48 protein-coding genes and 1 riboswitch (1 of these 49 running past the window's edge) are annotated in these 57,671 nt (G+C 54.4%); of the genes, 18 read left to right on the top strand and 30 right to left on the bottom strand.

The features are described from left to right. The 14 genes from cpsB to ACI2I2_RS16890 form a co-directional block, all read right to left on the bottom strand. Nucleotides 1-1,256: the 5' portion of a mannose-1-phosphate guanylyltransferase ManC gene (gene cpsB / locus ACI2I2_RS16955; protein ID WP_404658948.1), read on the bottom strand. Its footprint begins 181 nt before the window's first position; 1,256 of the gene's 1,437 nt are visible here — the first part of the coding sequence; the start codon lies at nucleotides 1,254-1,256; its stop codon lies beyond the left edge, outside the window. Next, entirely contained in the window at nucleotides 1,253-2,503 is a 1,251-nt protein-coding gene (gene wcaI / locus ACI2I2_RS16950) for a colanic acid biosynthesis fucosyltransferase WcaI (protein ID WP_404658947.1), read from the bottom strand. Before wcaI ends, cpsB begins: the two co-directional genes overlap by 4 nt. Next, on the bottom strand, nucleotides 2,500-2,979 hold the full coding sequence (locus tag ACI2I2_RS16945; protein WP_404658946.1) for a GDP-mannose mannosyl hydrolase: 480 nt from the start codon (nucleotides 2,977-2,979) through the stop codon (nucleotides 2,500-2,502). Before ACI2I2_RS16945 ends, wcaI begins: the two co-directional genes overlap by 4 nt. Nucleotides 2,980-2,982: 3 nt before the next feature. Further along, nucleotides 2,983-3,948 carry a GDP-L-fucose synthase family protein gene (locus ACI2I2_RS16940; RefSeq protein ID WP_404658945.1) on the bottom strand — a complete coding sequence of 322 codons (966 nt, stop codon included), beginning with the start codon at nucleotides 3,946-3,948 and terminating at the stop codon, nucleotides 2,983-2,985. 4 nt (nucleotides 3,949-3,952) lie between these two features. Continuing rightward, nucleotides 3,953-5,074, bottom strand: a complete 1,122-nt coding sequence (gene gmd, locus ACI2I2_RS16935; protein ID WP_330982387.1) for a GDP-mannose 4,6-dehydratase — start codon at nucleotides 5,072-5,074, stop codon at nucleotides 3,953-3,955. A 16-nt stretch (nucleotides 5,075-5,090) separates the two neighbouring features. After that, nucleotides 5,091-5,648: a colanic acid biosynthesis acetyltransferase WcaF gene (gene wcaF / locus ACI2I2_RS16930; protein WP_404658944.1), complete on the bottom strand. Its 558-nt coding sequence runs from the start codon at nucleotides 5,646-5,648 to the stop codon at nucleotides 5,091-5,093. Nucleotides 5,649-5,663: 15 nt separating this feature from the next. Further along, nucleotides 5,664-6,410 (bottom strand): colanic acid biosynthesis glycosyltransferase WcaE, encoded by a 747-nt coding sequence (gene wcaE / locus ACI2I2_RS16925; RefSeq protein WP_404658943.1) that lies wholly within the window; start codon nucleotides 6,408-6,410, stop codon nucleotides 5,664-5,666. A 14-nt stretch (nucleotides 6,411-6,424) separates the two neighbouring features. After that, nucleotides 6,425-7,645 carry a colanic acid polymerase WcaD gene (gene wcaD / locus ACI2I2_RS16920; protein ID WP_404658942.1) on the bottom strand — a complete coding sequence of 407 codons (1,221 nt, stop codon included), beginning with the start codon at nucleotides 7,643-7,645 and terminating at the stop codon, nucleotides 6,425-6,427. Next, the gene (wcaC, locus tag ACI2I2_RS16915; protein ID WP_404658941.1) at nucleotides 7,620-8,837 is read right to left on the bottom strand and encodes a colanic acid biosynthesis glycosyltransferase WcaC; all 1,218 of its coding nucleotides are present in this window, start codon (nucleotides 8,835-8,837) and stop codon (nucleotides 7,620-7,622) included. Before wcaC ends, wcaD begins: the two co-directional genes overlap by 26 nt. Further along, nucleotides 8,834-9,322 carry a colanic acid biosynthesis acetyltransferase WcaB gene (gene wcaB, locus ACI2I2_RS16910; protein ID WP_330982552.1) on the bottom strand — a complete coding sequence of 163 codons (489 nt, stop codon included), beginning with the start codon at nucleotides 9,320-9,322 and terminating at the stop codon, nucleotides 8,834-8,836. The genes wcaC and wcaB overlap by 4 nt, the downstream gene beginning before the upstream one ends. 2 nt (nucleotides 9,323-9,324) lie before the next feature. Beyond that, entirely contained in the window at nucleotides 9,325-10,167 is an 843-nt protein-coding gene (gene wcaA / locus ACI2I2_RS16905; RefSeq protein ID WP_404658940.1) for a colanic acid biosynthesis glycosyltransferase WcaA, read from the bottom strand. A gap of 107 nt (nucleotides 10,168-10,274) precedes the next feature. Then, nucleotides 10,275-12,437, bottom strand: a complete 2,163-nt coding sequence (gene wzc / locus ACI2I2_RS16900) for a tyrosine-protein kinase Wzc (RefSeq protein ID WP_404658939.1) — start codon at nucleotides 12,435-12,437, stop codon at nucleotides 10,275-10,277. Nucleotides 12,438-12,439: 2 nt separating this feature from the next. Continuing rightward, nucleotides 12,440-12,883, bottom strand: coding sequence for a low molecular weight protein-tyrosine-phosphatase Wzb (wzb, locus tag ACI2I2_RS16895; protein ID WP_404658938.1), 444 nt, complete (start codon nucleotides 12,881-12,883; stop codon nucleotides 12,440-12,442). Between the two features lie 5 nt (nucleotides 12,884-12,888). Then, on the bottom strand, nucleotides 12,889-14,022 hold the full coding sequence (locus ACI2I2_RS16890; RefSeq protein ID WP_404658937.1) for a polysaccharide export protein: 1,134 nt from the start codon (nucleotides 14,020-14,022) through the stop codon (nucleotides 12,889-12,891). Nucleotides 14,023-14,694: 672 nt separating this feature from the next. On the opposite strand from ACI2I2_RS16890, the gene ACI2I2_RS16885 reads away from it, so the two are divergent. Continuing rightward, entirely contained in the window at nucleotides 14,695-16,281 is a 1,587-nt protein-coding gene (locus ACI2I2_RS16885; RefSeq protein ID WP_404658936.1) for a TerC family protein, read from the top strand. 118 nt (nucleotides 16,282-16,399) lie between these two features. On the opposite strand, the gene asmA is transcribed toward ACI2I2_RS16885, so the two are convergent. The 3 genes from asmA to udk all read right to left on the bottom strand — a co-directional run bounded on the left by asmA (nucleotide 16,400) and on the right by udk (nucleotide 19,567). Next, nucleotides 16,400-18,247 carry an outer membrane assembly protein AsmA gene (asmA, locus tag ACI2I2_RS16880; protein WP_404658935.1) on the bottom strand — a complete coding sequence of 616 codons (1,848 nt, stop codon included), beginning with the start codon at nucleotides 18,245-18,247 and terminating at the stop codon, nucleotides 16,400-16,402. A 24-nt stretch (nucleotides 18,248-18,271) separates the two neighbouring features. After that, nucleotides 18,272-18,853: a dCTP deaminase gene (dcd, locus tag ACI2I2_RS16875; RefSeq protein WP_330982397.1), complete on the bottom strand. Its 582-nt coding sequence runs from the start codon at nucleotides 18,851-18,853 to the stop codon at nucleotides 18,272-18,274. 72 nt (nucleotides 18,854-18,925) lie between these two features. Then, nucleotides 18,926-19,567 (bottom strand): uridine kinase, encoded by a 642-nt coding sequence (gene udk / locus ACI2I2_RS16870; RefSeq protein WP_312627665.1) that lies wholly within the window; start codon nucleotides 19,565-19,567, stop codon nucleotides 18,926-18,928. A 341-nt stretch (nucleotides 19,568-19,908) separates the two neighbouring features. Here udk and ACI2I2_RS16865 point away from each other — a divergent pair, with 341 nt between their 5' ends. After that, a complete protein-coding gene (locus tag ACI2I2_RS16865) occupies nucleotides 19,909-23,232 on the top strand; it encodes a diguanylate cyclase (protein WP_404658934.1) in 3,324 nt (1,107 codons plus the stop codon). A gap of 219 nt (nucleotides 23,233-23,451) precedes the next feature. Next, the gene (locus tag ACI2I2_RS16860) at nucleotides 23,452-24,699 is read left to right on the top strand and encodes an MFS transporter (RefSeq protein WP_404658933.1); all 1,248 of its coding nucleotides are present in this window, start codon (nucleotides 23,452-23,454) and stop codon (nucleotides 24,697-24,699) included. Here the strand turns inward: ACI2I2_RS16860 and alkA are convergent. Next, entirely contained in the window at nucleotides 24,696-25,538 is an 843-nt protein-coding gene (gene alkA / locus ACI2I2_RS16855; RefSeq protein ID WP_404658932.1) for a DNA-3-methyladenine glycosylase 2, read from the bottom strand. The two genes, ACI2I2_RS16860 and alkA, sit on opposite strands and share 4 nt — an antisense overlap. A gap of 135 nt (nucleotides 25,539-25,673) precedes the next feature. Here alkA and yegD point away from each other — a divergent pair, with 135 nt between their 5' ends. Then, nucleotides 25,674-27,026, top strand: coding sequence for a molecular chaperone (yegD, locus tag ACI2I2_RS16850; RefSeq protein ID WP_404658931.1), 1,353 nt, complete (start codon nucleotides 25,674-25,676; stop codon nucleotides 27,024-27,026). A 100-nt stretch (nucleotides 27,027-27,126) separates the two neighbouring features. Here the strand turns inward: yegD and ACI2I2_RS16845 are convergent, their stop codons facing one another. After that, the gene (locus ACI2I2_RS16845; protein WP_108418456.1) at nucleotides 27,127-27,186 is read right to left on the bottom strand and encodes a type I toxin-antitoxin system Ibs family toxin; all 60 of its coding nucleotides are present in this window, start codon (nucleotides 27,184-27,186) and stop codon (nucleotides 27,127-27,129) included. 290 nt (nucleotides 27,187-27,476) lie between these two features. Here ACI2I2_RS16845 and ACI2I2_RS16840 point away from each other — a divergent pair, with 290 nt between their 5' ends. The 8 genes from ACI2I2_RS16840 (at nucleotide 27,477) to yegS (ending at nucleotide 41,209) form a co-directional block, all read left to right on the top strand. Further along, the gene (locus ACI2I2_RS16840; protein WP_404658930.1) at nucleotides 27,477-28,718 is read left to right on the top strand and encodes an MdtA/MuxA family multidrug efflux RND transporter periplasmic adaptor subunit; all 1,242 of its coding nucleotides are present in this window, start codon (nucleotides 27,477-27,479) and stop codon (nucleotides 28,716-28,718) included. After that, entirely contained in the window at nucleotides 28,718-31,840 is a 3,123-nt protein-coding gene (locus tag ACI2I2_RS16835) for an MdtB/MuxB family multidrug efflux RND transporter permease subunit (protein WP_404658929.1), read from the top strand. The genes ACI2I2_RS16840 and ACI2I2_RS16835 overlap by 1 nt, the downstream gene beginning before the upstream one ends. Then, entirely contained in the window at nucleotides 31,841-34,918 is a 3,078-nt protein-coding gene (gene mdtC / locus ACI2I2_RS16830) for a multidrug efflux RND transporter permease subunit MdtC (RefSeq protein ID WP_404658928.1), read from the top strand. Nucleotides 34,919-34,920: 2 nt separating this feature from the next. Beyond that, the gene (locus ACI2I2_RS16825; protein WP_404658927.1) at nucleotides 34,921-36,336 is read left to right on the top strand and encodes an MFS transporter; all 1,416 of its coding nucleotides are present in this window, start codon (nucleotides 34,921-34,923) and stop codon (nucleotides 36,334-36,336) included. After that, complete coding sequence (gene baeS / locus ACI2I2_RS16820) at nucleotides 36,333-37,754, top strand: two-component system sensor histidine kinase BaeS (RefSeq protein WP_404658926.1); 1,422 nt, start codon at nucleotides 36,333-36,335, stop codon at nucleotides 37,752-37,754. Before ACI2I2_RS16825 ends, baeS begins: the two co-directional genes overlap by 4 nt. Continuing rightward, nucleotides 37,751-38,473: a two-component system response regulator BaeR gene (gene baeR / locus ACI2I2_RS16815; RefSeq protein WP_404658925.1), complete on the top strand. Its 723-nt coding sequence runs from the start codon at nucleotides 37,751-37,753 to the stop codon at nucleotides 38,471-38,473. The genes baeS and baeR overlap by 4 nt, the downstream gene beginning before the upstream one ends. Before the next feature lie 206 nt (nucleotides 38,474-38,679). Next, a complete protein-coding gene (gene yegQ / locus ACI2I2_RS16810) occupies nucleotides 38,680-40,044 on the top strand; it encodes a tRNA 5-hydroxyuridine modification protein YegQ (protein WP_404658924.1) in 1,365 nt (454 codons plus the stop codon). A 265-nt stretch (nucleotides 40,045-40,309) separates the two neighbouring features. Beyond that, nucleotides 40,310-41,209, top strand: a complete 900-nt coding sequence (yegS, locus tag ACI2I2_RS16805; protein WP_404658923.1) for a lipid kinase YegS — start codon at nucleotides 40,310-40,312, stop codon at nucleotides 41,207-41,209. On the opposite strand, the gene ACI2I2_RS16800 is transcribed toward yegS, so the two are convergent. From ACI2I2_RS16800 to fbaB, 8 genes are all read right to left on the bottom strand, one after another. Then, nucleotides 41,206-41,676, bottom strand: a complete 471-nt coding sequence (locus tag ACI2I2_RS16800) for a hypothetical protein (RefSeq protein WP_404658922.1) — start codon at nucleotides 41,674-41,676, stop codon at nucleotides 41,206-41,208. The genes yegS and ACI2I2_RS16800 overlap by 4 nt on opposite strands. Beyond that, on the bottom strand, nucleotides 41,663-42,424 hold the full coding sequence (locus ACI2I2_RS16795; protein WP_404658921.1) for a transcriptional regulator: 762 nt from the start codon (nucleotides 42,422-42,424) through the stop codon (nucleotides 41,663-41,665). Before ACI2I2_RS16795 ends, ACI2I2_RS16800 begins: the two co-directional genes overlap by 14 nt. A gap of 55 nt (nucleotides 42,425-42,479) precedes the next feature. Then, nucleotides 42,480-43,172, bottom strand: coding sequence for a molecular chaperone (locus ACI2I2_RS16790; protein WP_404658920.1), 693 nt, complete (start codon nucleotides 43,170-43,172; stop codon nucleotides 42,480-42,482). Next, a complete protein-coding gene (locus ACI2I2_RS16785; RefSeq protein WP_404658981.1) occupies nucleotides 43,144-44,487 on the bottom strand; it encodes a fimbrial protein in 1,344 nt (447 codons plus the stop codon). The genes ACI2I2_RS16790 and ACI2I2_RS16785 overlap by 29 nt, the downstream gene beginning before the upstream one ends. Further along, nucleotides 44,487-46,970 carry a fimbria/pilus outer membrane usher protein gene (locus ACI2I2_RS16780; RefSeq protein WP_404658919.1) on the bottom strand — a complete coding sequence of 828 codons (2,484 nt, stop codon included), beginning with the start codon at nucleotides 46,968-46,970 and terminating at the stop codon, nucleotides 44,487-44,489. The genes ACI2I2_RS16785 and ACI2I2_RS16780 overlap by 1 nt, the downstream gene beginning before the upstream one ends. Beyond that, a complete protein-coding gene (locus ACI2I2_RS16775; protein ID WP_404658918.1) occupies nucleotides 46,957-47,661 on the bottom strand; it encodes a molecular chaperone in 705 nt (234 codons plus the stop codon). Before ACI2I2_RS16775 ends, ACI2I2_RS16780 begins: the two co-directional genes overlap by 14 nt. Nucleotides 47,662-47,684: 23 nt before the next feature. Next, nucleotides 47,685-48,239: a fimbrial protein gene (locus ACI2I2_RS16770; RefSeq protein ID WP_404658917.1), complete on the bottom strand. Its 555-nt coding sequence runs from the start codon at nucleotides 48,237-48,239 to the stop codon at nucleotides 47,685-47,687. Nucleotides 48,240-48,691: 452 nt separating this feature from the next. After that, nucleotides 48,692-49,741, bottom strand: coding sequence for a class I fructose-bisphosphate aldolase (gene fbaB, locus ACI2I2_RS16765; protein WP_404658916.1), 1,050 nt, complete (start codon nucleotides 49,739-49,741; stop codon nucleotides 48,692-48,694). A 251-nt stretch (nucleotides 49,742-49,992) separates the two neighbouring features. Here fbaB and ACI2I2_RS16760 point away from each other — a divergent pair, with 251 nt between their 5' ends. Genes ACI2I2_RS16760 through ACI2I2_RS16750 form a run of 3 tightly spaced genes read left to right on the top strand, consistent with a single transcriptional unit; the run spans nucleotide 49,993 to nucleotide 53,212 of the window. After that, nucleotides 49,993-51,276, top strand: coding sequence for a nucleoside permease (locus ACI2I2_RS16760; RefSeq protein WP_404658915.1), 1,284 nt, complete (start codon nucleotides 49,993-49,995; stop codon nucleotides 51,274-51,276). After that, a complete protein-coding gene (locus tag ACI2I2_RS16755) occupies nucleotides 51,273-52,280 on the top strand; it encodes an ADP-ribosylglycohydrolase family protein (protein WP_404658914.1) in 1,008 nt (335 codons plus the stop codon). Before ACI2I2_RS16760 ends, ACI2I2_RS16755 begins: the two co-directional genes overlap by 4 nt. Beyond that, nucleotides 52,274-53,212 carry a PfkB family carbohydrate kinase gene (locus ACI2I2_RS16750; RefSeq protein ID WP_404658913.1) on the top strand — a complete coding sequence of 313 codons (939 nt, stop codon included), beginning with the start codon at nucleotides 52,274-52,276 and terminating at the stop codon, nucleotides 53,210-53,212. Before ACI2I2_RS16755 ends, ACI2I2_RS16750 begins: the two co-directional genes overlap by 7 nt. Here the strand turns inward: ACI2I2_RS16750 and ACI2I2_RS16745 are convergent. From ACI2I2_RS16745 to thiM, 3 genes are read right to left on the bottom strand one after another with little or no spacing between them, the layout of a single operon-like run. Beyond that, a complete protein-coding gene (locus tag ACI2I2_RS16745) occupies nucleotides 53,186-53,932 on the bottom strand; it encodes a GntR family transcriptional regulator (RefSeq protein ID WP_404658912.1) in 747 nt (248 codons plus the stop codon). The genes ACI2I2_RS16750 and ACI2I2_RS16745 overlap by 27 nt on opposite strands. Before the next feature lie 36 nt (nucleotides 53,933-53,968). Then, entirely contained in the window at nucleotides 53,969-54,769 is an 801-nt protein-coding gene (thiD, locus tag ACI2I2_RS16740) for a bifunctional hydroxymethylpyrimidine kinase/phosphomethylpyrimidine kinase (protein WP_404658911.1), read from the bottom strand. Further along, on the bottom strand, nucleotides 54,766-55,545 hold the full coding sequence (thiM, locus tag ACI2I2_RS16735) for a hydroxyethylthiazole kinase (protein ID WP_404658910.1): 780 nt from the start codon (nucleotides 55,543-55,545) through the stop codon (nucleotides 54,766-54,768). Before thiM ends, thiD begins: the two co-directional genes overlap by 4 nt. Before the next feature lie 36 nt (nucleotides 55,546-55,581). Beyond that, a riboswitch (TPP riboswitch) is annotated at nucleotides 55,582-55,678 on the bottom strand. 473 nt (nucleotides 55,679-56,151) lie between these two features. On the opposite strand from thiM, the gene ACI2I2_RS16730 reads away from it, so the two are divergent. From ACI2I2_RS16730 to ACI2I2_RS16720, 3 genes are read left to right on the top strand one after another with little or no spacing between them, the layout of a single operon-like run. Further along, nucleotides 56,152-56,709, top strand: a complete 558-nt coding sequence (locus tag ACI2I2_RS16730) for a type IV secretion protein Rhs (RefSeq protein WP_404658909.1) — start codon at nucleotides 56,152-56,154, stop codon at nucleotides 56,707-56,709. Further along, the gene (locus tag ACI2I2_RS16725; protein WP_404658908.1) at nucleotides 56,706-57,053 is read left to right on the top strand and encodes a putative T6SS immunity periplasmic lipoprotein; all 348 of its coding nucleotides are present in this window, start codon (nucleotides 56,706-56,708) and stop codon (nucleotides 57,051-57,053) included. The genes ACI2I2_RS16730 and ACI2I2_RS16725 overlap by 4 nt, the downstream gene beginning before the upstream one ends. Before the next feature lie 2 nt (nucleotides 57,054-57,055). Continuing rightward, nucleotides 57,056-57,553 carry an Hcp family type VI secretion system effector gene (locus ACI2I2_RS16720; RefSeq protein ID WP_404658907.1) on the top strand — a complete coding sequence of 166 codons (498 nt, stop codon included), beginning with the start codon at nucleotides 57,056-57,058 and terminating at the stop codon, nucleotides 57,551-57,553. Nucleotides 57,554-57,671 lie beyond the last annotated feature (118 nt).

The raw sequence follows: 57,671 nt of genomic DNA, 5'->3' as shown, positions 1-57,671 counted from the left end.
ACCTTCGCGGTGCCCGCCACGATAATCCAGTGTTCCGCGCGGTGGTGATGCATCTGCACCGATAAGCCTTCGCCCGGTTTCACGGTGATGCGTTTCACCTGATAACGGTCGCCGGAATCGATGGAGTCATATTTGCCCCAGGGACGGTACACTTCGCGGTGAATGTGATGCTCATGGCGACCATCGGCCTTAATCTGCTCCACCACTTTTTTCACGTCCTGCACCGCGTTGCGGTCGGCGATGAGCACGGCGTCTTTGGTCTGCACCACCACCAAATCCTTTACCCCAACGGTGGTCACCAGCCCGGATTCGGCGTACACATAGCTGTTTTCGGTTTTATGGCTGATAACATCGCCGTGGTGCACATTCCCTTCGGCGGTGTGGTTGCTGATTTCCCACAGTGAGGACCAGGAACCGACATCGCTCCAGCCTGCATCCATCGGCACCACCACCGCGTCAGCGGTTCTTTCCATCACGGCATAGTCAATGGACTCTTCAGGGCAGGCCAGGAACGCCGCTTCATCGACACGGATAAAGTCGAGATCCGGGTCAACCACGTCCATCGCCTTTTCGCAGGCCTGCAAAATATCCGGGCGGAATTTGCCCAGTTCTTCCAGGTAACGCCCTGCGCAGAACAGGAACATGCCGCTGTTCCAGTAATATTCCCCGCTGGAGACATACGCCTGCGCGGTTTCCAGATTCGGTTTTTCGACAAACTGCGCCACGGAAAATGCCACCGCGTCTTTCTCGCCCGGGCTCACTTCGCCACGACGAATGTAGCCATAGCCGGTTTCCGGCAGGTCCGGCACGATGCCAAAGGTCACCAGTTTGCCGCTTTCGGCATAAGGGATGGCGTCACGCACGGCGTCACGGAACGCATCTTCATTCTGAATGACGTGGTCAGCGGCCAGCACCAGCATCAGCGGATCTTTCTCCGGGCTGCTGCGTTTTGCCGCCAGCGCGGCCAGTGCAATCGCAGGCGCGGTGTTGCGGCCCGCAGGTTCGAGAATAATGTTCTCGGTTAACTTGTTGAGCTTGCGCAGCTGCTCGGCAACGATGAAACGGTGTTGTTCGTTGCAGATAACCACCGGGCTTTCACAGTCCACGCCGTTAAGACGGTTTACCGTCGCCTGCAGCATGGTTAAGTCGCCTTTCAGGCACAGGAACTGTTTCGGGTAAAGCACACGGGACAGCGGCCATAAACGGCTACCGGAGCCACCGGCCATCACTACCGGATAGAGTTGGGTCTGACTCATGATTTCACTCCGACGTCTGCTACGGAAATAGCATTAATGAATGTCTTCAGCACGTTCTCTTTGTCGAGCGTGCGTTCGGCGTAATCGCCAGCAATCGTGTTGTTCTGTGGCATCAGCAGTGCACGTTCGATCCCGTCTACCAGCTCAGGAACCGACTCCGGTTCAACACAAACGGCAATACCAGGATGCGCTTCGCAAAGCTGGCCCAGTTCGGTTTCCACTTCTGCGGTGATCACTGCATTGCCGCCCACGGCCAGAATATTGGTCAGTTTTGACGGCAGCACCGCATCGGCTGCGCCGCGCTTCTGGATAACCAGATGGCAATCCGCCATTTTCAGCAGCGCTGGCAACGCTTCGTAGGACTGCAACGGGAAGAAACGCACGTTGCTCAACCCACGTTCTGCGACCAATTTTTCCAGTCGCGCTTTTCCGCCGCCCTGCCCGACAATGGCGAACAGCCACGGCTTGTCCTGCAACTGTTCAGCGGCCGCAACGACATTTTCCAGCCCCTGCTTTTCGCCGATGTTGCCGGAGTAAAGAATGATTTTGCGATCTTCAGGCAGACCTAGTTGTTCGCGCAATACGGCAACCTGCGTCGGGTTAACGTCACGAAAACGGGCCACTTCTGACCAGTTGGGGAAGAAAATCACTTTCTCCGCCGCCACGCCTTTTTCCTGCGCTTTGTTCATCATCGAGCGCGAAATAGTGGAAACGTTATCGACGTTATGCAGGCCGCTGCGCTCGAAGGCGCTGGCCAGTTTCGCCACTTTTCCGCCCTTGCCCTTGCCTTTGCCTGCCATGCCCAGGCCGAGCATCGCGTCGACTTCGTAATCCTGAATATGCAGCAGCGTGCGTGCGCCGGAGAGTTTCGCCAGCAGGCGCATGCCTGGGGTGCAAAACAGGGTCGGCACCACGCCAATAATGCGATCTGGCTTCCAGCGACGTTGCGCCATCAGCGGGAAAAAGCTACTCAGCGCGAAGCTGCCTAAATGGATCAGGCGCTTCAGCGTTGAAGGTTGTTTCGGCACATACAGCGGACAGCGCCAGACGGTCGCCGCGCCCTCTTCCCGACGGTAGCGCCAGGAAGAGTAACGCTCGCCCACTTTCCATTCCGGGTAATACGGCGGGGCAGTGATCACGCGCACGTCGTGCCCTTGCTGCGCCATCCACTCGACCATCTCTCCGGTGTATTTGCCGATACCGGTCAATTCCGGAGAGTAGTTGATGCCATAAACCAGGATTTTCACAGGACGGGTGCCTCCGTGCTTTGCTCAGTGTGGAAATAGGCGCGGCTGTTGGCGTGGACGTTGTCCGCCGCCAGCAGCGCCTGCTTTGTGAGCCAGCAATAATCGTTATGCTGCGCGGTCGGCAGCGCGAGCGAGGTATGCTCCACCTGAACGCGGAACCCCAGCACCACGTAATGGGTGCTGAAATCCGTGCCGGAGAAGTTGTCGTCGTAAAAGTGCTGCCACACGCCGTTGAACTGCCCGGCAGACAGCGGCAGGCTCACGCCCAGTTCCGCTTCTGTCAGGCGGGCAAAAGCCTCCGCCAGCGTTTCGTCTTTCTGCACTCGCCCGCCCGGCACGAACCAGTAGCCCTGTGCCGGACGGTTGTTACGTTTCCCGAGCAGAAATTCGCCCTGCGCGTTCTCGACAATCAAATCAAGGGAGATGAGCGGCGTGGAACGCACCACGGTGGCAAAATCTTCTGGCTTCAGAAACATGGTTTACCCCCGGAAGCGGTGCTGGTTCTCAAGGAACCACTGGTAAGTACTCGCCAGACCCGCTTCGAGCGTCACTTCGTGATACCAGCCGAGCTGATGCAGACGAGACACATCCAGCAGTTTGCGCGGCGTGCCGTCTGGCTTAGTCGCGTCAAACACTACGCGGCCTTTGTAGCCCACCACTTTGGCGATGGTCTGCGCCAGTTCGCGTATGGTGCAGTCCACGCCGGTGCCGACGTTAATGTGCGACAACATCGGTTCGGTGTTCTCCTGCCACACTTCACGGTCCAGCTCCATCACATGAATGCTGGCTGCCGCCATGTCGTCGACGTGCAGGAATTCACGCATTGGCGTGCCGCTGCCCCACACCACCACGTCCGGCGTATTCGCCTGAGTGGCTTCGTGGAAACGACGCAGCAGCGCCGGGATCACGTGCGAGTTGCTCGGGTGGAAGTTGTCATGCGGCCCGTACAGGTTGGTCGGCATCACCGAGCGATAGTCGCGGTTATGCTGACGGTTGTACGATTCGCACAGCTTGATCCCGGCGATTTTGGCAATCGCGTACGGCTCATTAGTCGCTTCCAGCGTGCCCTGCAACAGCTCGCTTTCCGGAATAGGCTGCTTCGCCATTTTCGGGTAAATGCAGGACGAACCGAGGAACAGCAGCTTGTTCACGTTATGCAAATGCGCCGCGTGAATGATGTTGCTTTCGATCATCATGTTTTCGTAGATGAAATCCGCCGGGAAGCTGTTGTTCGCCACAATCCCGCCGACTTTCGCCGCCGCCAGATACACCTGATCGATACGCTCTTCAGCGAAGAACTCATTCACCGCTTTGCCGTCGAGCAGGTTCAACTGATCGCGGGTACGCAGAACCAGTTCCACATCACCGCGCTGTTCAAGCTGTCGAACAATGGCGGAGCCCACCATGCCCCGATGGCCCGCCACGAAAATACGTTGTCTGGTCATGAAATCAGGACTCCAGCGCGATGGCTACCTCGTAGCCGTGAGCTTTAAGCAGGGAGTGTTTCTTCGCCGCTTCCAGATCTTTGGCAACCATCTCAGAGACCATTTCCTGCAGGGTGGTTTCTGGTTTCCAGCCCAGTTTCTCGTGCGCTTTGGTTGGGTCGCCGAGCAGGGTTTCCACTTCAGCAGGACGGAAGTAACGCGGGTCAACTTCCACAATCACATCACCTGGCTTCACACCTGGCGCGTCGTGGCCGGTCACGGAAACAACAATGCCTTTCTCTTCCACGCCAGTGCCTTCAAAGCGCAGTTTGATACCCAACTGGGCCGCAGCCATTTCAACGAACTGACGCACGGAGTACTGCACACCGGTGGCGATAACAAAATCTTCCGGTTTTTCCTGTTGCAGCATCATCCACTGCATTTTCACGTAGTCTTTGGCATGGCCCCAGTCACGCAGGGAGTCCATGTTGCCGAGGTGCAGTTTCTTCTCCAGACCCTGAGCAATGTTGGCAATTGCGCGCGTGATTTTACGAGTCACGAAGGTTTCGCCACGGCGCGGAGACTCGTGGTTGAACAGGATGCCGTTACAGGCGTACATGCCATAGGATTCACGGTAGTTGACGGTTATCCAGTAGGCGTACATTTTCGCCACAGCATAAGGAGAACGCGGGTAGAACGGCGTGGTCTCTTTCTGCGGAATTTCCTGCACCAGGCCATACAGCTCAGACGTGGACGCCTGATAGAAACGGGTTTTCTTCTCAAGGCCGAGGAAGCGGATGGCTTCCAGCAGACGCAGCGTACCGATGGCATCCACGTCAGCGGTGTATTCCGGGGATTCAAAAGAAACCGCTACGTGGCTCATCGCGCCCAGGTTGTACACCTCATCCGGCTGCACTTCCTGCAGAATACGGGTCAGGTTGGAGGTGTCGGTCAGGTCACCGTAATGCAGGTGGAATTTCGGGTTGCTGGAATGAGGATCCTGGTAAATGTGATCCACACGCTCGGTGTTGAAAGAAGAAGCACGACGCTTAATCCCGTGAACTTCATAGCCTTTTTCCAGCAGCAGTTCTGCCAGGTAGGAACCATCCTGCCCGGTTACGCCGGTGATGAGTGCGACTTTAGTCATGTTTATTTTCCTCTACTTACAGGGATTGAATAGTTTCAACGCGTTCGCGCGTCACCACTGCAGGGTTGCCACGGCAAATCACATTTGCCGGAAGCGGTTTAAACACGCTGCTGCGCGCGCCAACGACGGTGCCATCACCGATCGTCACGCCGGGTGCGACAAACACATCCGTTGCCAGCCAGCATTTCTCGCCAATCACAATCGGCGTCGCATTAATATCAAAATGCGCGCTCCTATAATCGTGACTGCCGGTACACAAATAACATTTCTGCGACACCACCGAATTGGCGCCAATCGTAATATCGCCCAGGGTATATAACACGGCGTCATCGCCGACCCATGCGTAATCACCCACGGTTAATTTCCACGGATAAGTAATTTTGACCGAAGGACGAATTACTACGTTTTTTCCGATTTTTGCGCCAAACAGGCGCAATAAAAAAGCACGCCAGCGATAGAGTATTTGCGGTGACCAGGCAAACAAGGTTGCCTGCACTGCCCACCAGAGTTGAACCTTAATACCGTTCCCGCCCCGAAAGCCTTTCGGCACGGAGAATCCACTTAATTCCTGCATGGGTTATCCTTATATTCAGGCTTTGTTATATAAGGCTTTCGTTTTGCCTGTGGTGCGAAGTCTTAACCAATACGACATCTCTGCCCAAAAACCCGGCACTCGCAAAATCTGGCGCTGCACTTTCTTCGCATCCTGGCATAATTCAAGATTGTTGGAGGTTGACACCCCGCCCATCGAGAATTCAGACACCAGGCCTTTAATGCGCTTAAAGGAATACCCTTCTTTATACATTCTGGCAGCCAGCGCATAATCCGACGAAACGCGATATTGCAAATCATACGGGTAACGCTGCAACCCGCTTAGCGGGAAGAAAATAGCCTGATGACTGGCCGGTAAGCTGTGGTAGATATACCAGCCATGTTTCGCGCTACGACGCACTTTATGGCCTTCGCCAAAATCAAGCATCGCATCACCGATATACATCGCATCGTCATTTTTGCTGCCGAGCTGCACGACGCTTTCTACGATATCCGGGTGGAACACGTCCCCGGAGTTGAGAAAGATAGCGAAGTTCCCGCGGGCCATATTGATGCCTTTGTTCATCGCATCATAGATGCCTTTATCTTTCTCGCTGATATAGCGTAAGTTGTACTCACCATTGAGGTTTTCCAGAAACTCCGCGGTGCCGTCAGCGGAACCGCCATCGACCACAATCCATTCGAATTCGATGTTGGGATCTTGCGCCAGATGGGCCAACGACGCCCAGGTTTTCACCACGCCTTCATAATTTCGAAACGCAACGGTAATCACACTTAGCAGCATCTTTTGACTCCTCATTAGCTGTTTGTCAGCTTCAGCGCTTTACGCAGAATAAAGGGACAAACAATTAAAAACGCATATTCCGGGCTAAAAATTGAACCGGTAAAAAACAGAGAGACCGGGCAAAATAAAAATAACTGAACACGATAATTCTGATTATTGCCAAATGCGTTAATCATCATTTTTCCGATTTTCGCCATGTACCATGCGGTCAATAAAATAGCGAACCAGGAAAAATAAATAATCAGCAGATACAGTCCATTGTCTATGGTTTTACCGACGTCCGCACCGTTAAAGATTCCGAATGATGCAACATATTCATAAAGAGAACCAAAACGCACCACCCCATCAATATGGGTCAGGGAATAACCGACCATCACCAATGGGCCGATAATACGGTAATAGGATGATGAGCCTTCCGTCCCGAGATCGCCAACGCGCTCCGAGATATACGGAAAGGCAAAAACAATACCCACTACAAAGACCGCCAGTGAAATAATCGCCAGTGGCAACTTCTTACTGATCGCTTCTTTGTTTAAATACTGAAATGCCCATTCCAGTAAATAAAACAGGATAAAGGTCATCACCCCGGAAAACGATCCTGAGAGAACGATTCCTGCCAGAATCATAGCATCGGTCTTCGGTGTTTTGATACCAAACTGTTTGATGCTGAGCCAAATTGAGATTAGTGCCAGAGCGAAGAAGGCCGGTTCGAAATACAGCGCAGTGGTTCGTTTGCCGCCGAACTTGATAAAGTTCAGAACATAGCTGTTGCTGTAAATAAGATATTTCGAAATCGTCTCCATTAAACTACTGCCGCCGCTGAGGATAATCTGCGCCATTTCGGCCGCGGCGAGCATCACCACCAGCCCGACAACGACATAAAAGAAGCGCAGGATTTTGCCGTAGTTATGCGGTGAGATAGTTTTGAAACGAATGCTCCATACCATGCCGACAATGATGACGATGTAGATAAACAGCATGGTCGACGTGACGTACTTGCTGGCGTCCAGTGACTGACCAAAAATGTAGTTAAACAGCGTCAGCCCTGCCCCAATCCCGAGTGCTATCATCAGCTTTTTCAGGCTAATGCGCTCGACATACAGCAGCAGCAATACCGGCAGAAACGTCACGATAGTTATCGGGAAACTTTCACCCAACTGGGCGATTTTGACGTTAACCAGCAGGTAGATGACGGGCAGCAGCAGGTAACTACAGAGTCTGATAGAACGAGACATATTCCTCCAGCATCTGTTGTCCGCTATAGGCCTGGCGACTTCGGGTGCGAAACGCGTCCAAAGACGTGCCAAAAATGGCTTCGGCAATCTCGGCTTTTGATTTCTGCACCAGGCTCAGCACTTCATCGATTTCTACCGTGCGCCCACCCGATTTCGCCAACACTTCTTGCGCGGCTTCACTTGGCGTAGCAATAACGGGCACACCAATGGAAAGCGCTTCACAGAGGATCAGCGGGTAGTTATCCACGCGTGAGCTAAACAGCAACGCATCGAGCTGATTCAGCTCGCTCATCAACTGGCGCTTGTCGGTCAGGAAGCCATGGTTGATGACGTTGCTGCCTTCGAATGGCGAGAATTTACCGAAGATGTGTACTTCCACCGCATCGCCCAGCGCGATGATGTCTCGCACCAGTTGCTGATTGGTTTTGCCGTCATAGCGCAGGTCATGAGCCACCACGGCGATTTTCGGTTTGCCGTTTGTCGCACTAATCGGGGCCAGCTCAGCGAGAATCTCTTCAGTGGCAACATCAATGCCGTTGTTGATAATTTGGCAATGTCCTTCACCGTAAAGGCGATTAAACGCATCGGCCACGTGCTGACTTGGTGAGATGAACTGGCAGCCCAGGGAGATCATTTCACGGAACAGCTGGCGTTTGCCACCCACCAACAAGTGCGCACGGTCGATTTTCACCGGCGGATAGTTGGTCAGCGTCGGGCATTTACCGCAGCCACTTTTCCACTCTTCACAACCATCAAGAAACGCACAACGCCCGGTCACGCTCCAGTGATCGTGCAGCGTCCAGATAAAACGCACGTCGCGTTTGTGTTCTTTCAGTTTGTGGCAAAAATCCACCACTTCATCCAGATTCAGCCAGTAGCTGTGCAGCACGTGAAAATGCAGCACCACCGGGCCGGAGGTGCGGGTCACGGTGCGATACAGATTGTTCAGGTTGCCGAACAAATCGCGGTTGAACAGACGAAACAGCGCGATGTTGGCGATGGATGTCACTCGCGATGTTTGCTTAATCACATTGGGATAGTTGTCATGGCTGACGCTTTTCTTGCCGCCTTTGCCATAGCCATACACAAAACGCGAAGCCAGGCCTTGTTGCAGTGCGCGCTGGTGTAAATCCAGTGCCACGCCTGCAGCGCCGCCTTCAGCCAGGCGTACGTTAAATTGAAGAATATTCATTTAATGACCTTTACTCGCGCTTTTTCGCCGACCACCAGCGCATTGTCCGGCACGCTGTCCAGCACCACGCTGCCCGCGCCGACGGTGACGTTATTGCCGATGGTTATCTCGCCAATCATGACAACGTTGGCACCCAGCTCGACGCCGTTGCCAATCAACGGACACGCCAGGCTGTCTGCCCCGCGGTTGCCTAGGGTGACGCCATGGCGAATCGTAAAATCATCGCCTGCAACCACGTTCTTATTGATAACCACGGCATAGCCATGATGGATGGTGAAACGGCGGCCAATGGTGGCGGCAGCCTGAATTTCGTAGCCAAACAGGCACTCGGTGATGAAGCGATACATCAGCAACACGGGCGCGGCCCACAGATTGTTGATGACGCTCTTCTTACGCCAGACAGAGCAAAAGTGCGCAATACGGTAGCTCACGACCATGCAGCACGGACGCAGACTCCAGCTGTTAGCGCGGAGATCTTCAAGCAGCATCATTTCCCCCGCAGTCCATCAGCCAGACGTTTGCCGTTACGCACAGAAAGCAGCGTCAACAGCGTGCGCCAGTTCATGCGCTTATTGCGAATTTGATACAGCGTGAACAGCTGATACTTCTTGCTCGCGCGGTCAAATTTGTCTTTGTGTTTGCGGTAAAAATGGAAGTAACCGGAGAATTTCTTCGGCGAAGACGTTATCTGCATTTCACCGTGGTTGATGTGCAGGATTTGCGTCGCCTCTTCCACCTTCCACGGCTCGCCGTATTCGGTCACCATGCGCAGGAAGATGTCATAGTCCTGAGCCGCTTTCAGCTCAGTGTCGAACAGGTTTTCTTTGAAACGCCACGCCCAGCTAAACACCTGATTACCAATGATGTTTCGCTTGAAAAACAGCTTGCGAGAAAACGGTGATTTCGGGTACAGCGGCAAGCTCGCAGGCTGGGAATACACCTCGCCTTCGCACACATAGTCGTTGGCATACAGGAACGCGTGCGTGACCAGTTGATGCTTGTGTTCAAGGAACACCGACAGACGGTTTGGCGTCCATTCATCATCGTCATCAATGCCGGTGATGAACTGCCCGTTAGCCTGCAAAATGGCCTGGTTGCGCACCACACAAGCCCCTGAGTTAAAGTCATTCCGGGTATAGCTGATGCGCGGGTCGTTCAGGTCTTCGATGAAGTGTTGCAGCTGTTCAAACGAGGAGGAGCAGTCGTCAACAATCATCATTTCCCAGTGGGGGTAATCCTGGCGCAGCACCGATTTGATGGCGCGAATAGCCAACTGCTGACGGTTCCATGTCGGCATATAAATAGAAATCAAAGGGTGTTGGGTGGTCATTGTGTTCCCCGGATGGCTGAGTCTCCCCTCTCCCCGGCCCTCTCCCAGAAGGAGAGGGGGAATGCGTTCCCTCGCCCTTTGGGAGAGGGTTAGGGAGAGGGGGAAGATTATTTACTGTCAGACTTGTATTCGTACTCGTAGTAACCGTAATCCTGATACCCGGTCGCACGGCGGAAGATGGAGTTGAGGATCACGCCCTTCACATGGATACCGTTCTGCTCGAAGCGGCTGAGGCTGGTTTCCACTTCTTTCAGGGTGTTCACCGCATAACGCGCCACCATCAACGTGGTGCCCGCATGACGACCTACGATACCCGCGTCGGTCACCGCCAGAATTGGCGGGGTGTCGATCAGCACCAGGTCATACTGGCTGCTCGCCCACTTCACCAGCTCGCTAAAGCGGTCACTCATCAGCAGTTCAGAAGGATTCGGTGGTACCTGCCCGCGCGTCACCAGGTCGAAGTTAGTGATCGAGGTGCGTTTGGCGCAGGTGGCGATGTCCGCTTTGCCGACCAGCACTTCCGACAGGCCGTTTTCGTTGGTCGTGCCCAGCAGTTCGTGGGTGTAGCCTTTACGCATATCGCAGTCGATCAGCAGCACGCGTTTACCCGTCTGACTAATCACCGCCGCCAGGTTGGCGCAGACAAACGTTTTACCGATAGACGGGCTGACCCCGGTCATCATCAGCACGTTATTGCTGGCCTGCATCATGGCGAAGTGAAGGCTGGTACGCAGACTACGCACGGCTTCAATAGCCAGGTCCGTCGGGTTACCCACCGCCAGCAGCTGGCTTTGTTTGTAACGCTTGATGCCTTTGACGGTTTTGACCTGATCGCGTTTCTTCTGCCACTCAGACAGCGGGATGCTGGCGTACACATTGATGCCGTTATCTTCCAGCACCTGTGGCGACTCAATGCCACGGTTGAACAGCGAGCGCAGCAGTGCCCCAAGAACAGAAAGCATCAGGCCCAGAATGATGCCGCCAAGAATAATCAGGGCTTTCTTTGGTTTCAGCACACCCGGCTGAGTGATAGCGGAGTCAACGATACGCACATCGCCGACGGTGCTCGCTTCCTGAATTTTCAGCTCCTGCTGTTTGTTCAGCAACTGCATGTACACCTGCTGGCCGGATTCCACATCACGGGTCAGACGCACAATTTCCTGCTGTGTTTCCGGCATTGCGGTAATGCGTTTGTTGAGGTTCGCCTTCTCCTCTTCCAGGGTGCGGCGCTTCTCCAGCAAGGTGCGATAAGCCGGGTGACGCTTGGTGTAAAGCTTGGAGATCTCCGCCTCGCTGAAGGTCAACTGGTTCAACTGCGCGTCGATGTTGACCATCGAGTCCAGCACTGACTTGGCTTCCAGCGACATGTCCACCGAGTCTTTCTGCTGACGATAGGCGTTGAGTTTGTTCTCTGCGTCATCCAGGTGAGTACGCACTTCCGGCAGCTGCTTCGCCAGGAATTTCAGGCTGCGCGAGGCTTCTTCGGATTTACGCTCAACGTTCTGCGCCAGATAGTTTTGCGCGATGCTGTTGAGGATCTGGCGAATCTGGTCTTTGTCTTCCCCGGTATAAGTCAGGCTTAACACGCCGGTATCTTTCCCGTTTTCCGTCACGGCCAGGTTGTTTTGCAGGGTATTAATCATGCCAAGCGTGGAATATTTGGTGACGGTGAATTCACCGCCTTCCTGCGCATGAATGGCACTCACCAGCATGCTCACGCCGGATTTCGTCAGCATTTTCCCGACGGTGCCGCGTGCGGAAAAACCGCCATCGCTGGTCAACTGGTAACTTTGCGGCCCCAGTACTTCAAGAGTGAACGTTTGATCGTGCATGCCTGCTGGCAACGTGAAGGTATCGACCGCCACGCTCTCATTTGCGCGCCCCATCAAGCGTTCCCAGCCGGTGCCAAAAATCGGGAAGGTATTTTTGGTTACCGCGATATCAAGGTTGAGATCGTCGACGGTTTTTCCCAGCACCATGCGGGACTGAATCAGCTGCATTTCTGCTTCAGAAGCAGGCGGCTTGCTGTTCAGCGCCGAGTTGATGTCTTGCACCAGTGAGCTGCTGGTATCTTGCTCGATTTGTACCAGCGCATCAGCACTGTAAATCGGCGTGGCAAACAGCGTATAAATGACGGCGGCGGCGGCGAACAGCGCGGTGATGCCGAGCACCCACCATTTCGCCTCAACCACCGTGCCGACCAGGCGGCCAATGTCGATTTCATCACTGCCGACAGCGTGCGGATTCGCTGATTTTACGTTATCTGTCATTGTTATCCCTGCTGTACTTTCAGTGCCTGCGCCCACTGTTGGGCAGACTGATCGAGTAAGTGGTAAACCGCTTCGAAGGCGTCGCGACTTTTGCGATACGGATCGGGGATTTCGCGTTCATCATCCCAGTGACCAAACAGCATCACTTTGCCGCGCATTTCCGGCGCGAGTTCGCACAGACGGGCAATGTGCCGTTTTTCCATGGTCAGAATAAGATCGTATTCACGACACATCTTGCCGGTGATTTGACGGGCGCTGTGCCCGTCCAGGGAAATGTTATGAACTGCGGCAACGCTTGCCGCCGCGTCGTCTGCCCCTTTACCCACCAGCGCGCCGAGCCCGGCTGACGCCACATTGACCGACGGAAGATAGTTTTTCAGCAGCCGCTCCGCCGTGGGGGAGCGGCAGATATTGCCGACGCATACCACCAGAATTTTGTTGAACATAATGGTTACCAGGTATGGATATCTTTCGCCGCGTCCGTCATGTAGCGAACGCCACTGATGGTCGGCAACAGTTGGTTGATCAGACGGTTCCAGCGTGCAACCGGTGCGGTAGTGACATACACCACGTCATACGGCTGCAGCGTGAAGTTGGTTGCCATCACCAGCGAAGTCGCATCGGACATATCCAGCTGATAAACGTTGGCAATCTTGCCGCTCTTGTCGTCTTTCAGTGGACGAATCACGAAGATGCCGCTGGCGTTGGAGGCGGTCATATCGATGCCTTCGGCCTGGCCCAGCGCCTCGGTCAGCGTCATGCCGCTGAAGTCCATTTTGAGGGTGCTTTGTTTCTTCACTTCGCCCATCACGAACACTTTCAGGTCGTCATTGCGCGGCACGAACAGGATGTCGCCCGGATACAACAGGCGGTTCTGGCTCAGGTCGCCGTTTTGCATCAGCGCCTGCAGCGAAATACGCTCTTCCTTGCCGTTGTGCGTCAGCACCACGTTGCGCCAGTCAGCCAGATCGGTCATGCCGCCCGCGGAGTTAATCGCATCCAGCACGGTCAGGGGCACGTTGGTAATTGCCTGCTGGCCGGATTTATTCACCTGCCCGGAAACATAGGCTTTCTGAGAACGGAAGGCCGCCACGTTGACGTCGACCTGCGGGTCTGTGATGTAAGCCGCCAGACGCCCGGTGATCACATTGCGGATTTCAGACAGCGTTTTGCCCGCCACCTGCACTCGCCCAATGTAGGGATAGAAAATCGAGCCGTCTGGCTGAACCCAGTTGCCGGTATCGCTTGAACTCCGATATTGCCCCGCTGGCGTGGTCAGTTCCGGGTGATCCCAGACCGTGACGCTCAACACATCGCCTGCGCCGACGCGATACTGATAATTGCTTAACTCCTGATCCAGCGACATGTTGGGTTGTGCCACGTTTGGACGTGGGCGCAATTGTTCAATCAGGCGCGGGGTCAGCGGATAAACATTCACCATCCGGTCGATGTCAAAATCAGCATCTTGCTGCTTAATCACATCTTTACCGTAGGTAGACATATTGCTGCCGGGAAGGACAGTGCAACCACTCATCAGGATTGCAGACACCAATAATGGCATCAATTTCAGTTGGGATTTCATCATTGATTATTTATCACTTTGGCAGAGAAATTATCCTGTGCGAATAAAACAAACCGGAATGCATTCCAGTCATTTACATTGAGCATGCCGTTAACCGAAACGAAATATAACTGGCATCATTCCTAAAAAATTTTTATTCACGTGTCAGCAGTTGACAGAATAATCAAGGCTGATTAATGGCCTTCAGGCACGCTACCGCCCTTGGCTTTCAGTTACCAATCCACTGTTTAATCATGAAGTTATTGTTGATTTGATGGCCGAAGCCATGACAAAGCTTTTCACACGCATACCGCAAAGCTTTTCTCTGAGAGAACCTCATTTATTAATCAAGAAAAACCCGGCAATATTCATTTATGCCATCGAATTGTTGCAGCAATATCTATATCAGACAAGGAACGCTGTCATGCATTAGCTGCTTTTCGGATAAATATTAAGAACAGGCATTCGCTTTTAGGATTTTCTTTATATTGACACCACGGGATATCGCTCAATTATCAAAAAGACTATTCACCAATTAAAAAAACAAAATGATTTATACCAGAAACAATAAGGATATATTTGGGCTGTTAAAAAAATCATTTTAAGAATAACCTCAATCAATATTGCAATTTCGTCTCCCCTTATCCATGATCCCATTGTGACATTAGTCATATTACTGAAGGTGTTAAACGACATATGGAATGGATTGCCGATCCATCAATCTGGGCAGGTCTGGTCACACTGGTCATTATCGAACTGGTGCTCGGGATTGATAATCTGGTGTTTATCGCGATTCTTGCGGAGAAACTCCCCCCTGCCGAGCGCAACCGCGCCCGGGTAACCGGGCTGATTCTGGCGATGGTGATGCGCCTGCTGTTGCTGGCGTCGATTTCCTGGCTGGTTACACTCACTCGCCCACTTTTCACGATAAGAGATCTCAGCTTTAGTGCCCGGGATTTGATTATGCTTGGAGGCGGGCTGTTCTTGCTGTTCAAGGCCACGGTCGAACTCAACGAACGGCTGGAAGGGAAAGACAACGATAACCCGACGCAACGACGCGGAGCCAAATTCTGGGCGGTGGTCGCACAAATCGTGGTGCTGGACGCGGTCTTCTCGCTCGACTCCGTCATCACCGCTGTCGGCATGGTTGACCATCTGCTGGTGATGATGGCGGCGGTGGTAATTGCGATTAGCATGATGCTGCTCGCAAGCAAAGCCCTGACCCGCTTCGTCAATAGCCACCCGACCATTGTGATCCTTTGCCTGAGCTTCCTGCTGATGATTGGTTTTAGCCTGGTGGCGGAAGGGTTCGGCTTCTACATTCCGAAAGGCTATCTGTACGCCGCGATTGGTTTCTCGGTGATGATTGAAGCGCTGAACCAACTGGCTAACTTTAATCGCCGACGTTTCCTGAGCGCCAATCAGAGCCTGAGGAGCCGAACCACCGAGGCGGTGATGCGCTTGCTCAGCGGACAAAAGGAAGACGCCGAACTGGATGCACAAACGGCATCGATGCTTGCCGACCACAAAGATGAGCCCGTATTTGACCCACAGGAACGTCGGATGATTGAGCGAGTCCTCAACCTCAATCAGCGCAGCGTCAGCAGCATCATGACCTCACGCCATGATATTGAGCATATCGATTTGAGTGCGCCGGAAGAGGACGTCCGTGCCCTGCTGGAGAAAAACCAGCACACGCGTCTGGTGGTAACGGGCGGGGAACATGATGAAGAGCTGCTGGGCGTGGTGCATGTCATCGATTTGCTGCAACAGTCTCTGCGTGGCGAAGCGCTGGACTTACGCGTCCTTATTCGTCAGCCACTGGTGTTCCCGGAAACGTTGCCCTTGCTGCCCGCGCTGGAGCAGTTCCGCAACGCCCGTACTCACTTTGCTTTTGTGGTGGATGAATTCGGTTCGGTGGAAGGGATTGTGACCCTCAGTGATGTGATGGAAACCATCGCCGGGAACCTGCCGAATGAAGCGCAAGAGATTGATGCCCGCCATGATATTCAGAAAAACGCTGACGGCAGCTGGACGGCTAACGGCCATATGCCGCTGGAAGATTTGGTGCAGTTTGTGGCCATTCCTCTGGATGAGAAGCGCGAATATCACACTATTGCGGGCTTGCTGATGGAACATCTCCAGCGCATCCCGACAGCGGGCGAAACAGTGGAGATTGACGGTTTCACGTTGAAGGTGCTGAGCGTTGAAAATCACCGTGTGCAGAGAGTGCAGATTATCCCGCCGGTGCAGGAAGAGGATGGGTTGAACTACGAAGTTTGATGGGATGCCCGGTGGCGGCTTGCGCCTTACCGGGCCTACAAACCGGGCCTACATTTTAGGTTTTGTAGGCCGGTGCAAGAAAGCGCCGCCGGGCAACAACACCCGGCGTGAAGGTTGATTACATTTTCTCTAAAAACTTCTTCAGGTCTTTCCCGCTCTGGCTGTTCTGATTTTTATCAGCCCACGCTTTCAGGCGGTCTTTCGCTTCATTCTGCAGTTGCTTACGTAGCACCTGATCGACCTGCAGGCTGTAGTTGAGCGCCGTCCATTTGCCATAAACACGCAGCGGAATGGCCGTTTTCTTCAGGGTGTCAATCAGCTTGCTTTCGCCCTGCCAGCCTTCAAGCACACGCACGTTGAAACGCACATCGGCTTCTTCTTTGAGCAAATCGAGTGCGCCCTGCCCATCCAGAGAGATCATGGCAGAACTGCCGGACATTTCGTTGAGCTTCATTTGCCCACGGTCAAGCGTCATTGCAGTCTCGAAGTTATCCAGACGGGTGGCGCTGTCGTAGTTCTCTTTGGCCTTCACGTTGGTGCTACGCTCAACGGCTTGTTGCACCAGTTGCTGGAAGTTCAGCCCTTCTGCTCGCGAATCCTTGAGTTGAAGTTGGGCATCGCCCTGCCAGCTTCGGCGGAAATTATCCGCATCAATTTTATCGCCGCTGAAATTGCCTGTTAACGACAGCTTACCGGTCAGATCGATAGGGTAATCAAAGGCCTTCAGCAGTGTGCCAATTTCGATATTGTCGAGCTTCGGCGCAAATTCGGACACCGGTGTATCACCGCGCGCATCCAAAGAGCCCGGCAGCGACATCGTGCCTGCGTCGAGCTTGCCTTGCAGCTTCGCCACTTTCAGCAGACCAAAATCATTGCTGGCCTGAACATCAACGCCGGTGAAGTTCATCCCGCGCCAAAGGATTTGGTTCGCCGCGAGGCTAATATCTGCGCTGTAACCACGCAGACTGCTGTAGTCGGGCTTTGAATTGCCTTCAGCAATGATCGGGCGCTGTTGACGCGGCTGGCTTTGCCCTTGCTGACTGGCGCTGGTGTTATCCGCCGGGCTTGCCTCGGACAACAGATTATCCAGGTTCAGCTTGTCGGAGCGAAGATTGAGCTGCCAGACAGGTTTATCCGCAAGCGTCACGCTACCCGCGCCGCCCAGTGAGCTGTCGTTGGCGGTCAATTGCAGATTGCTGAAGCTTAATGTTTTCTGGTCTTCCTGCCATTTCGCCTGCAGAGAGCCCTGCCCTGCAATGCCCTGGCTCGGCAAATCCGCGCCCTGCAATTGCCAGGTTACGTTTTCGAGTGTTGCCGTAAGCTGGTGCGGATAGTCACCGGCATCCACCTGAGCATTAAAGGAGAGATTGAGATCGCGCTGATCGCGATTAACACGCCCGGAGAATTCGACGGTCGCCTGATAGTGATCGTCCTGCTCCATTTGCAGCTTGATATCACGTACCGTGATCTGCTCGTCGCCTTCATGCTGGAACACCAGCACGCTATCAGCCACCTGCAAACGTGAGATGTCGAAAGACCAGCCTTTGTCTTCCGGTGCCTGAGGCAGCGTATTTTCACGCGGAGCTACAGGAGCCTGAGTATCTTTGACCGCTTCGGTTTGTGGCGTCAGTTCAATCACCGCGCCTTTAAGCATCACCTGCTTAACCTGCAGCTGATGAGAAAGCAGCGGGAGCAATGCGACATCAAGGCGCATGTTGTCGGCTTTCACCAGTGGCGCTTGTGCACCAGGCTCGGTGAGCGTCATGCGCCCCGAAAGAATGCTGAGCTGCGGCCAGACGTGCCAGCGCAGTGGGCCATCAAGCTTGAGCTGATAGTCACTGCGTTCGGCGACCTGACGCACCAGGTAATCGCGAAAATCATTCGGATTCACCAGCAGCACCAGCGCCGAAAGACCAGCGACAATCACCACCAGCAGGATCATCAGCGTTGTCAGCAAACGTCTCATGGTTTCTCCGGCCTCTGCGACACGTCAGTCTTTGTCGATACGGCTGGCAACCGCACCTTGCTGATCGCGGTATTTTGCGTCTTCGCGGCGGTTGTAAGGACGCGCAGCCGGGCCGGACAGCGGTTCAAAACTGAGGGCACCAATAAGCATGCCCGGACGCAGCGCCAACGGCAGTTTGCCCGAGTTATAGAATTCCAGCACGATGCAGCCAGACCAGCCTGGATCGATGCGGTGCGCGGTGACGTGAACCATCAGGCCCAGACGCGCGAGGGAAGAACGGCCATCCAGCCAACCGACGAGATCGGCAGGAATGGTGACAGATTCTAATGTGACGGCCAGCGCCAGTTCACCCGGATGCAGGTAGAAAGCTTCACCTTCGGCCAGCACAATTTCTTCGCTCATGACTTTGTCGAGCGCCGCGCTCACTTCGGCTTTTGGGCCGCTAAGGTCGATAAACGCCGCGGTGTGTCCGCTGAACGTCCGGAATTTATTCCCGAGACGTACATCAACCGTGGCGCCGTTAATACGCTCGACAGGAGGACGAGGGGAAATCGCCAGACGGCCTTCATCCAGCCAGGCTTCAATATCTCGGTCACACAGACGCATGCGCTATCTCCTTTGATGCATCATGCCCGGCTGATGCCGGGCCATCACTGCACAGTACCTAATTCAGGGGAATTATTCAAAAAACTGACTGATTTTGGCCTTGAGGATATCAATCGCGATGCGGTTTTTACCGCCGCGCGGGACAATAATATCCGCGTACTGTTTTGACGGTTCAATAAACTGCAGGAACATCGGGCGAACCGTTTTCTGGTACTGGGCCATCACCGAATCCATTGAACGGCCGCGTTCATTCACATCACGCTTGATACGACGCATCAGACAGATGTCCAGCGGGGTATCAACGAAAATAGAAAAGTTCATCTCTTCGCGCAGACGGGCATCCGTCAGCAGCAAAATCCCTTCGAGAATAATGACTTTCTTTGGCTTGATATGGACCGTCTGCGGCATGCGGGTATGTTCCACATAGCTGTACACCGGCAGTTCAATCGCTTCGCCGCGTTTCAGCATTTGCAGGTGCTGATACAGCAAGCTGTGGTCCATCGCGCTCGGATGGTCATAGTTGGTTTTGACACGGTCTTCCATCGACAGATGACTTTGGTCTTTGTAATAGCTGTCTTCAGGGATCACGCCAATGTGCTCATCACCAACCTGTTCACGTAATTCGCGGTAAAGCGTGCTGGAGATGAGACTTTTACCCGAAGCCGATGCGCCGGCGATGCCTATAATGACGCACTGATGAGACTTATCAGTCATAAATTTTTGCGACCTGATTAACCTGGATGAGAGGAAGGGTGGCGCCGGAGCGCCAAACGCGGCAATTATAGGGATTTCCCCCTTGCGATACCAGTCGAAAACAACATTCACGCGAGTTGGCGCAAAAAGTGACTATTCCCAAATTAAGATGCTCACTTTTCCGACGGTTAAGGCGATTTTTGTCCCGCTTCGTTAATTAATCTCTCAATGCTGTTAAATAATGAACAGATGCCATAGGAAATGTAAATTGTTTGTACTAGCATGATCCCATTTATCATCCTAATGAATTCAGGCCAGTTCCTCGCACATTCCTCGCGGGAAAGCCCTGGCGGAAGCGGTTAATGAAGATACCTGAAAAACGAGCGTCCGGTACGCCCACTCATCCTTTATTGCGCATGGTCAGCCTTGGGCTACTGACATTCATTTTCACCCTTTTTTCGCTCGAATTGACGCGTTTTGGAACCATTCTGGCGCCGGTCTGGTTCCCGACCTCGATCATGATGGTCGCGTTTTATCGTCATGCCGGAAAAATGTGGCCGGCCATCGCGATTGTCTGTTCGCTGGGCAACATTCTGGCCTCACTGCTGCTGTTCCCTGCCAGCTCGCTGAACATCATTTTTACCTCGATAAACCTGGTCGAGGCGGTCATCGGTGCGCTGTTACTGCGTAAATTCTTACCCAGCTACAATCCGCTGCAAAATCTGCATGACTGGGTTCGTCTGGCGATTGCCAGTGCGGTGGTACCGCCTTTAGTGGGCGGTGCGCTGGTGATGATCTTCTTCCCGGGTGATAACTGGCTGCATACCGTGCTGGTGTGGGTGTTATCGGAAGCAATTGGCGCGCTGGCGCTGGTTCCGCTGGGCCTGCTGTACAAAAACCACTACCTTAACCGTCACCGTAATCCTCGCCTGCTGTTAGAAACGTTACTGACCCTGGCCGTCACGCTCGCGTTAAGTGCGATGGCGATGCTCTGGCTACCGTGGCCATTCACTTGCGTTATCGTTTTGCTGATGTGGAGCGCCGTTCGCCTGCCGCGAATGGAGGCTTTCGCCGTGTTCCTGATTACCATCATGATGGTGTCTCTGATGATGGCGACCAATCCTGTGCCGCTGAATACGACTCAGGCTTTCGCGCTCAGCAACGCGCCGTGGCTGCCGTTCCTGATGATGCTGCTCCCCGCCAACGTGATGACCATGGTGATGTACGCTTTCCGCGCAGAGCGCAAACACATTACCGAAAGTGAAGAACGCTTCCGCAATGCGATGGAATATTCCGCCATCGGGATGGCGCTGGTCGGGACCGAAGGCCAGTGGTTGCAAGCCAACAAGGCGCTGTGCAAGTTTCTGGGCTACTCCCAGAATGAACTGCGCAATATGACTTTCCAGCAGCTGACCTGGCCGGAAGATCTGGAGAACGATCTGGCGCAGCTTGAGCAACTGGTGAACGGTGAAATCAACACCTACACCATGGAGAAACGCTATTACAATCGCAAAGGTGATGTTATCTGGGCGCTGCTGGCAGTCTCGCTGGTGCGTCACGCCGACGGCACTCCGCTCTATTTCATTGCCCAGATTGAAGACATCAACGATCTGAAGCACACCGAATGGGTGAACAAACGCCTGATGGAGCGCATTACGCTCGCCAACGAAGCAGGCGGGATCGGTATCTGGGAATGGGAGCTTGAGCCAGACCTTATCTCCTGGGATAAGCGCATGTTTGAGTTGTATGAGATCCCTTCACACATCAAACCGACGTGGCAACTCTGGCACAATTGCCTGCTGGAAGAAGATCGTGAACAGGCGGAACGCGTTATCCGCAACGCTCTGAGCGCCCGTTCTCCGTTCAAACTGGAATTTCGTATTCAGGTGAAAGAAGGCATTCGCCATATTCGCTCGCTGGCTAACCGGGTGTTGAATAAACAAGGCGAAGTGGAGCGCCTGCTCGGCATCAATATGGACATGACCGAGGTGAAACAGCTCAATGAAGCCCTGTTCCAGGAGAAAGAGCGTTTGCATATCACGCTCGATTCCATCGGCGAAGCGGTGCTGTGTACCGATGTCGACATGAACGTCATCTTTATGAATCCGGTCGCCGAGAAAATGAGCGGCTGGACTCAGGAGCAGGCGATGAAACAGCCACTGCTCAACGTTCTGCGCATCACCTTTGGCGATAACGGCCCGCTGATGGAGAACATTCACAGCGGCGATATGTCGCGCACGGATATCGAACAGGACGTGGTGCTGCACTGTCGCAACGGCGGCAGCTACGACATTCACTATACGATCACACCGCTCAGCACCCTCGACGGGCAAAATATCGGTTCGGTACTGGTTATTCAGGATGTCACCGAATCCCGTAAGATGCTGCGCCAGCTTAGCTACAGCGCCTCTCACGACGCCCTGACTCATCTGGCTAACCGCGTCAGTTTTGAAAACCACCTCAAGCGCCTGCTGCAAACTGTGCAGGAAACTCATCAGCGCCATGCGCTGGTATTTATCGATCTCGACCGCTTTAAAGCGGTGAACGATACCGCAGGCCACGCGGCGGGTGATGCGCTGCTGCGTGAACTTTCTGCAATGATGCTCAGTATGCTGCGCACCAGTGACGTGCTGGCCCGTCTTGGCGGCGATGAATTCGGGCTGCTGCTGCCGGATTGCAATGTGGAAAGCGCTCGTTATATTTCCGGGCGAATTATTCAGGCCATCAACGACTACCACTTTATGTGGGAAGGCCGCTTGCACCGCATCGGGGCCAGCGCCGGGATAACGTTGATTGACGAAAGCAACAATCTGGCTTCTGAAGTGATGTCACAAGCGGATATCGCCTGTTACACCTCCAAAAATAACGGGCGCGGCATCGTCAGCGTTTATGAACCTCAGCAGGACCGGCTGCATCAGCAGCGCAGCATGATGTCGTTAGACGAACAATGGCACATGATTAAAGACAACCATCTGGTGCTAATGGCGCGTGGCGTCGCCTCCCCTCGGGTGCCGGAGAGCAGCAATTTCTGGCTGCTGTCACTGCGCTTGTGGACCAGCGAAGGCGAGATGGTGGAAGAACAGGCTTTCCGTAAAGGGCTAGCCGACCCGGAACTCATTCACGCGCTGGACCGCCGCGTATATCAGGAGTTTTTCAACCGCTGGGCCAATACCGTTGCGGCTCGCGGGATAAGCATCACCTTGCCACTTTCCTCATCAGGCCTGACGAGCCCGACGCTGGTGCAAGAGTTGCTCGACGGTTTGAAAGAAAGCGGAATGCCAGCCCGTTTGCTGTATCTGGTGATTGCCGCCGACAGCCTGATGCAAGCTGGCGTTGCGGAAGGTCTGGCCCAGCTCAGAAAAGCAGGCTGCAAAATCATCCTCAGCCAGGTTGGGCAGGATCTGGAGTTGTTCGACCCTATCACCGCCGGAACAGCAGACTACATCATGCTTGATCCGGAGATTATCGGGAATGTCCACTCAAGCCTGATGGACGAAATGATGGTCACCATTGTGCAAGGGCACGCTCAGCGTCTGGGAATGAAGACTATCGCCGGGCCGTCGAACCAGGCTCTGATGATGGACACGCTCTCCGGTATCGGCGTGGATTTACTCTACGGCGACACCATTGCCCATAGCCAACCGCTTGAGCTGATGCTCAGCACCAGTTATTTCGCGATTAACTGATCCCCTGCCCGTCGCTGTAGCGGCGGGCCTTCTTGCTTTACCCCTTCCTGCAATTTACAAAATCTAACCATTATCCTGCTAACTAATTTATCTTTACATGTAATATACAAATGATTAACAAACAATCCTTCCCCGGCGACAGGTACTGTCGAACTTCTTGCCCGCACACCACCTGATTGCCCCGGTCGTCTGACGTACTGTTTTCTCAGGACAATGATTATGACCTCACCTTTTAGCTGGACTGCTACTCAAAAACACGTCGCCGTCGCCAGTTTCTCAAGCTGGATGCTCGACGCCTTCGATTTCTTCATTCTGGTCTTTGTGTTAAGTGACCTCGCCAACTGGTTTCATGCCTCGGTCTCTGAGGTGTCGATAGCCATTATGCTGACGCTCGCCGTCCGCCCGATTGGGGCGTTGATTTTCGGCCGTATGGCAGAAAAATTTGGCCGTCGCCCTGTTCTGATGCTCAACATTCTGTTCTTTAGCATCTTCGAACTGCTGTCGGCCTGGTCGCCGACCTTTGCGACATTCCTGGTCTTACGAGTGCTGTACGGGATAGCAATGGGCGGGATTTGGGGCGTGGCGTCGTCACTGGCGATGGAAACCATTCCGGATCGTTCCCGTGGGCTGATGTCAGGCATTTTTCAGGCAGGCTATCCCTGTGGGTATCTTTTGGCGTCGATCGTCTTTGGTCTGTTTTACTCGACCGTCGGCTGGCGTGGAATGTTCCTGATAGGCGCCCTGCCTGTTTTCCTGCTGCCCTACATCTGGTTCAAAGTGCCGGAATCCCCGGTATGGCTGGCCGCTCGCGAGCGTAAAGAAAGCACTTCCCTGCTGCCGGTGTTACGCAGCCACTGGAAACTGTGCCTCTATCTGGTATTGCTGATGGCGTGCTTCAATTTCTTCAGCCACGGCACGCAAGATCTCTACCCCACCTTCCTGAAAGTGCAGCACGGATTTGACCCGCACACCGTGAGTCTGATTGCGATCAGCTATAACATCGCCGCGATGCTGGGCGGTATCTTCTTTGGCACGGTATCGGAAAAAATCGGCCGTAAAAAAGCGATGATCATTGCCGCTTTCCTGGCGCTGCCCGTTTTGCCGCTGTGGGCGTTTTCAACCGGCTCGTTCAATATCGGGCTGGGCGCCTTCCTGATGCAGTTTATGGTTCAGGGCGCATGGGGCGTGGTGCCAACCTATCTTAACGAACTGGTTCCGGCGAATGCTCGCGCGGTGCTGCCAGGCTTCGTTTATCAGTTAGGGAATTTACTGGCCTCGGTGAATGCCACGCTGCAATCACGTATAGCGGAAGCGAATGGCGGAAACTATGGCATGGCGATGGCGTTAGTGGCCGGTACGGTGGCCATTCTGATTTGTCTGTTCGTCGCTTTTGGTCGGGAAACGCGTGGCGTGGTTATCTCCGGGCATCAACCTCAGGGTTCTGCCCGGGAACAGCACACGCATTAGTCAGGCTGAAAACCGTCGCTATACCAGATGTGCAGCAACGCGTAGGAACGCCAGGGTTGCCAGCGTTCGGCATAGCGACGAATTTGCGCAGGCGTCATGCCGGCAAAACGCTGCTTAATTAAATAGTCGTCTGGCAGGAACACGTCTTTCGCCTGCCAGCCACGCAGGGCAAAGTAATTGGCTGTCCAGCGGCCAATGCCCGGGAAGGTTTGCAGATTTTTCATCGCCACTTCCACGTTGTCGGGCGGCAGCAAAGGAAGTGCCCCGGAGAGTGCCGCCTGCGCCAGATGAATCAGTGATTCCGCCCTTTTAACCGGCATACCCAATGCTTTCAGCGCCAGTGGGTCAGCTACCGCGAGCTGTTCCGGGGTGGGGAAACACACCATATCTGGCGCTTCCTCAAGCGGTGTACCGTACAATTTCGCCACCCGGCTGGTGAGTTTGGCGGCCATCGCAACGCTAACCAGTTGCCCCAAAATCGCCCTGACGCCCTGCTCAAAAGGATCAACACAGCCTGGCAGGCGTAACCCCGGCCTTGCCGCGGCCAGTTCCCCAAGCGCCATAGCAATCTGCTGCGGGTCACAGCGTAAATCGAAGAGTTGCTCCAGTTTCGCGAGACACTCCTCTGTTACCGGCAATAATCCTGCGGACAAACTCACCGCCAGCGTTGACGTTTCAGGGTTCGGCGTGGCCCGGATAATGCCGCGATGTGGCCCAAGCGCGAACGAGCGAACGTAGGTGTCGCCTTCGAAACGCTCAACGCCCTCAACGGTACGGCCTTCAAGAAAGCCAAACATCCAGGCCCAGTCATACGGGGGCTGCCACGCTAAACTCAACATTGTCTCTCCTCGGTAAGTCACTACAGGATAACCGCTTCGTGCCTTTCTCGCCTTGCTTTCATATTGTGACTTGTCGCCCAGGCCACATTCGGCTAAAGTCGTCGCCCTTTCTTCACTGGCATGGGGAATTTTAAGGTGTTTATTGGTTTTGACTACGGAACGGCTAACTGTTCAGTTGCCGTCATGAAAGGCGATTCGCCTCAGCTTTTAACGCTGGAAAACGGCAGCACCTTGCTGCCATCAATGCTGTGCGCCCCGACGCGCGAAGCGGTAAGCGAATGGCTTTATCGCCAACACGATGTGCCTGCGACCGGGGATGAAACAGAAGCCCTGTTGCGCCGCGCTATCCGCTATAACCGCGATGAAGATATCGACGTGCAGCGTAACAGCGTGCAGTTCGGCCTCTCTTCACTGCGCCAGTATATTGATGACCCGGAAGAAGTTTACTTCGTTAAATCCCCTAAATCGTTCCTGGGTGCCAGCGGTCTGAAGCCGCAGCAGGTTGCGCTGTTCGAAGATTTGGTCTGCGCCATGATGTTACACATCAAGCAACAGGCTGAAACTCAACTGCCTGAAGCCATCACTCAGGCCGTGATTGGCCGCCCGATTAACTTTCAGGGGCTGGGCGGTGACGACGCCAACGACCAGGCTCAGGGCATTCTTGAACGCGCGGCAATGCGCGCCGGTTTCCGCGATGTGGTGTTCCAGTACGAACCTGTCGCCGCAGGCCTCGATTTCGAAGCGACACTCACGCAGGAAAAACGCGTGCTGGTCGTCGATATCGGCGGCGGAACGACCGACTGCTCACTGTTGTTGATGGGCCCGCAATGGCGTTCGCGTCGTGATCGAGAAGGCAGCCTTCTAGGACACAGCGGCTGCCGCGTGGGCGGTAACGATCTGGATATTGCGCTGGCTTTTAAATGCCTGATGCCTTTGCTCGGCATGGGGGGCGAGACAGAAAAAGGGATCGCCCTGCCGGTGCTACCGTGGTGGAACGCAGTGGCGATAAACGATGTTCCGGCACAAACGGATTTTTACAGCACGGCGAATGGCCGCATGTTACGGGATCTGGTGCGTGATGCACGCGATACCGATAAAGTTACGTTGTTGCTGAAAACGTGGCAACAGCGCTTGAGCTATCGTCTGGTTCGCAGTGCGGAAGAGAGCAAAATCGCGCTCTCCGATAAGGCCGAAATCACCACGACTCTGCCGTTCCTTAGCCCGACGCTGGCGGCTGATATTGATTTGATGGGCCTCGAAAACGCGTTGAATCAGCCTCTGACCCGCATTCTTGAGCAAGTGCAACTGGCGCTGGATAATGGCCAGGAAAAACCTGACGTGATTTACCTGACTGGCGGTAGCGCGCGTTCACCTCTGATCAAAAAAGCGTTAGCCCAGCAGTTGCCGGGGATTGAAATTGCCGGTGGTGATGACTTTGGTTCCGTAACGGCAGGTCTGGCTCGCTGGGCGCAGACTCTTTTTGCCTGAAATCGCGATCCTGCTCGAAAAGCGAGGATTGACTTCGCTGCTTTTTCAACCTAACGTAAAGGGTAAAGGGCGAGGAGGGATTTCTCCCCCCTCTGGTCTCTTAGTAAGCTGGTAGGCTAATCACTAAGAGAATGACCAGTATGATGACGAGCTTCATCATAACCCTTTTTCCTTTTGTTAAGCCCCTTCGTCAGGAGGGGCTTTCCTGTTTTAGCCCCTTGCTAACTTCCTTATCAGCCAGACATTCAGCATCAATGCGGCTGGCGATGACTTTACCTCGCCGCTCACCTACCCGCTTACTTTTCATCCGCTTTTACGAGGCGCCTCGTAAATCACCCCGCATTCAGACGTTTCCAGACAGTCTTTCATATTTCCTCCATTATTCCGGGGTGTTCCGTTACTAAACTAGTATCATTCGGTGAAAGGTTTCAGGACGAGATACGTATAACGATGAAAGGCAGCAATAAATCGCGCTGGTTACTAGCGCTGGGTGTAGTGGTTGTGGCGGGTGCCGCGGTGTTTTACTGGCACAGTCACAGTGCGTCTGATAACGGTGCGGCCACTGCCACGGCTCAGGCTCCCAAAGCAGGCGGAGGCCGTCATGGCGGGCGCTTCAGCGGTGCGCTTGCGCCTGTTCAGGCAGCTACAGCCACCAGCGAGGCGGTACCACGCTATCTGACCGGACTCGGGACAATCACCGCTGCTAATACCGTCACAGTACGCAGTCGCGTCGATGGTCAGCTTTTAGCGCTGCATTTCCAGGAAGGTCAGCAGGTGAAAGCGGGCGATTTGCTCGCGGAAATCGACCCCAGCCAGTTTAAAGTTGCCCTGGCTCAGGCCCAGGGCCAGTTAGCGAAGGACAACGCCACGCTAGCCAATGCCCGTCGGGATTTGTCTCGTTACCAGCAGCTGGTCAAAACCAACCTGGTGTCACGTCAGGAAATGGACACCCAACAATCTCTGGTCACCGAAAGTTTAGGCACCGTCAAAGCGGATGAAGCCGCCGTCGCCAGCGCTCAGTTGCAGTTAGACTGGACGCGAATTACCGCACCAATTGACGGGCGTGTCGGCCTGAAACAGGTCGATATTGGCAACCAGATTTCCAGCAGCGACACCACCGGTATTGTGGTGCTGACCCAAACTCACCCTATCGATCTGGTGTTCACGCTGCCGGAGAATGACATCGCCACTGTCGTGCAAGCCCAGAAAGCGGGGAAAAGCCTGACGGTCGAAGCCTGGGATCGCACCAACAAGCAGAAACTCAGCAGCGGTTCGTTGTTAAGCCTCGATAACCAGATTGACGCCACCACAGGCACCATCAAGCTGAAAGCACGCTTCGATAATCTGGACGACGCGCTGTTCCCGAATCAGTTCGTTAACGCGCGGATGTTAGTCGACACCGAGCAGCATGCCGTTGTGATTCCCACCGCCGCCTTACAAATGGGCAATGAAGGCAACTTTGTTTGGGTGCTGAACGATGAAAACAAAGTCAGCAAACACATCGTGGTACCGGGCATTCAGGACAGCCAGAAAGTCGTTATTAATGCAGGGCTTTCCGCGGGTGACAAAGTGGTGACCGACGGGATTGACCGTCTGACCGAAGGCGCGAAGGTCGAAGTTGTCGAAGCGCATAGCGCCGCAGCGGAAAAACCTGCCGCAGAACAGAGCGGTAAAAAAGGAGCTCGCTCCTGATGCAAGTCTTACCTCCTGGCAACACAGGCGGCCCGTCCCGCCTGTTTATTCTGCGTCCGGTTGCCACCACGCTGATGATGATCGCCATTTTGCTGGCAGGGATCATCGGCTACCGCTTTCTGCCTGTCTCAGCCCTTCCCGAAGTGGATTACCCGACCATTCAGGTGGTTACGCTCTACCCTGGTGCCAGCCCTGATGTAGTGACTTCATCCATCACCGCCCCGCTTGAACGCCAGTTTGGGCAGATGTCTGGCCTGAAACAGATGTCTTCCCAAAGTGCGGGCGGCGCGTCCGTCGTGACGTTGCAGTTCCAGCTTGAGCTGTCGCTGGATGTCGCTGAGCAGGAAGTGCAGGCCGCGATTAACGCCGCCACCAACCTGCTGCCGAGTGATTTACCGAACCCGCCGGTCTACAGCAAAGTGAACCCGGCGGATCCGCCAATCATGACCCTGGCTGTCACCTCCAGTGCCCTGCCGATGACGCAGGTTGAAGACATGGTGGAAACGCGTGTCGCACAGAAAATTTCGCAAGTGTCTGGTGTCGGCCTCGTAACGCTGGCGGGCGGTCAACGCCCTGCCGTTCGCGTAAAACTCAATGCTCAGGCCATCGCCGCGTTGGGCCTTACCAGTGAAACTGTCCGCACAGCTATCACCAACGCCAACGTTAACTCGGCAAAAGGCAGTCTCGACGGCCCTACCCGCGCGGTTACGCTGTCTGCTAACGATCAGATGCAGTCCGCCGAAGAGTATCGCAACCTGATTATTGCTTATCAGAATGGCGCGCCCGTGCGGCTTGGCGCTGTGGCAACTATCGAGCAAGGCGCTGAAAACAGCTGGCTTGGTGCGTGGGCTAATAAGCAGCAGGCGATTGTGATGAACGTCCAGCGCCAACCTGGGGCCAACATCATCGCCACTGCTGACAGCATCCGGCAGATGCTGCCGCAGCTCACCAGCAGCCTGCCGAAATCCGTGCAGGTTAAAGTGCTGTCTGACCGCACCAACAACATCCGCGCGTCCGTCAGGGACACACAGTTTGAGCTGATGCTGGCGATCGCGCTGGTTGTCATGATCATCTACGTTTTCTTGCGTAATATCCCGGCGACCATTATCCCCGGCGTCGCCGTGCCACTGTCACTGGTCGGCACCTTTGCGGTGATGGTGTTCCTTGACTTCTCGATCAACAACCTGACGTTAATGGCGTTGACCATCGCCACAGGCTTCGTGGTCGATGATGCGATCGTGGTCATCGAGAACATTTCGCGCTATATCGAAAAAGGCGAAAAACCGATGGCGGCTGCACTGAAAGGCGCTGGCGAAATCGGCTTCACCATTATCTCGCTCACCTTCTCGCTGATTGCGGTGCTGATCCCGCTGCTGTTTATGGGCGATATTGTTGGCCGCTTGTTCCGTGAGTTTGCGATAACGCTGGCGGTGGCAATCCTGATATCAGCCATCGTCTCGCTCACCCTGACGCCGATGATGTGCGCCCGCATGCTGAGCCACGAATCGCTACGCAAGCAGAACCGTTTCTCGCGTGCCAGTGAACGCTTTTTTGAGCGGGTCATTGCCGCCTATGGCCGAATGCTCGCCAAAGTGCTGAATCACCCCTGGCTGACGCTGGGCGTGGCGCTGAGCACGCTGGCGCTGTCAATTTTGCTGTGGGTCTTTATTCCCAAGGGCTTCTTCCCGATTCAGGACAACGGCATTATTCAGGGCACGCTCCAGGCACCTCAATCGGCCTCTTTCGCCAGCATGGCGCAGCGTCAGGAGCAGGTTTCTGAGATCATCCTGAAAGATCCGGCGGTCGAAAGCCTGACGTCGTTTGTCGGCGTGGACGGCACTAACCCGGCACTGAACAGCGCGCGACTGCAAATCAATCTCAAGCCGCTTTCTGAACGTGATGACCGCGTGCAGAAAGTGATTCGTCGTCTGCAACATGCCATCGACAGGGTTCCAGGCATTGAGCTTTACCTGCAACCGACGCAAGACTTGACCATCGACACCACCGTCAGCCGCACGCAGTATCAGTTCAGCCTGCAGGCTAACTCACTGGATGCGCTCAGCGAATGGGTGCCGCAATTGATGGCAAAACTGCAAACCTTGCCACAACTGGAAGACGTCAGCAGCGACTGGCAGGACAAAGGCCTTGCGGCTTACGTGAACGTTGACCGCGACAGCGCAAGCCGTCTGGGCATTAGCATGGCGGATGTCGATAACGCGCTGTACAACGCCTTTGGTCAGCGTCTGATTTCGACCATTTATACCCAGTCGAACCAGTATCGCGTGGTGCTGGAACATGACACCAGCGAAACGCCAGGGCTGTCGGCGCTGGATAACATCCGCATCACCAGCAGCAGTGGCGGTATCGTGCCGCTCAATGCCATCGCCAAAGTGGAAGAACGCTTCACGCCGCTGTCCATCAACCATCTCGATCAGTTCCCGGTGACCACCATTTCCTTTAACGTGGCGCAGGATTCCTCGCTGGGCGATGCGGTGCAGGCAATTATGGATGCAGAAAAAACGCTGAACCTGCCAGTAGATATTCGTACCGAATTCCAGGGCAGTTCGCTGGCGTTCCAGGCCGCTCTGGGCAGCACCGTCTGGCTGGTCGTGGCTGCTGTGGTGGCGATGTATATCGTGCTCGGCATTTTGTACGAGAGCTTTATCCACCCCATTACCATTCTCTCAACGCTGCCAACAGCAGGTGTCGGCGCGTTGCTGGCACTGTGGGTGTCCGGCAGTGAACTGGACGTTATCGCTATCATCGGCATCATTCTGCTTATCGGTATCGTGAAAAAGAACGCCATCATGATGATCGACTTTGCGCTTGCCGCAGAGCGCGAACAGGGCATGCCGCCGCGCGAAGCCATCTATCAGGCTTGCTTGCTGCGTTTCCGTCCGATTCTGATGACCACGCTGGCAGCACTTTTGGGTGCACTGCCGTTAATGCTGAGCACCGGCGTTGGCGCGGAATTACGCCGTCCATTAGGCATTGGTATGGTCGGCGGTTTGCTGGTCAGTCAGGTGTTAACACTGTTTACCACGCCGGTGATTTACCTGCTGTTTGACCGTCTGTCGCTGTACCTGAAAAGCAGACTGCCGTCGCGTGAAGAGGAGGCGTAAGTGAAGTTTTATGCCCTCTTCATTTACCGCCCGGTAGCGACGATTTTAATCTCGCTTGCTATCACCCTGTGCGGCGTACTGGGCTTCCGGCTGCTGCCGGTGGCTCCGTTGCCGCAGGTGGATTATCCGGTGATCATGATCAGCGCCTCCCTGCCAGGCGCTTCACCGGAAACCATGGCCTCTTCCGTGGCAACACCGCTGGAACGCTCTCTGGGTCGCATCGCCGGGGTCAACGAAATGACTTCGATGAGTTCCCTTGGCAGCACGCGCATCATCTTGCAGTTCGATTTTGATCGCGATATCAACGGCGCGGCTCGTGACGTACAGGCCGCTATCAACGCAGCTCAAAGCTTACTGCCAACGGGAATGCCAAGCCGCCCAACCTATCGCAAAGCGAACCCGTCCGATGCGCCAATAATGATCCTGACGCTCACCTCGGATACCTATTCGCAGGGCGAGCTGTATGATTTTGCGTCCACACAGCTGGCACAAACCATCTCCCAGATTGACGGCGTGGGCGATGTCGATGTGGGCGGCAGTTCTCTGCCCGCGGTTCGTGTTGATTTGAACCCTCAGGCGCTGTTTAACCAGGGCGTCTCGCTCGACGATGTGCGTTCAGCCATCACCAGTGCCAACGTGCGTAACCCTCAGGGCGCGATTGAAAGCAGTTCTCAGCGCTGGCAGCTCGCCACCAATGACGAGCTGAAAACGGCAGCAGAATACAAGCCGCTGATTATTCATTACAACAACGGTTCCGCCGTTCGGCTGAGCGATGTCGCGAACGTCATCGACTCCGTGCAGGACGTGCGCAACGCGGGGATGACCAACGCCAAACCGGCGATTTTGCTGATGATCCGCAAGCTGCCGGAAGCCAACATCATCCAGACCGTCGATGCTATCCGCGCGAAATTACCGGACCTGAAAGAGACAATCCCGGCTTCCATTGACCTGCAAATTGCTCAGGATCGTTCCCCGACCATTCGCGCCTCACTCGATGAAGTGGAACAAACGCTGATCATCTCCGTCGCGCTGGTTATTCTGGTGGTCTTTCTGTTTCTGCGTTCAGGCCGCGCCACGATTATTCCTGCCGTGGCCGTGCCGGTATCGCTTATCGGCACGTTTGCCGCCATGTATCTCTGCGGCTTCAGTCTCAATAACCTGTCATTGATGGCGTTGACCATCGCCACCGGCTTTGTGGTCGATGACGCAATTGTGGTGCTGGAGAACATTTCACGCCATCTGGAAGCAGGAATGAAACCGTTGCAGGCGGCGCTTCAGGGCAGCCGCGAGGTAGGCTTTACCGTGCTGTCGATGAGCGTTTCACTGGTCGCCGTTTTCCTGCCGTTATTGTTGATGGGCGGTTTGCCCGGCCGTTTACTGCGCGAGTTTGCCGTCACGCTTTCTGTAGCGATCGGGATTTCACTGGCGGTGTCGCTCACGCTCACGCCAATGATGTGCGGCTGGATGCTGAAATCTTCGCGCCCACATCAGCCAACGCGTAATCGCGGTTTCGGCAAACTGCTGGTAGGCATGCAGCAGGGCTACGGCAAATCACTGAAATGGGTGCTCAACCACGCACGGCTGGTCGGTGTGGTGTTGCTCGCCACCATCGCGCTGAATGTCTGGCTGTACATTTCCATTCCGAAAACGTTCTTCCCCGAACAGGACACCGGCGTGGTGATGGGCAATATTCAGGCCGATCAGAGCATTTCTTTCCAGGCGATGCGCGGCAAGCTGCAAGACTTCATGAAAATTATTCGTGAAGATAAAGCCGTGGACAACGTCACAGGCTTTACCGGCGGCTCGCGCGTGAACAGCGGGATGATGTTTATCACCCTCAAGCCGCGCAGTGAACGTAACGAAACGGCCCAGCAGGTCATTGACCGTCTGCGTAAAAAGCTCGCTAAAGAGCCCGGCGCAAACCTGTTCTTAATGGCGGTGCAGGATATTCGCGTCGGCGGCCGTCAGGCCAATGCCGGGTATCAGTACACCCTGCTTTCAGACAATCTGGCGGATTTACGCGAATGGACGCCAAAAATCACCACCGCGCTGTCGAAGCTGCCCGAACTCGCCGACGTGAACTCGGACCAACAGGACAACGGCGCGGAGATGGATTTAGTCTATGACCGCGAAACCATGGCACGGCTGGGAATTAACGTCGAAGCTGCGAACAGCCTGTTGAACAATGCCTTTGGTCAACGGCAGATTTCGACCATCTACCAGCCGCTGAACCAGTACAAAGTGGTGATGGAAGTCGACCCGGTATATACCCAGGATATCAGCGCCCTGAACCAGATGTTTGTCATCAACAGTGAAGGCAAAGCGATTCCGCTCTCTTACTTTGCGAAGTGGCAACCGGCCAACGCGCCGCTGTCGGTCAACCATCAAGGGCTTTCTGCGGCCTCAACCATCTCATTCAACCTGCCGACCGGAAAATCGTTGTCGGAAGCGAGCGATGTGATTGACCGCACCATGACGCAGCTTGGCGTCCCGCAAACCATTCGTGGCAGTTTTGCGGGCACCGCGCAGGTGTTCCAGCAAACCATGAACTCGCAGGTGATCCTGATTATCGCGGCGATTGCGACGGTCTACATCGTGCTCGGCATCCTTTATGAGAGCTATGTTCACCCGCTGACCATTCTCTCGACGCTGCCTTCCGCTGGCGTGGGTGCCTTGCTGGCGCTGGAACTGTTCGGCGCGCCTTTCAGCCTGATTGCGTTAATCGGCATCATGTTGCTGATAGGCATTGTGAAGAAGAACGCCATCATGATGGTCGATTTCGCCCTTGAGGCGCAGCGCAACGGCAATCTGCCGCCGGAAGAAGCCATTTTCCAGGCCTGCCTGCTGCGTTTCCGCCCGATCATGATGACCACCCTCGCCGCCCTGTTTGGCGCTCTGCCACTGGTGCTTTCCGGGGGCGATGGGTCTGAATTACGCCAACCGCTCGGCATTACGATTGTCGGCGGTCTGGTGATGAGCCAACTGCTGACGCTGTACACCACGCCGGTGGTGTATCTGTTCTTCGACCGCCTGCGGTTGCGTTTTACGCGTAAATCTCGTCAAACGGTGATTGAGTAACTATGGAAGAGCTGCCCGCCAGCGTACGCTGGCAACTGTGGATTGTGGCCTTCGGCTTCTTTATGCAGGCGCTGGACACCACCATCGTTAATACCGCCCTCCCCTCGATGGCGAAAAGCCTGGGGGAGAGCCCGTTGCATATGCATATGGTCATCGTCGCCTACGTGCTGACTGTGGCGGTGATGCTGCCTGCCAGCGGCTGGCTCGCCGACCGCATCGGCGTGCGCAACATTTTCTTCACGGCCATTGTGCTGTTTACCGCGGGTTCTGTGTTCTGCGCGCAGTCAAACACGCTCAATGAACTGGTGATGTCACGCGTCCTACAGGGGATTGGCGGCGCAATGATGGTGCCGGTCGGCAGGCTGACGGTGATGAAAATTGTGCCGCGTGACCAATATATGGCGGCGATGACGTTTGTCACGATCCCCGGCCAGGTCGGCCCGCTGGTTGGCCCGGCGCTGGGCGGTATTCTGGTGGAATACGCTTCGTGGCACTGGATTTTTCTGATCAACATTCCGGTCGGCATTATTGGCGCTATTGCCACGTTGTGGCTAATGCCGAATTACACCATGCAGACCCGACGTTTTGATATCTCAGGGTTTATCCTGCTGGCGCTCGGCATGGCAACGCTGACGCTGGCACTCGACGGTCAGCGCGGGCTGGGCATTACACCGTGGATGCTCGCCCTGCTGGTCGCGGTCGGCGTGCTTTCCCTGCTGTTTTACCTCTGGCATGCCCGCGGCAATGACAATGCGTTATTCAGTCTCGACCTCTTCAAAAACCGTATTTTTTCACTGGGGCTTTCAGGCAGCTTTGCCGGGCGCATCGGCAGCGGCATGTTGCCGTTCATGACGCCCGTGTTCTTACAGATTGGTCTCGGTTTTTCGCCCTTCCACGCGGGCTTGATGATGATCCCGATGGTGATGGGCAGTATGGGCATGAAACGCATTGTGGTGCAGGTCGTGAACCGCTTTGGCTATCGCCGGGTGCTGATCACCGCCACGCTCGGCCTGGCGCTCATCAGTCTGGTCTTTATGGCGACGGCGCTGATGGGCTGGTACTGGCTGCTGCCGGTGGTGCTGTTCCTGCAAGGGATGATCAACTCCAGCCGCTTCTCATCGATGAACACTCTGACGCTTAAAGAGCTGCCGGACGATCTCGCCAGCAGCGGCAACAGCATGCTGTCGATGGTGATGCAGCTTTCAATGAGTATCGGCGTCACCGTGGCGGGTTTACTGCTGGGTATGTACGGTCAGCACCATATCAGCGTCGATAGCGCCGTGTCGCATCAGGTCTTCTTGTACACCTATCTCAGCATGGCCGTAATCATTGCGCTCCCGGCGCTGATTTTTGCCCGTGTGCCCGACGACATCAGTAAAAACGTGATTATCGCAAGACGCAAAAGGAGCGAGCCGTGAAATTCTGGCGCCCAGGTATTACCGCGAAGCTTTTCCTCGCTATTCTCGCCACCTGTATTGTGCTGCTGATCAGCATGCACTGGGCGGTGCGCCTGAGTTTTGAGCATGGCTTTATCGATTACATCAAGCGAGGAAACGAGCAGCGCCTGCAAATGCTGAGCGACGCGCTGGGCGAGCAATACGAAACGCACGGCAACTGGCAATTCCTGCGTGGCAACGACCGTTTTGTGTTCCAAATCCTGCGCTCCTTTGAACATGATGGCCCGGACGATAAGCACGGAGGCCCGCCAGGCCCGGGGCCGGGAATGCCGCCACACGGCTGGCGTACACAGTTTTGGGTTGTCGATCAGAATGCCAAAGTGATGGTCGGCCCACGCTCCCCTATTCCGCCAGACGGCACACGCCGCGGCATCATGGTCAACGGGGTTGAAGTAGGTGCGGTGATTGCCTCGCCGGTTGAACGCCTGACGCGGAATACCGATATCAACTTTGATCGTCAGCAGCGCCGCACCAGTTGGCTGATTGTCGCCCTTTCCACCCTGCTTGCCGCGCTGGCGACTTTCCCACTGGCTCGCGGATTACTGGCTCCGGTCAAACGGTTGGTCGAAGGCACACATCGTCTTGCAGCGGGCGATTTTTCGACTCGCGTGGATTCGACAGGCTCTGACGAATTGGGCCGACTGGCGCAGGATTTTAACCAGCTCGCCAGCACGCTTGAGCGCAATCAGCAAATGCGCCGCGATTTTATGGCTGATATCTCCCACGAACTGCGAACGCCGCTGGCGGTGCTGCGTGGGGAACTGGAAGCCATCCAGGACGGTGTAAGGAAGTTCACGCCAGAATCCGTAGCCTCACTTCAGGCCGAGGTCGGTACCCTGACGAAATTAGTGGATGACCTGCATCAGCTGTCGATGTCCGATGAAGGTGCGCTGGCCTACCAGAAAGCCCCGGTCGATCTCATCTCGCTCATCGAAATGGCCGCCGGTGTTTTCCGCGAACGCTTCGCCAGCCGCGGACTTAACCTGAACCTCAAGCTACCGGAAAGCGCCAGCGTCTTTGGCGACCGTGACCGCCTGATGCAGTTGTTCAACAACCTGCTGGAAAACAGCCTGCGCTACACCGACAGCGGCGGTCAGCTGCAGATTTCAGCCGAAAAAGCACAGCATCACATCACGCTGTCGTTCTCTGACAGCGCCCCTGGTGTCAGTGATGAGCAACTGGAAAGGCTGTGCGAACGCTTTTATCGCACGGAAGGCTCGCGAAATCGGGCCAGTGGCGGCTCAGGATTAGGGCTCGCCATTTGCGTGAATATTGTGGCGGCGCACGGCGGCTCCCTCCGCGCCGGGCATTCGCCTTTTGGTGGGGTAAGCATTAAAGTAGAGTTACCTCTGGACCGCGATTTACCGGGAAATGTATGACCGAGCTACCGATTGATGATAAAACCCCGCGCATCCTGATTGTTGAGGATGAGCCCAAGCTTGGGCAGCTGTTGATTGATTATCTGCTGGCCGCCAACTATGCGCCAACGCTGATTAATCACGGTGATAAGGTGCTGAATTTTGTGCACCAGTCGCCGCCGGACCTGATCTTGCTGGACCTGATGCTGCCAGGCACTGACGGCCTGACCTTATGCCGCGAAATTCGCCGCTTCTCGGAAGTGCCGATTGTGATGGTGACCGCCAAAATCGAAGAGATCGACCGTCTTCTGGGGCTTGAAATCGGGGCGGATGATTACATCTGCAAGCCATACAGCCCGCGTGAAGTCGTGGCGCGAGTGAAGACCATTCTGCGTCGTTGCCGCCCACATCGTGAGTTGCAGGTGCTGGATGGGGAGAGCCCGCTGATTGTCGATGAAAGCCGCTTTCAGGCCTCGTGGCGCAACAAGGTGCTGGATTTAACGCCTGCAGAATTCCGCCTGCTGAAGACCCTTTCGCAGGAACCGGGGAAAGTGTTTTCGCGCGAGCAGTTGCTCAATCACCTTTACGATGATTATCGCGTCGTGACCGATCGCACCATCGATAGCCACATTAAAAACCTGCGCCGCAAGCTGGAAGCGCAGGATGCTGAGCAGTCGTTTATCCGCGCGGTGTATGGCGTGGGTTATCGCTGGGAAGCGGATTCCTGTCGCCTGGCTTAGGTTTTGCCGGATGGCCTGCAATTGCCGGGTGGCGGATTGCCGGGTGGCGCTGGCGCTTACCCGGCCTACAACTGGGCATAACCTGAACGCAAAAGGTTTACTCCCCCCGCCCGCAGCGCTACAATTCCCGCCCTTAAAGTAGGGGGACTCCCCCAATCGCCTTACCCTGTGAGGCGAGTCTGACCTGTCATCAGAACGAGAAAATCATGTTTAAACCGGAACTCCTCTCCCCGGCGGGAACGCTGAAAAATATGCGTTACGCTTTCGCCTATGGTGCCGATGCGGTCTACGCTGGCCAGCCGCGTTACTCCCTGCGTGTGCGCAATAATGAATTCAACCATGAGAATTTGCAGCTCGGTATCAACGAAGCGCATGCCTTAGGCAAAAAATTCTACGTGGTGGTGAACATCGCGCCGCATAACGCCAAGCTGAAAACCTTCATTCGCGATCTGCAACCTGTTGTGGATATGGGGCCGGATGCGCTGATCATGTCTGACCCAGGCCTGATTATGCTGGTGCGTGAGCATTTCCCGCAGATGGATATCCATCTCTCTGTTCAGGCGAACGCCGTTAACTGGGCTACCGTGAAGTTCTGGCAGCAAATGGGCTTGACCCGCGTGATCCTCTCCCGCGAACTGTCGCTCGAAGAAATCGAAGAAATTCGCGCTCAGGTACCGGAAATGGAAATCGAGATTTTCGTTCACGGCGCACTGTGCATGGCCTATTCCGGCCGCTGCCTGCTGTCCGGTTATATCAACAAGCGTGACCCGAATCAGGGCACCTGCACCAACGCTTGCCGCTGGGAATATAACGTTCAGGAAGGCAAAGAGGATGATGTGGGTAACATCGTCCACAAACACGAACCGATCCCCGTGCAGAATATCGAGCCAACGTTGGGTGAAGGCGCACCGACCGACAGCGTGTTTATGATTGAAGAAGCCAAACGTCCGGGCGAGTACATGACCGCGTTCGAAGACGAGCACGGCACCTACATCATGAACTCCAAAGATCTTCGCGCCATCGCACACGTTGAGCGCCTGACGCAGATGGGCGTACACTCGCTGAAAATTGAAGGTCGTACCAAGTCCTATTATTACTGCGCGCGCACCGCACAGGTTTACCGCAAAGCCATCGACGATGCCGCTGCCGGTAAACCGTTTGATACCACGCTGCTGGAAACTCTCGAAGGCCTGGCGCATCGCGGTTACACCGAAGGCTTCCTGCGTCGTCACACCCACGAAAGCTATCAGAATTACGAGCATGGTTATTCTGTTTCCGAGCGCCAGCAGTTTGTCGGTGATTTCACCGGCGAGCGCAAAGGCAATCTGGCTGCCGTCGCAGTAAAAAACAAATTCCTGAAAGGCGACAGCCTGGAATTGATGACCCCACAGGGCAACATCAATTTCGTGCTGGAGCACATGGAAAACAGCAAGGGCCAGCCAACCGACGTCGCCCCGGGCGATGGTCACACGGTGTGGATCCCGGTACCGGAAGAAATTAGCCTGGATTATGCGCTGCTGATGCGCAATTTCGTCGGCGAGCAAACCACCGTCAATCCACACGGTAAGTAGTTAATTCTGGTTATTTTTCGCTCAGGGATAATTCTTAGAATCGGATCACATACCGTTTCGTTTAATGCGGGTATTATCCCTGACGCTGAAAAACATAACCCATAAATGCTAGCTGTACCAGGAACCACCTCCTTAGCCTGCGTAATCTCCCTTACGCGGGCTTATTTTTTTCTGCGTCCTATACCTTCCGCTTTCAGTCTATTCCTCAGGCACAAACGCGACTCCTGCTATACACTTTTATCATGTTGAATAACTGGATAAAAAGATGACCGACTTCCCTGCCAGCTTACTGATCCTGAACGGCAAAGGTGCCGGTAACCCGCAGTTGCGTGAAGCAATACTTCAGCTGCGTGATGAAGGGGTGGAGATTCACGTGCGTGTCACCTGGGAAAAAGGCGATGCGGCTCGTTATCTGGATGAGGCGCGCCAGCTGGGTGTCGCGACCGTCATTGCTGGCGGTGGTGATGGCACCATTAACGAAGTGGCGACGGCGTTAGTTCATTGCGAAGGCGAGAATATCCCAGCGTTGGGCATCGTGCCGCTGGGCACCGCCAATGACTTCGCCACCAGCGTGGGCATTCCGGACGCGATGGACAAAGCGCTGAAGCTTGCGATTGCCGGGAATGCCACCGCCATTGATATTGCCCGCGTCAATGACCGCACTTGTTTTATCAATATGGCGACCGGCGGGTTTGGCACGCGCATTACCAGCGAGACGCCGGAAAAGCTCAAGGCGGCGCTTGGCGGTGTGTCTTATTTGATTCATGGCCTGATGCGCATGGACACCCTGAAGGCGGACCGCTGTGAAATTCGTGGTGAAAATTTCCACTGGCAAGGTGATGCATTGGTAATAGGCATCGGTAACGGCCGTCAGGCTGGTGGCGGCCAGCAGCTTTGCCCGGATGCGCTGATCAATGACGGTTTGCTGCATCTCCGTATTTTCACCGGAGAAGAGCTGTTGCCTGCCCTCTTCTCCACGCTGGCTCGCCCGGAAGAAAGCCCGAACCTTATCGATGGCATTTCTTCCTGGTTTGAAATCACCGCGCCGCACGACATCACCTTTAATCTGGATGGTGAACCGCAAACGGGCCGCGAATTCCGCATCGATATTTTGCCCAATGCCCTGCGCTGCCGCCTGCCACCGGGTTGTCCTTTGCTGCGTTAACGTTCGCAGAACACGGAAGGAGAACGGCTGGTGTAAAACTGCCAGCTGCTGCTGTTAAGCCGCAGGATGCTGAAGTAGAACGGCTCTTTCGGCTTAAGGTAGAAATCTGGCAGCGTTCTCGCCAGCAGCGGATGGATAGCCGTGCCGCCGCCGCTGGAAGCAACATTCTCCGATAACAGGAAGTAATCGTTCGCTTTGCGGGTGAAGCTAAACCACACATTCTGATTCACCGCCAGCGTCTTGCCTTCGTTATCCGTTATTTGCCCGCGTAAAATAGCCACGCCGCGTGCGCCGTTAAAGACATATCTGACAGAGATATCACCACGAATATCAGGATATTCCATCAATAGCTCACCCGCACAATCGAAATGCGAACGCTGCCAATTTTGTAACGTTAACGTTGCAACCAAAGTGATTGCCACCGCAATAATCAGCCCCGCAATCCACTTAATATTACGCCCCCACATTTCTGGACTCCGTGAAATAATAGTGTGTGACACAGTCATTATCACGCCAGCGGCTGTATTCCTGCCGACAGGTTAATGCCGAGATACGGGGGAAATTGGAATACAGTGTTAAATAAACCCACGAATAGCCTTCACAATCGAGGGTGCTGTCCGCAATAAATTGCTGATGTTTATCAAACTTCAGGACATCCTGATTCACATACCAGTGACAGCCTTTCTCAACGCCCAGCGGCACGTAACGCGTTAACCGGGAATCGAACTGTGATTGCCAGGCTACACCCGAGGCAAGTAAACAGCAGATAACACCGGCGAGTACCCAATACAGCGAGTTCCAGCGCCTGACTGGCGGCGCTGATTTTACCGGCAAAACCGCAACAGAAGGCTCGTCAGGCAAGGGTTCCTCCCTTTCCTGCTCTTCGACTTCCAGTTGTGGCTCAAGGCGAATCCCCACCTTCGGGACGGTAACGATCAGCTCCTCATTCAGCCCAAATTCTTTAAATGCGCGACGCAGTAAAGAGATATTTTGGTAGAAGGTGTTATTGCTGACCTGTGCGCCGTTATTAATCCAGACGTGCTGAAAGAAATACTCGCGCTCAATCACCTGCCCTTGCTGTTGAATTAATAAGAGTAAACAGCGACTTGCCGGATTGCTTAGTGATAAGCGTTTCGTCTCATCAGATTTTGCGTGCAGGACATTACGCTCGGGCCAAAAGATAACACTTTCCCCAAGCAAGTATATTTTTGCCATCGTGCTCCCTGAATGTGGATTTTTGTCAATATAGCTGAAGTTAGTTCAACACCTGTTAATTCACCTCAGACGAAAAACCCCAACGATTTCCCTCATCGTTAATCACCGTGAAGTTTATCTTATTATTCCGATTTACAGGAGAGGAAGAATTAAAAATCGCGGTCCGGGAACGCGGTGGAACCACTATTCCACTGAAGGAATACTCTTCGAATGAAACATCACCCAGAGTTATGTTCCAAGAAGTATCATTTACGGCATAAATCATTCCACTCTCATAGCGAAAGCTCAGCATATTGATGGATTTTTCAGTCAACACACCTGTGTTTTTCGGTCGCCATAGGACTTTAAGCTGACTTCTAAGCGCTAAACGCATTTTTTCACCAGCTTGCTCCGCCTTTTTCTCTGGCGGGATCTGGTAGACATTCAGCCAGTAAAGCGACTCGCGATCCTGCGCCAACCCTTTTCCGGTGGTCATTATCCGCAGCTCGCGCTGTTCGCCTGGCAGGATTTTAAGTACCGGTGGCAGTACAACAAACGGGGCGCTGGCTTGCGAGGGCCCTTTTTGCGGATCACCTTCATCAACCCAGCTCTGCACAACCACCGGATAATCACCGTCGTTGACCAGCCGCACCGTGCGCTGCGTCTCCCCATGGTTGAACACCACACGCGTTGTATTGATGTTTACCGCCGCCTGCAGGCTGAATGCCAGCAGCCAGAAGCTACTGAATGCGTAATAAAATTTGCGCATGAGATTGATATTCCCCGGCTTTAAGCGTGTCGGCACCAAAGCTCGCAAGCCGTGCTTCAAAGGTTTCGCGATAATAATTCAGGCCATCCTGGCTGCCTTCGGGTTGGGTGTTACTGCCTACTGCTGGCATCCAGCCACCGTCCGTACCGTTCCCCGTCGTAGAAACCGCCATAAAAGTGATGGGCTTTCCGGCACGATAGACCTGCACGCCAACGCCACGAGCGTGCCCCGGTTTTCCGTACTGATCGTCCAGCAACCAGGTCACCGATTTTCCGGTGATCAGGTTGAATGACCAGGCACTGTAAACACTGGATTCAGGGGCGAGGAAGCCCAACGCCACATTACCCGAGCCTGCCGCCACGCCAGAAACCACACTGGATTCACAGGCAAAGCCGACGTTAAACGGTGCGGAAGAGTACTCGCCCTGTTTCAGTTGAGCCACTGAGATAGCGGGCAGATACACGACTAGGGTGAAATCCTTCACCTGACACATCGCGGCACGTTTTACCTGAATGTTATTGCCATAAAGGCTGATCACCGATGGCCAGTCGTTGGCCCATCCCGCCCAGTTTCCCCCGCGATGCGGCTGGCCGACTTTGATATCCCAGGAAGCAATGCCCGGCCCACGAAATACCACGTAGGCGTTGGGGTTCACATAGCTGTTGTAGTTCGCCGATGCCGCCTGGTTGACGTAATAGCGCGTATCCAGCGTTTTAATCAGCTCCACGCTGATGGTAGAAAAATTCCTGGCTTTAATCAGAAAGTTGCCGTTGGTGTCGACGTCCAGATTCTCCATCGGACGCTGCTGCCAGCTGTCCGTAAACGTGCTGCCCGTCGCGTCATGCGTCAAACGCAGGGCAATGTTTTTCATCACCGTCAGGCGGGCGCCTGGCACATCGTTCGCCTCATACCAGCCTGCATAGGCATCGTCGCCATTGGTGGAAAACGCTTCATACAACTGCCCTGCCGTGTCCGGCGTGCAACGGAAAAAAACCTGCTCCGGGTCGTAGCCCCCGCCTTTGTGGGCGTAACTGGTGAAAGGGATTCCGCCGCTGGAGGTCAAAATAGTGCCTGCTGGCTGAAGGCTGCTGTTGCCGGACACATCAACAGTTTGCGTTAACCCCGGCAGCAGGCCATTCCAGGCATCGTTGCCGCCACCGGATCGCCAGTCGTTGGCAATCCCGTCAGACGCGGCGCTTAATCGATGCGATCCGAACGCACTGCTGCTCCCTGCGTTATACGGAAGAGTAATGTATTCGCATGCCGCCTGAGCCATCATTGGCAACCAGACCAGCAGCATGACTGTCTTCTTCATCATTGGTTTTTCATCCTGCACGTTTGGGTTAAAGCAATCAGCGGCTCTTTACGTTGCGTTTCGTTCAGCGCCCACGACAGCCAGCAATCTTGTCCTTCGATGGACAGTTGCCCTTGCTCCTGGGCCACACGGGCGTAAACCTGATTTCCCTGCGCGGTCATCCCGACCACGCGCCCCTGCTCATCACTTACGGAGAGCCCTGCCGGGAAGGCTTCTTTGCGATTAACCGTGATCAGCAACGGATACCCCGCCAGGGTGGAAAATTTCAGTTTCACCGCTGCTCCCGCCAGAGGCGCAATACGGCGCTGGCTTTCCTGTAATTCGGCCTGAGCGTTCATATCACGGCTGTCGAGCGTGACGGTGTTGTAGCGATACGGCGTGAGTGAAGGCACCAGCGCATAGCCGGAACTGTTCACCATCGAACCTTGTCCACCGCCAATACGCGCCCCGGTTGCGCCCGGCGCTTCAATCAATGCGAAGGTATCGCCCACCCACGGCCCGGCTACCACGCCTTTGCTGTGGACAACCACCGCGCCACGCACGCCTGCAGTCCACTGCTGATAGTTTTTCGCCTGGGCTACGCTGCCATTGAGCGTGCCGAAAGAGGTACTTTTTTGCAGGGAACCGCTCCAGTCATTCACATCGCCGGAACCATCCTGCCCCTGCTGCCAGCCGGTTGAGAGCGCATAGTTAAGCGTCTCCTCGCTATCAAGTGCGCCCGACACTGCGACCTGTGCACTGCTGCCCGCCTCTTTGGCCTGGCTTGCTGAAAACGAAAGCGTATGTTCGCGTTCGCCAAAACTCAGCGGCACGGAAAGCGTCAGGCTTGCCACGTTTTCTTTTTGCCCTTGCCCACCACGATTGTCGGTACTCCGCAGCCAGGTATCCTGACGGCTGAACGACAGGCCGATAGAAACGCGCCCCACGGTGGTGTTATATCCCGCCTGAAGCTGGGTGCTGTTTCCACGGTTGCCGTAGTAATCCATCATCGAACCGGACAACCACAGGTTTCCCCAACCGCCGAGCGTCTGGTTTACCGTGGCGGTAAACTGGTTGCGTTGACGCAGGCTGTCTGACTGCCAGCTGCCGCCGTGTTTCATCGCAGCGCGCTCGCCCAGCACATCGCCATAATCACGATACCCTTCCGTCGAGTAGCGATAGCCCGCCAGCGCGACGTTAGTGCCCGTTGGCATGAAGGTTTTGCTCCAGTTAGTCTGCAAGCGCCAGCCGCTCAATTTGTCACCCGCCACTTTTGCCTGCGAAGCGGTTACGTCCACGCCGATAGCGCCGAGTTGTGTCGCCAGCACGCCGCCGAGCAACAGCGCCTGATAATCTTCACCCATTCGCAAAGCGCCGTTGGCCGTCACCCGGTTAGACATGCCGCGCTCTATTGTCAGGTCGGTAAACAGGCTGTCAGCCGAGCTGTAATCGCGTGTTTTCCCGGCCACCATGCCGTAGCGCCAGACGCCTGGGCGCAATGAAAGCGGCACGCTGGCATACGGCACGGTAAACCCGCTTTTTCTGCCATCTGCGCCGGTAATTTCGACCTGAAGATCGCCATCCCAGGAGGTATTCGGCAGATCGTCGAATACAAATGCGCCTTGCGGCACGCTGGTTTCATACAGGGTTCGACCGTTCTGTTTCACCACCACGCGTGATGGCGTCGAAGCTGTGCCGCGAATTTCTGGCGCATAGCCGCGACGTGATTGCGGCCACATGCGCTGATCTGTTTCGAGCTTAATGCCCGTAAATGCCATGCTGCCGAGCAGGCTGCCCGGGGTGTAGCTCTCGCCCAGCGTCAACACGCTTTCAAGGCGAGCGATGGGGTGCTGGAGCCAGGTTTGCAGCGCATCCCAGCGCTGGCTTTCGCGATAATCATCACGTCGCCAGTTGGCGGAAGACTGCTGGCGAAATTGCCAACTGCCCAGGTTAAAACCGCTGTTAAGCCCCAGCCAGCCAGAGTCACTCTCACGTCCGCCGTTCTTGTTGTGATAGACGTGCAGGTTGTAATTACTGAACAGAACGCTCTCCCCGGTTTGCCATTGCGAAGGTGGGACGTAATCCTGCGGGGTGCGTTTGAGTGCTGCCTGCTGCACGCTCAGATTCAGACGCAATGCGCCTTGATCAAAATCCCACTGCCCACCGCTAATACGCATTTGCGGAGTTACGCACTCTTCAGAACCGGCTTGTTCAGCGGACGCCACGCCTTGTTCCTGCCAGAAAGAAGCCGGAAAGCAAGGCGCTGTTTTTCCCGTCGCATCATGGCGAAAAACCACATCCTGACGGCCCACGAATTGCCCGTTCAGCCAGACATCGACGTTGTAACGCCCGGGGGCGATAGCATCCTGCTCGTTAAACTGGGCAAGCCCATTTTCGTAACCACTGCCGAGAAATAGCGATTCATCAAAGGTGTATTCGCTGGCAACAGCAGGTGCTACACCGGGCAGCAGCAGCCACCACCAACGGCTTTTACTGGCTGACATCTTCCTGATTCTCCACCGCCACGCGTTGGTTCAGCGTTGCTCCCTGATCGTTAATCCAGCGCATGTTCGCTTCCGTGATTTGCCCCACCTGAGCAGGCCAGGCCACGGTTGACCACGGCGCGACAGTTTCGCTCTGAATACGTTGTTTTTTACCTGCGCCCTGCACGTCGAGTGACGATAATGCGAGGTAATAGCCGCTGTTATTACGCAGCTTCAGCTTGCCGTTTTGCAGCCATACGCGGCTGGTCTCCGCCATTTTGAGCGGCGACCCGGTCAGCCCTTGTGGGCGTAAAAAGACCTTCACGCGGCTGCGAACCAGCACCAGTAACTGGTTGTCGGCCTGAGCGCCTTTTTCCACCGGTGGAATTTGAATAAAGTTGAACCACCACAGTGATTCCCGATCCTTCGGCACGTCCTTCCCTACATAGCGCAAACGCACGGTTTGTCCGGCGTTGGCCGCCAGTCGGAAGACTGGCGGCGTGGTGACGAAAGGAGCACGGGCAGTTTGTGGCGTCGATTGCGCATCGCCCTCATCAAGCCAGACCTGAACGATGCCGGGGAAAGCATCGCGGTTGGTCAGTTGCACGCTGACTTCGCGGCTGTCGACGGGGTAAACAATGCGACTGCCGGTCATCACCACACTTGCCTGTGCGCTCAGGCTAAACAGCATCCCGCTAAGGACTAAAGCCATTCCTTTCATCACGTCTGACTCACTTACAGGTAGGAGATAGAGTACTGAACCGACCCTACGACGGTCCCTGCGGTTGCGCCGCCGTTCGGGCTGAAGTACTGCACCGCGAAGTCGTGTTCGCCAGCGGTATCACCGGCTGCCACGGTGATGCCAGCAACCGGTGTACGGTCACGCAGGTCGATAGCCTGAGTGCCCGCGCTGTCGCTCATCAGCTGCAGCTCAACGTTTTGTGCCGTACCGGTGTTTGCCAGGTTGCCGAGTGAAGTCATGTTGTTCGCCACGAACAGGGTTTTGATGTCCAGCGCGGTGGTGTCGGCGGTACAACCCGTGACGCCCAGCGTAAATGACGTTAATCCGGCAGTAGACGCCGCCGCCGACAAATCACTTTTTGACACGCTCGGCAACAGCACCACCGGACGAGCACTCACGCCATCCACAACCACTTCACAGGTTTGTTCGGTCACTTCACCTTTAAACGTAATGGTATTTGCAGACTCAGCATTAGCGGCCTGAGAAAATAACAGGGCGATGCCACCAGCAATTAAAGTCTGGTTTACACAGGAAGTATTGAATTTCATTTTGTCTATCCTTAATAATTAAATACACTTTAATAATTAAATACACTGGCATCCTGACAATATGTCGCAGGTTTGCTCCGCCACTTATGAGTGTGGCGTTATCCATCATTGATATATTGAAGCCAGCAGGTTCTTAGCTCACCGCAGGAGAAACCCTACGATGATTGTTAGTTTAAGAAAATTCCTAGAAAATAAAACCTTTGTTTTCTGAACTCACCGCACCAGACGTCTTAATTAAGAAAAACGCCCCTTAACATAGCCCTCAACACCCTGATAATTCTGACTTCAGCACCGAGAGGTAAGATGAAAAAAATATTATTCTTAAGATGAAAATCGTGCAGACAGAAACCAGAATTCTTGGTGTTAAATAAGAAAAGGTGATTATTAATATTAATAAGCGGGGATCATATAGAGGGGCGATATACCTCTCCCGGAGGAGAGGTATTTACCTGTCAGGCGATAGTGACTTTGTTATCGAGATAAACATCCTGCACGGCATTAATTAATTTAACGCCATCGGCCATGGTCTTTTTAAACGCCTTGCGACCAAGAATAAGCCCCATGCCGCCCGCACGTTTATTAATAACGGCGGTACGAACAGCATCGACCATATCATTCTCACCCGCGGCACCGCCGGAGTTAATTAACCCGGCACGGCCCATATAGCAGTTTGCCAGTTGATAGCGCACCAGATCTATTGGGTTGTCGGTGGTCAGCTTGCTGTACACGCGCTCATCGGTGTAGCCGAAGTTGACGGCTTTGTAGCCGCCGTTATTCTCGGCCATTTTCTGCTTCACGATATCCGCGCCTATGGTGGCTGCCAGATGGTTTGCCTGGCCGGTTAAATCGGCAGAAACGTGATAATCCACGCCGTCTTTCTTGAACGCCGAATTGCGCAGATACGCCCACAGCACGGTAACCATGCCCAGCTCGTGCGCTCGTTCAAACGCGGCGGAGATCTCTTCGATTTGACGGCGAGACTCTTCAGAACCGAAATAAATGGTCGCCCCAACAGCCACCGCGCCCATATTAAACGCCTGCTCCACGCTGGCATACAGCGTCTGGTCAAAGGTGTTTGGGTAGCTCAGCGTCTCGTTGTGGTTGAGCTTCACGAGGAACGGAATGCGGTGCGCATAACGGCGCGAAACGCTCGCCAGCACGCCATAAGTTGAGGCCACACAGTTACATCCGGCCTCAATCGCCAGCTCAACAATGTTTTTCGGGTCAAAATAGAGCGGATTTGCAGCAAACGATGCCCCGGCAGAGTGCTCTACCCCCTGGTCAACGGGTAAAATAGAAAGATAGCCGGTGCCCGCCAGCCGCCCGGTGTTGTACAGGGTTTGCATATTACGGAGCACCGCAGGCGGCCGATTGTTGTCGACCATCACGCGGTCAACGTAGTCAGAGCCGGGAAGGTAAAGCTGTGCGGATGGAATGGTCATACAACGATGCTGGAGAAGGTTGTCGGCGTCTTTGCCAAGCAACTGCGCAATATCAGTCATAGTGATAACTCCCGTAAGCGCCAGCCGAAGCTGGTCGTGAATGTCCTGTGCCTGAGTTTAAGGCAATCCTTAGCCTGGTCTCCTGAGGCGGATTTTTCCAGCCGGTTTGTGCTTTTTTAAGGGCAATCTGCTGGCACGATTCAGGGACAGTAAAGTGTTAAGTCGCTCAAGGAATCATCACAAAGGTATTTAAAAGGTATTATTGAATGGTATGGTTCAGACGTACCTTACCTGTCATGAAGGATGTAAAGATGAAAACTACAGCAAAGCTGTCGTTCATGATGTTCGTGGAGTGGTTTATCTGGGGCGCGTGGTTTGTGCCACTGTGGCTGTGGCTGAGTAAAAACGGCTTCAGCGCAGGCGAAATCGGCTGGTCCTATGCCTGTACGGCCATCGCGGCGATCCTCTCGCCTATTCTCGTCGGTTCGCTGACTGACCGTTTCTTCCCGGCGCAAAAAGTGCTGGCGGTGCTGATGTTCGTCGGCGCGATCCTGATGTATTTCGCCGCGCAGCAAACCACCTTCAGCGGCTTCTTCCCGCTGCTGCTGGCCTATTCATTGACCTACATGCCGACCATCGCGCTGACCAACAGCATCGCGTTTTCTCACGTGCCGGATGTGGAGCGAGATTTCCCGCGCATCCGTGTGATGGGCACCATTGGCTGGATTGGCTCAGGCCTGGTATGCGGTTTCCTGCCGCAAATGCTGGGCTATAACGATATTTCACCCACCAGCATTCCACTGCTGATAACCGCTGGCAGCTCTGCACTGCTGGGCGTATTTGCGCTGTTCCTGCCGGATACGCCACCAAAGAGTACCGGCAAATTGAGCCTGAAAGTGATGCTGGGGCTGGACGCGCTGGTGTTGCTGCGCGACAAAAACTTCCTCGTCTTTTTCTTCTGCTCGTTCCTGTTCGCCATGCCGCTGGCGTTCTATTACATCTTTGCCAACGGCTATCTCACCGAAGTGGGGATGCACAACGCCACCGGCTGGATGACGCTCGGCCAGTTCTCTGAAATCTTCTTCATGCTGGCGCTGCCGTTCTTCACTAAACGCTTTGGTATCAAAAAGGTATTATTACTTGGTCTTATCACCGCCGCAGTCCGTTACGGCTTCTTCGTTTACGGCGGCGCAGAACATTACTTTACTTACGGCCTGTTGTTCCTCGGCATTCTGCTGCACGGCGTAAGTTATGACTTTTACTACGTCACCGCCTACATCTATGTGGACAAAAAATCCCCGGTTCACATGCGCACCGCAGCGCAGGGGCTGATTACCCTTTGTTGTCAGGGCTTCGGCAGCCTGCTCGGCTACCGCCTTGGTGGGGTGATGATGGAAAAAATGTTCGCCTATAAAGAGCCCGTCAACGGCCTGACGTTTAACTGGGCGGGCATGTGGACATTCGGGGCAGTAATGATCGCCGTGATTGCCGTGCTGTTTATGCTGTTCTTCCGCGAATCGGATAAAGAAATTACCGCCATAAGCGTCAGCAATGACGAACGAGATGTGGCGCTGACACATGAGGAAGTGAAATGAAAGACCAACGAATTCTCGGCGCGCTGTACGGACAAGCCTTAGGTGATGCCATGGGAATGCCTTCGGAACTGTGGCCTCGCTCGCGGGTAAAAGCGCACTTCGGCTGGATTGACCGTTTTCTGGATGGCCCGGCCGAAAACAACGCCGCCTGCTACTTTAAGCGCGCAGAGTTCACCGATGACACCTCGATGGCGCTTTGCCTGGCCGATGCGCTGATTGAATGCGATGGCGAGATTGTGCCGGACGTGATTGGTCGCCACATTCTGGCGTGGGCCGAAGGGTTTGATGCGTTCAACAAAAACGTCCTCGGGCCAACGTCTAAAATTGCCCTGAATGCGATTCGTGACGGCAAACCGGTTAGCCAGCTTGAGAACAACGGCGTGACCAACGGCGCGGCAATGCGAGTTTCCCCACTGGGCTGCGTGCTGCCAACAGCCGATCTCGATGCGTTTATCGACGCCGTTGCGCTGGCCTCCAGCCCAACGCACAAATCAGACCTGGCGATTGCCGGTGCCGTAGTGATTGGCTGGGCGGTCTCCCGGGCGATTGACGGTGATAGCTGGCAGACTATCGCTGCCGCGCTCCCTTCCGTTGCTCGCCATGCCCAGGAAAAACGCATCACCACCTTTAATGCCTCGCTGGCGCTGCGTATTGAACTGGCCCTGAAAACGGTGCGTGAAGCGAACGGTGTGGAATCCGCCAGCGAACAACTTTATCAACTGGTGGGCGCGGGAACCAGCACGATTGAATCCGTGGCCTGCGCCGTCGCGATGGTGGAACTGGCACAAACTGATCCTAATCGCTGCGCCATTTTATGCGCCAATCTCGGTGGCGACACCGACACCATCGGCGCAATGGCTACCGCCATCTGTGGCGCGCTGCACGGTATTGACGGCATTGACGCGACGCTGAAAGCTGAACTGGACGAAGTGAATCAGCTCGACTTTGGCCGCTACGCCAATGCCCTGCTGCGTTATCGCCAGCAAAGGGAGGAAAAATGCTGAACGAGAGACAAAAACGCCCGGTGACGGTGATTGGCTCGGCGGTGATCGACGTTATCGCCGATGCCTACGCCCTGCCCTGGCGTGGCTGCGATATCGAACTGCAACAGCAAAGCGTCAATATTGGTGGCTGTGCGCTGAACGTCGCCGTGGCGCTCAAACGCCTGGGAATCGAAGCCTGTAACGCCCTGCCGCTCGGCCAGGGCGTCTGGGCCGATATCGTGCGAAACAACCTCGCACGTCAGGGCATTGAAAGCATTATCGATACCGACAAAGGGGATAACGGCTGGTGCCTGGCACTGGTCGAGCCCGATGGCGAGCGCACCTTTATGTCGTTCACCGGGGTAGAGAGTGCCTGGAACGACGAGTGGCTGGCTCGTCTGCCGCATCAGCCCAACGGCCTGGCCTATTTATCCGGCTATCAGCTCACCGCTTCATGTGCAGAGCTGCTGGTCAGCTGGCTGGAGGCCTCGCCAGAGGTCACAGCGTTGATAGACTTCGGACCGAGAATTGCCGACATCACGCCTGAACTGTTCGCGCGCATCATGGCCTGCAAGCCGATCATTACGCTGAATCGGCAGGAAGCGGAGATCATCGCCGAACGCGAGCAGTTCCCCGCGGAAGTGTCCGCATTGGGCAAAGCCTGGCTCGAACGCTGGAACGCACCGTTAATTGTGCGACAGGATAAAGACGGCGCGTGGTATTTCAGTGCCGAGGCGTCCGGTCATGCGGCCGCGTTTCCGGCAAAAGTGGTGGATACCATCGGCGCTGGCGACAGCCATGCCGGGGGTGTGCTGGCGGGGTTAGCCGTTGGAAAACCGCTGGCAGAGGCAGTCATTCTGGGGAATGCGGTGGCGAGCTGGGTGGTCAGCCACCGGGGCGGCGACTGCGCCCCGACAGCGGAAGAACTATTCCTCGCACACAAAAACGTATAAGTCACTGCGGCAGTAGCTGATGCTGTACTCAATCGGCCGCTGCTGCTGATCCAGCGCCACCTGCTTAATGACCAACACCGGGATTTTGTCATCCATTTTAATGTGCGACTGAAACTCAGCGTCCGGCATCCGGGCGCTGACGCGTGAACGAGTGCGCTGCGGGAAAATGTGCTGGCTACGGAAGTAGTCGTACAGCGAAATGCCAATATCGTCCGCGTCCGCAATCAGGTGCGCGGGCACCCAGGACTCCTCAATCGACACCGCTTCTTCATCCACATAACGAATACGCTTCAGCAGAAATACGTCACTTTTCGGCGTGAGCGCCAGCTGCTCAGCCACATCCTGAGGACACTCCACCACACGTTTGTTGACCCAAAGCGTGTCGGGCTTTTTGCCGCGTAATACCACTTGCTGGGAGAAACCGCGCGCTTCTTTCAGCGAATACTCAAAGATGTTGTTGATCTGCGTGCCGTAGCCGCGCGCGCGAGTCACCACGCCTTCGTCTTCCAGCGTCTGCATCGCCTTACGCACAGTAATGCGAGACACGCCGGTCAGTTGACTGAGATCGCGCTCGCCGGGCAAAATATTGCCATGCTCCAGCCAGCCGCTGCGAACCGCATTTTTGACCGTTTCGGCAAATTTCAGGTACAGCGGCGTGTTATCCGTGGCGGCAATGCGCTCGGTCAGTTGAGCAATAAGCCGGGTATGCGCTTGTTCCATCTCGGGTAATCCTTGCTGACAGTGTCAGCCAGTATACTACCACCACGCGTGGAAATGATGCACTGGCCCAATCCCCTTCCCGACTTCCAGCGAATCCGCTTGCGCCAGCGCAGCTGACAGCCACCGTTTCGCCTCGGGTACAGTTTCGAGCCAGCTGCCATAACGCGGTTTCAGCGCAGCCAACGCAGCCGAAAGCGTACAGCCTGTGCCGTGGGTGTTTTTAGTCTGCACGCGCGGGGCGGTGAAGCGATACTCACCTTCAGCCGTAAACAGCCAGTCCGGGCTTTCTGCCTCTGTCAGATGACCGCCTTTCATCAACACCGCCTCACAACCCAACGCCAGTAAAGCGCGACCTTGTTCCAGCATTTCCTGTTCATTACGCGCATGGGGCGCATCGAGCAGCGCCGCCGCTTCAGGCAGATTAGGGGTGATCAAAGAAACCTGTGGCAACAGGCGCTGACGCAGCGTATCCACGGCGGAAACGGAGAGCAGAGGATCGCCACTTTTCGCCAGCATCACGGTATCGAGCACGACGTTTTTAATCTGATAGCGAGCCAGACGTTCCGCCACAGCTTCAACAATATCCGTTTCTGCGAGCATGCCGATTTTGGTCGAATCGATGCGCACATCGCTAAACACCGAATCAAGCTGAGCGGCCACAAAGTCAGGCTCAATGCGATAGACCGATTGCACGCCCTGCGTGTTTTGCGCCACCAGCGCGGTGATCACCGAACAACCATACGCCCCAAGCGCCGAGAACGTTTTAAGATCGGCCTGAATCCCTGCGCCGCCGCTCGGATCTGTGCCCGCAATGGTGAGTGCATTAATACGTTTCATACGTTGCCCTCCGCCCACAGCGCATCCAGAAAAGCCGCCGCAAAACTGCCTGGACCTTTACTGTTCTCTGCCGCCACTTTCCCCGCTTGCTTCATCATTCCACAGACCGCCGCTACGTTATCCAGACGATCGCCGGGCAACGCACAACTGGCAGCAACTGCCGCAGACAGTGCACATCCCGTTCCGACAACTTTGGTCATGATGATATCGCCGCCCGTGACCATCACGGTTCGACGTCCGTCGGTCACATAATCAACTTCCCCCGTCACAACAACCAGAGTGGAGATCTGACGCGCCAGCGCCTGTGCAGCAGGCAAAGCAGCACTGGCCGTGTCGGTGGTATCCACCCCGCGCCCGCCGTGGCTCATGCCCGCGAGTGCCATAATTTCAGAAGCATTTCCGCGAATCACCGCAGGCCGGAGCGGCAACAGTTGCTGGCAGAACTCAGTGCGTAGCGCGATAGCACCAACGCCCACCGGATCCAACACCCAGGGCTTATTCTCCGCATTGGCACTTTCGACAGCGGCCCGCATCGCGACGGCACGTTCCTGAGTATGCGTCCCGACGTTAATCAGCAACGCGTCAGCAATGGCAGCAAACTGCGGCGCTTCAGCTTTATCGATAACCATGGCCGGAGAAGCCCCCAGCGCCAGCAAAACATTGGCAGTAAAGGTTTGCACCACATCATTAGTCATGCAGTGAACGAGCGGCAAAAAACGCCGAAATAGATGAGAAGTGTGCGCGATTTGCGACGAAGATAGCAGGTCAGGTTGCATAGTACGCTCCTGCCAGTCGGTGAAGAAGCGATACCCTACGTGGGTCTCTGACTTCCCTACGCTGGCATTATCCAGATCAGGTAATACGGGTATTTCTCAGCCTTCACGTGGAAGGGCACCCCGAGTCATTTCATTTATAAAACAGACGGTTACACGTTGTGTAAATCGTGAAAAATAGTGTAACCGCGGCAAAGCCCCAGGTGCAAGAATTTTCGAAATATCACAGTGGCAATCACACCCTATTAGCTGATCACGTAATAAATCACCTCAAAACCTACACCCGCTCAATGAGATGTTTTATAAATCCGGAACGATGGAAAGTACAGATTTGACAAGTAAATCCTACGCTTGATATCGCTTCATCATCATCAGACCAGAAAGAAATAAAAGATAAATGTAATCTATATATTATAGAAATCATGCGACTGATATCACTTAAACATAATCCCCCTTTATACTTCAAAGAGGAAAAACAGACTTTTAAAAAAACCTGATTCCATCTAACTCATTTTAATTATGGAATCTTCTACGGAAAACCATTTCCTTATACATTATTTTGAGAGTACGATTCATGTTCAATACCAACAAGGATTAGAGGGATCTTGAATGCCTGTTGATGAAAAAATAAAACCCACATCAGGTACTCTCATTTCACCGGGAGGAGTCAGGCAACTTACGTTAGGTGAGATAGCCCTTGCCAGAACTCTTTTCGGCGGTAGTCTTATCTATAGTAAGATATGGGTACACCGTGAAAGCTACCTTCCCTTCAACTTACAGCCTGTAGATGTTGCTATGACACCCAACGGTGAACTGTGGTTCAGAGAAGAAACCTATTCACCTGACTTTTCTTTAGACATATTAGTAAAGAAACATAGATTCATGCATGAAATGGTTCACGCATGGCAATCACAAAAAGGAATGCTTGTCAGAACAAGAGGATTATTCTCTCGTTTCGCAGACTATTCATACAGTCTGGATAAAGCTGACTTCCTTCACTATGGATTAGAGCAACAAGCATCAATAGCCAGTGATTATTGGCTCTTTCTTAATTATGGTCTGTATGAGGGTAATAATTTACATGAATACCGTGATTACAATCTTAATGACTCCATTTACTCCTTGATTTCTAAATATGAATCAATATTGAAAGGATTTCCAGGATGATAAAGATATTATTGATTCTGCCTTTACTCTTCATCCTTGCAGGTTGCCCAGGCGGAAAACCAGGCCCTCATGCAAAGTATACCTATATAAATGACGAAAAGCTTTGTTTCAGTGTGGATAAGAAAGATATATTGAGTTATTACAGAATTGAATCAAATCAAGATAAAGGATATACAATAGTAAAGAGCGATTATGAATTACATCTTTCATATCCTGACGATTGCATAGATGTTAATTGGAAATATGGTTATAGCTATGCTGTGTCATATGGATTAAACGGTAAAAACTATATTCATCAGTTTTTTATTGATAACAACGGACAACTAACAAGCACGGAGTATTAAAAATGTCATTACCCGCTTATTTATTTTTATATGATGAAAATGGAATGCAAGTTGTAGGGGACTGTATGGCATTAGGTCGCGAAGGTGCTATTGAGATCATGAATAGTAGCTATGGCGTGAGACAAGGTGTAGACAGTTTCACTGGAAGCATGACAGGAACCCGACAGCATGACGCTGTCATACTGCATAAACAACTAGACAAAGTAAGCCCTTACCTTGCCATTGCGGTCTGTGAATCTAAGCGCTTGCAAAAGGCAGTCATTAAATACTATGAAATTGTTGATGCCGGGATCGAAGTGGAAATTTATAACATTACGCTTGATAGCGTTGTTATTTCGTCGGTAGATTTTACACATATTTATTATCCGGGTAGCTCAACACCCAACATGCATGAGGTTGTTGGGCTTAGATTTCGCGGAATTGAATGGAATTATGTCAGAGGGAATATTAAATACGATGATGCATGGATGAAACCAGCAAAGCAGAAAGAAACGCAATAACAACGTAACGGGGCTTTGCCCCGTGTATGAACTGGCACATAGGTAACACTTTAAACCGGGCACATGGGTAACAGGTTATAACTGGTACGGTAGACTGATTATGGAGGTTTATCGTGCC

This window comes from Scandinavium sp. NPDC088450, assembly GCF_044900545.1.
GTDB lineage: Bacteria > Pseudomonadota > Gammaproteobacteria > Enterobacterales > Enterobacteriaceae > Scandinavium.
The sequence above is the reverse complement of the archived record's forward strand: the minus strand, read 5'-3'. Positions and strand labels throughout refer to the sequence as shown.

What these genes read in the sequence shown, in the direction of transcription:
- ACI2I2_RS16725 (WP_404658908.1), top strand. Translation starts at nt 56,706, where the DNA reads ATGATAAAGATATTATTGATTCTGCCTTTACTCTTCATCCTTGCAGGT.
- ACI2I2_RS16780 (WP_404658919.1), bottom strand. Translation starts at nt 46,970, where the DNA reads ATGTCAGCCAGTAAAAGCCGTTGGTGGTGGCTGCTGCTGCCCGGTGTA.
- ACI2I2_RS16825 (WP_404658927.1), top strand. Translation starts at nt 34,921, where the DNA reads ATGGAAGAGCTGCCCGCCAGCGTACGCTGGCAACTGTGGATTGTGGCC.
- yegQ (WP_404658924.1), top strand. Translation starts at nt 38,680, where the DNA reads ATGTTTAAACCGGAACTCCTCTCCCCGGCGGGAACGCTGAAAAATATG.
- baeR (WP_404658925.1), top strand. Translation starts at nt 37,751, where the DNA reads ATGACCGAGCTACCGATTGATGATAAAACCCCGCGCATCCTGATTGTT.
- wcaC (WP_404658941.1), bottom strand. Translation starts at nt 8,837, where the DNA reads ATGAATATTCTTCAATTTAACGTACGCCTGGCTGAAGGCGGCGCTGCA.
- ACI2I2_RS16785 (WP_404658981.1), bottom strand. Translation starts at nt 44,487, where the DNA reads ATGAAGAAGACAGTCATGCTGCTGGTCTGGTTGCCAATGATGGCTCAG.
- ACI2I2_RS16800 (WP_404658922.1), bottom strand. Translation starts at nt 41,676, where the DNA reads ATGTGGGGGCGTAATATTAAGTGGATTGCGGGGCTGATTATTGCGGTG.
- thiM (WP_404658910.1), bottom strand. Translation starts at nt 55,545, where the DNA reads ATGCAACCTGACCTGCTATCTTCGTCGCAAATCGCGCACACTTCTCAT.
- wzb (WP_404658938.1), bottom strand. Translation starts at nt 12,883, where the DNA reads ATGTTCAACAAAATTCTGGTGGTATGCGTCGGCAATATCTGCCGCTCC.
- yegS (WP_404658923.1), top strand. Translation starts at nt 40,310, where the DNA reads ATGACCGACTTCCCTGCCAGCTTACTGATCCTGAACGGCAAAGGTGCC.
- wcaE (WP_404658943.1), bottom strand. Translation starts at nt 6,410, where the DNA reads ATGCTGCTAAGTGTGATTACCGTTGCGTTTCGAAATTATGAAGGCGTG.
- wcaF (WP_404658944.1), bottom strand. Translation starts at nt 5,648, where the DNA reads ATGCAGGAATTAAGTGGATTCTCCGTGCCGAAAGGCTTTCGGGGCGGG.
- fbaB (WP_404658916.1), bottom strand. Translation starts at nt 49,741, where the DNA reads ATGACTGATATTGCGCAGTTGCTTGGCAAAGACGCCGACAACCTTCTC.
- ACI2I2_RS16755 (WP_404658914.1), top strand. Translation starts at nt 51,273, where the DNA reads ATGAAAGACCAACGAATTCTCGGCGCGCTGTACGGACAAGCCTTAGGT.
- gmd (WP_330982387.1), bottom strand. Translation starts at nt 5,074, where the DNA reads ATGACTAAAGTCGCACTCATCACCGGCGTAACCGGGCAGGATGGTTCC.
- ACI2I2_RS16790 (WP_404658920.1), bottom strand. Translation starts at nt 43,172, where the DNA reads ATGCGCAAATTTTATTACGCATTCAGTAGCTTCTGGCTGCTGGCATTC.
- wzc (WP_404658939.1), bottom strand. Translation starts at nt 12,437, where the DNA reads ATGACAGATAACGTAAAATCAGCGAATCCGCACGCTGTCGGCAGTGAT.
- ACI2I2_RS16885 (WP_404658936.1), top strand. Translation starts at nt 14,695, where the DNA reads ATGGAATGGATTGCCGATCCATCAATCTGGGCAGGTCTGGTCACACTG.
- ACI2I2_RS16940 (WP_404658945.1), bottom strand. Translation starts at nt 3,948, where the DNA reads ATGACCAGACAACGTATTTTCGTGGCGGGCCATCGGGGCATGGTGGGC.
- ACI2I2_RS16860 (WP_404658933.1), top strand. Translation starts at nt 23,452, where the DNA reads ATGACCTCACCTTTTAGCTGGACTGCTACTCAAAAACACGTCGCCGTC.
- alkA (WP_404658932.1), bottom strand. Translation starts at nt 25,538, where the DNA reads ATGTTGAGTTTAGCGTGGCAGCCCCCGTATGACTGGGCCTGGATGTTT.
- ACI2I2_RS16795 (WP_404658921.1), bottom strand. Translation starts at nt 42,424, where the DNA reads ATGGCAAAAATATACTTGCTTGGGGAAAGTGTTATCTTTTGGCCCGAG.
- ACI2I2_RS16945 (WP_404658946.1), bottom strand. Translation starts at nt 2,979, where the DNA reads ATGTTTCTGAAGCCAGAAGATTTTGCCACCGTGGTGCGTTCCACGCCG.
- ACI2I2_RS16745 (WP_404658912.1), bottom strand. Translation starts at nt 53,932, where the DNA reads ATGGAACAAGCGCATACCCGGCTTATTGCTCAACTGACCGAGCGCATT.
- ACI2I2_RS16890 (WP_404658937.1), bottom strand. Translation starts at nt 14,022, where the DNA reads ATGATGAAATCCCAACTGAAATTGATGCCATTATTGGTGTCTGCAATC.
- ACI2I2_RS16760 (WP_404658915.1), top strand. Translation starts at nt 49,993, where the DNA reads ATGAAAACTACAGCAAAGCTGTCGTTCATGATGTTCGTGGAGTGGTTT.
- ACI2I2_RS16770 (WP_404658917.1), bottom strand. Translation starts at nt 48,239, where the DNA reads ATGAAATTCAATACTTCCTGTGTAAACCAGACTTTAATTGCTGGTGGC.
- ACI2I2_RS16865 (WP_404658934.1), top strand. Translation starts at nt 19,909, where the DNA reads ATGAAGATACCTGAAAAACGAGCGTCCGGTACGCCCACTCATCCTTTA.
- ACI2I2_RS16720 (WP_404658907.1), top strand. Translation starts at nt 57,056, where the DNA reads ATGTCATTACCCGCTTATTTATTTTTATATGATGAAAATGGAATGCAA.
- ACI2I2_RS16775 (WP_404658918.1), bottom strand. Translation starts at nt 47,661, where the DNA reads ATGGCTTTAGTCCTTAGCGGGATGCTGTTTAGCCTGAGCGCACAGGCA.
- dcd (WP_330982397.1), bottom strand. Translation starts at nt 18,853, where the DNA reads ATGCGTCTGTGTGACCGAGATATTGAAGCCTGGCTGGATGAAGGCCGT.
- asmA (WP_404658935.1), bottom strand. Translation starts at nt 18,247, where the DNA reads ATGAGACGTTTGCTGACAACGCTGATGATCCTGCTGGTGGTGATTGTC.
- wcaD (WP_404658942.1), bottom strand. Translation starts at nt 7,645, where the DNA reads ATGTCTCGTTCTATCAGACTCTGTAGTTACCTGCTGCTGCCCGTCATC.
- ACI2I2_RS16730 (WP_404658909.1), top strand. Translation starts at nt 56,152, where the DNA reads ATGCCTGTTGATGAAAAAATAAAACCCACATCAGGTACTCTCATTTCA.
- wcaA (WP_404658940.1), bottom strand. Translation starts at nt 10,167, where the DNA reads ATGACCACCCAACACCCTTTGATTTCTATTTATATGCCGACATGGAAC.
- ACI2I2_RS16835 (WP_404658929.1), top strand. Translation starts at nt 28,718, where the DNA reads ATGCAAGTCTTACCTCCTGGCAACACAGGCGGCCCGTCCCGCCTGTTT.
- udk (WP_312627665.1), bottom strand. Translation starts at nt 19,567, where the DNA reads ATGACTGATAAGTCTCATCAGTGCGTCATTATAGGCATCGCCGGCGCA.
- ACI2I2_RS16750 (WP_404658913.1), top strand. Translation starts at nt 52,274, where the DNA reads ATGCTGAACGAGAGACAAAAACGCCCGGTGACGGTGATTGGCTCGGCG.
- thiD (WP_404658911.1), bottom strand. Translation starts at nt 54,769, where the DNA reads ATGAAACGTATTAATGCACTCACCATTGCGGGCACAGATCCGAGCGGC.
- ACI2I2_RS16840 (WP_404658930.1), top strand. Translation starts at nt 27,477, where the DNA reads ATGAAAGGCAGCAATAAATCGCGCTGGTTACTAGCGCTGGGTGTAGTG.